The organism is Bacillus sp. LJBS06 (assembly GCF_016924995.1).
Classification (GTDB): domain Bacteria; phylum Bacillota; class Bacilli; order Bacillales; family Bacillaceae; genus Bacillus; species Bacillus stercoris.
In genome coordinates this window covers 92672-149537 of the sequence record NZ_CP070483.1, presented here as the reverse complement: position 1 = coordinate 149537, position 56866 = coordinate 92672, and the positions used below count along the sequence as shown (strand labels likewise).

Sequence of the window (56866 nt, the reverse complement as noted above, 5' to 3'; positions counted from 1 at the left end):
TATTGGAATGCTGTTTCTGAATAATAAACACACGAAAATCCTAGTTCACAAGGGAAACTAGTCAATCGTCTTTGCGAAGTCCGAGTCCAAGTTCTTCTAGTTTCGCTTTCACTTCTTCAAGTGATTTGCGTCCTAGATTCCGAACTTTCATCATATCTTCTTCCGTCTTGTTCGCAAGCTCTTGAACCGTGTTAATACCCGCACGCTTTAAGCAGTTGTAAGAACGAACAGAAAGATCCAATTCTTCAATTGTCATTTCAAGAACTTTCTCTTTTTGATCTTCTTCTTTTTCAACCATGATTTCAGCATGTTGAGCTTCGTCAGTTAAACCAACGAATATATTAAGGTGTTCAGTTAAAATCTTTGAACCAAGCGCAATTGCTTCTTTCGGTCCAGTGCTTCCATCAGTCCAAACATCAAGTGTAAGTTTATCATAGTTTGCAACTTGGCCTACACGAGTGTTCTCTACCTGATAAGATACACGAGAAACTGGCGTATAGATAGAATCGATCGGAATCACGCCGATTGGCTGATCGTCTCTCTTGTTTGCGTCAGCAGGCGTATACCCACGTCCTCTTTGAGCAGTAAGGCGAACTCGGAAACTCGCATTCTCACCAAGAGTCGCGATATGAAGATCAGGATTTAAGATCTCTACATCACTATCGTGTGTAATATCAGCTGCCGTTACAGTTCCTTCACCCTGTACATCAATTTCTAGCGTCTTCTCTTCATCAGAGTAGATTTTCAATGCAAGCTTTTTAATGTGTAAGATAATCGTTGTAACATCTTCCACAACGCCTTCAATTGTCGAGAATTCGTGCAGTACACCATCTATCTGGATTGATGTTACAGCGGCACCAGGGAGTGAGGATAAGAGGATACGACGTAAGGAGTTACCCAGAGTTGTACCATATCCACGCTCAAGTGGCTCTACGACAAACTTACCAAATTTGGCATCGTCGCTGATTTCAACCGTTTCGATTTTTGGTTTTTCAATCTCGATCATTACTTAAAACCCTCCTTCAAAACGTCGAAACCTCGAATAGAATCATATGAGATTCCATCCGAAATTCCCCATTGTTTAGTCCCGTATGTGCTCAGGCAACGAGTCGGTGCATTCGTTTCATAAATAACTGTATCATAACCCATTATTGACAGGGACACAAAATCTATACAAACAAATTACACGCGGCGACGTTTTGGTGGACGGCATCCGTTATGAGGAACAGGAGTTACGTCTCTGATAGCAGTGACTTCTAGTCCAGCAGCTTGAAGTGCACGGATTGCAGCTTCACGGCCTGAACCAGGTCCTTTAACAGTAACCTCTAGAGTTTTAAGACCATGTTCGATTGAACCTTTAGCAGCTGTTTCTGCAGCCATTTGCGCAGCAAAAGGAGTAGATTTACGAGAACCTCTGAATCCTAAAGCTCCGGCACTAGACCAAGAAATAGCATTACCATGAGTGTCAGTGATCGTAACGATCGTGTTATTGAAAGTTGAACGAATATGAGCAATTCCAGACTCAATATTCTTTTTCACGCGACGTTTACGCGTGTTAGATTTACGAGCAGCAGCCATTGTTTAAGAACCTCCCTTACTTATTTTTTCTTGTTAGCTACAGTACGACGCGGACCTTTACGAGTACGCGCGTTGTTTTTAGAGTTTTGTCCGCGAACAGGTAATCCTCTGCGATGACGGATTCCGCGGTAGCTTCCGATTTCGATCAGACGTTTGATATTAAGAGAAACTTCACGGCGAAGGTCACCTTCTACTTTCAGTTTGTCAATAATATCACGGATTTTACCAAGTTCTTCTTCAGTAAGATCGCGCACACGAGTATCTTCTGAAACTCCAGCTTCTTTTAAAACTTGCTGAGCCGTTGTGCGGCCAATTCCGAAGATGTATGTTAAAGAAATAACAACACGTTTGTCACGTGGGATATCTACACCAGCAATACGAGCCATTCTCTGGGCACCTCCTTATAAATTATCCTTGTTTTTGTTTATGCTTTGGATTTTCACAGATCACCATTACTTTTCCTTTTCTGCGAATAACTTTACATTTTTCGCAGATTGGTTTAACTGATGGTCTCACTTTCATGTGTTTCCAACCTCCTTCAGTTTCCGGAGTGCTTTATTTGTAACGGTACGTAATCCTGCCACGAGTTAAGTCATATGGAGATAATTCTACCGTAACTTTGTCTCCAGGTAAAATGCGAATGAAGTGCATGCGGATTTTACCAGATACATGAGCCAAAACAGTGTGGCCATTTTCAAGTTCAACTTTGAACATCGCGTTTGGCAGTGTTTCGACTATAGTACCTTCCACTTCAATTACATCGTCTTTCGCCATTCAAGTGTTCTCCCTTCTTCAAATCAGTAACTTGCTTTCTGACAAATTTCAAAAGAAGTTTGTCACACGCCCTGTTTCGTTTATACTGTTCTGAACTTCCGGAGATACGCAATCATAAAGGGTTAAATGATTGATATTCTTTTTCTTAGGAGAATGAAATGTACGCTTTTCTCCGTCTGCTGTTAGTACATTGATGATGGTTAAAATTCCAACGACAAGCAGCAAGATGAATTCAGTCTTGCCAATGTTCACCCAAGCTTTCTGCCCTATCAAGCTTGAAAAACATCTGTCTTCGGAATTATTTTCATCATCTAGACTCTCGTCAGTATATCAAAACCCGTTTCCGTAATCGCAATCGTATGTTCAAAATGAGCACACTTTTTCCCATCTACCGTTACAACCGTCCAGTTATCAGCCAATGTTTTCACGTAGCGGCTGCCAGCGTTCACCATAGGTTCAATAGCGAGAACCATGCCAGGTTTAAGCCGTGGTCCTTTGTTGGGCGGACCGTAATGAGGAATTTGCGGGTCCTCATGCAAGTCTTGACCAACACCATGTCCGACATACTCCCTAACAACTGAAAACTGCTCATTTTCGACATACGTTTGTATTGCGTGGGAAATATTCGACAAACGTTCACCTGGTTTTGCTTCCTGCAAGCCTTTATATAAAGACTCCTCTGTCACTTCCAGAAGTTTTTTGTCATCATCGCTGATGTTTCCTACCGGATATGTCCATGCAGAGTCACCATGATAACCATTTAATTTAGCACCGATATCAATACTGATGATGTCACCGTCCTTCAGCACCCTGCTGCCAGGTATGCCGTGAACGAGTTCTTCATTAACTGATACGCAAATGCTCCCGCGAAACCCATTATACCCCTTAAAAGATGGGATTGCACCCTGCTTCTTAATAAAACGTTCGGCAATTTGATCCAATTCTTTTGTCGAGATTCCTGGTTTAATGTGCTTTTTTAACTCTTCATGAGTTAAAGCCACGATTCGCCCTGCTTCCCGCATGATACCAAGTTCACGTGGGGTTTTACAGATAATCATTTTTTTAATCCTCCAAGAAGATCCTTCACATCTGCATAAACGTCTTGAATGTCCTGTTGGCCATTTACGTTTGCAAGATAACCTTTCTCTGAATAGAAATCGAGTAAAGGCTGAGTTTGCTTCATGTTTACCTCAAGCCGTTTAGAGACGGTTTCCTCATTATCATCTGCCCGTTGATAGAGTTCGCCTCCGTCTTTATCACAAACACCCGGCGTTTTCGGCGGATTAAAGACTAAATGATAGGTTGTGCCGCAAACACTGCAAATTCTGCGTCCAGTCAGACGTTCCATAAGAGCGTCTTTGTCGACTTCAATGTTAATGACATAATCAATCGGCTTGCCGTATTCCTCAAGAATTTCTTCAAGAGCTTCGGCTTGAGCGACTGTTCGCGGAAATCCGTCCAGAAGAAAACCTCTTTCACAATCATCTTTGCCAAGTCTTTCTTTTACAATTCCGATTGTGACTTCGTCAGGTACGAGCTCTCCCTTATCAATATAAGATTTTGCTTCGAGTCCGAGTGGTGTTTCTTCTTTCATAGCAGCACGGAACATATCTCCTGTTGAGATATGAGGAATCCCATAATCCTCAACAATTCGTTCGCCCTGTGTGCCTTTGCCGGCACCAGGAAGCCCCATTAAGACTAAGTTCATTCGGATTTCCCCCGTCCTCTCTTTATTAAGAGGGAATGGATAAATCCATTTCCTCTAGTTTTTCATAAATCCACGGTAGTTTCGTTTCACCAACTGGCTTTCTAGTTGTTTCATTGTCTCCAAGGCTACCCCGACAACAATTAACAAAGATGTTCCGCCAATTTGTGCACTTTGAGGCAATCCAGCGAATTGAATGAAAAAGATAGGAAGAATGGAAATCACGGCTAAGAATATAGAACCCACAAACGTAAGTCGATACAAAATGCTCGTAATTCTATCTTGAGTCATTTTCCCTGGACGAACCCCCGGGATATAGCCACCCTGTTTTTTAAGGTTATCAGCCATTTGTTCAGGGTTTACCTGCACAAAAGCATAAAAGTACGTAAAGGCAATAATCAACGCAACATATATCGCCATACCCACCGGATGCGTATTATCAAAGTTGTTTTGAATCCACTTTGTCACATCGTTTGTTCCAAAGAATGACGCGATCGTCCGCGGCGTTATCAAAAACGCAACCGCAAAGATTACCGGAATAACCCCTGCAGGATTCACTTTCAATGGAAGGTGTGTAGACTGACCTCCGCCAGCAGGTGAACGACCTGTGCCTTTAGCATATTGAATCGCAATTTTCCGTACGGCTTGCTGAATGAAAATAACTCCAACAATAACTGCTAAAATCGCAATCACAAGAAGTGCGATTGTCACAATATGAATAAACAACTGATCGTTGCTGCCGACAAATTGAGTCTCATATATTTGCCCAATTGTTTTTGGAATACTAGACACAATCCCCGCGAAGATAATGATCGATATTCCGTTGCCTACTCCATGAGACGTAATTTGTTCCCCAAGCCACATTAAAAAGGCAGTTCCGCCAGTGAGCACTAAAGCAATAATAAGATATGTCGATACACCGGATTTTTCGATCAGCATACCGTTTGCCAGATTGTTGAATCCATAAGACATACCTAACGCCTGGATGAACCCAAGCACAATCGTAAAGTACCTTGTGAACTGAGCTAATTTACGGCGGCCAACTTCACCTTGCTTAGACCACTCGGTAAACTTCGGTACAACATCCATCTGAAGCAGCTGAATGATGATCGAAGCCGTGATATAAGGAGTAATTCCCATTGCAAAAATGGAAAATTGGTAAAGCGCACCGCCGCCAAATGTATTAAGGAGATCAAAAACACCCATTTGAGACTGTGCCTGTAACACTTCAGCGTTAACATAAGGCACAGGAATAAACGCACCTATGCGAAAGACGATAAGCATGAGTAAAGTGAATATGATTTTATTCCTGATATCACTCACACGCATAAAGTTGGAGATTGTTTTAAACAAGTTAGATCACCTCAGCTGTACCGCCAGCAGCTTCAACAGCTTCTTTCGCAGAAGCAGAGAATTTATTGGCTTTTACAGTTAATTTTTTCTCTAATTTACCGTTGCCAAGAATCTTTACTCCTGCATTAAGTTTGCTAATAACACCAGTCTCAAGAAGAAGTTCAGGAGTGACTTCCGTTCCTTCTGCAAAACCGTTCAATTTGTCTAGGTTGACTACAGTGTATTCCTTGCGGTTGATGTTAGTGAAACCGCGTTTAGGAAGACGTTGGAATAAAGGCATTTGTCCCCCCTCGAATCCAGGGCGTACACCGCCGCCAGAACGAGCGTTTTGACCTTTGTGACCTTTACCAGCTGTTTTACCGTTACCAGAACCAATACCACGACCTACGCGATTACGCGTTTTGCGTGAACCTTCTGAAGGTTTTAATTCATGAAGTTTCATTAGGACACCTCCTTATCCGATCAAATATTTTTATTGTTCTTTAACAGAAACTAAATGAGATACTTTATTAATCATGCCACGGATCGCAGCGTTGTCTTCATGAACAACAGTTTGGTTTGTTTTCTTTAAACCAAGTGTTCTTACAGTAACGCGTTGGTCTTCCGGGCGACCGATTACACTTCGTTTGAGGGTAATTTCTAATTTAGCCATTAATGTTCCCTCCTTATCCTAACAGTTCTTCTACAGATTTTCCACGAAGCTTCGCAACGTCTTCAGCACGTTTAAGTTCACTTAAACCTTGAAGTGTTGCACGAATCATGTTGATCGGTGTGTTAGAACCTAAAGACTTAGAAAGGATATCAGCTACACCAGCTAGCTCAAGTACCGCACGTACAGGGCCTCCAGCGATAACTCCAGTACCTTCAGAAGCAGGTTTTAACAAGATGTTACCTGCACCGAAACGTCCGATGATTTCGTGTGGAATTGTAGTTCCAACCATTGGTACTTCAATCAAATTCTTTTTCGCATCTTCAACAGCTTTGCGGATCGCTTCTGGTACTTCTTGTGCTTTACCAGTACCGAATCCTACGTGTCCGTTTTTGTCACCGACAACGACTAGAGCTGCGAAGCGGAAACGACGACCACCTTTAACAACTTTCGCTACGCGGTTAACCGTAACTAAGCGTTCTTCTAACTCTAATTTGCTTGGGTCAATACGACGCATAATCATGTGTCCCTCCTTCTTTTATTAAAATTTAAGTCCAGCTTCACGAGCGGCATCAGCCAAAGCTTTTACACGTCCATGGTATAAGTATCCGCCACGGTCAAATACTACGTCAGAAATGCCTTTTTCAGCAGCGCGTTTTGCAACTAATTCTCCAACTTTAGTAGCAGCAGAAGTATCTCCAGTGCTTTCAACGTTCAAGTCTTTATCGAGAGTAGATGCACTAGCAAGTGTTACACCATTTACATCATCGATGATTTGAGCGTAAATGTGCTTGTTAGAACGGAAAACGTTCAGACGCGGTCTTTCAGCAGTACCGGAAAGTTTAGCGCGAACACGAGCGTGTCTTTTAAGACGAGCAGCATTTTTGCTAGTTTTCGTAATCATCTAGGTCACTCCTTTCTTCACTTTAAGCGATCTTACTTAGCAGATTTACCTTCTTTACGGCGAACAACTTCACCTTCGTAGCGGATTCCTTTACCTTTGTAAGGCTCTGGAGAACGTACAGCACGGATGTTAGCAGCAATAGCTCCTACACGTTCTTTGTCTGTACCTTTTACAACTACTTTAGTTTGAGAAGGAACTTCGATTTCGATGCCTTCTTCAGGAACGATCTCAACAGGATGAGAGTATCCAACGTTTAAAACAAGTTTATTTCCGGATTTAGAAGCACGGTAACCGACACCGACTAATTCCAAACCTCTTTCAAATCCTTTAGATACACCCTCAACCATGTTGCCAAGCAGACTGCGAGTCGTACCATGCAGGGCACGGTGCTCTTTTTGATCAGAAGGACGAACGACTGTAAGCACATTGTCCTCTACTTTAATCTCCATATCAGGGTGAAACGTACGAGTTAATTCTCCTTTTGGTCCTTTCACAGCTACAGTGTTGTTATCATTTAACGTTACTGTAACATCAGAAGGAATCTCAAGTAGCTTCTTACCTACACGAGACATACCAAACACCTCCATTCATGATAAACTTCTTACCAAACGTATGCTAGAACTTCTCCACCAGCTTGTTTTGCACGGGCTTCTTTGTCCGTTAAAACACCTTGTGATGTAGAAATAATCGCGATTCCAAGACCGTTAAGTACGCGAGGTACTTCATTAGATTTAGCATAAACACGCAAACCAGGCTTGCTGATTCTTTTAAGACCAGTGATAACGCGCTCGTTGTTTTGTCCGTATTTCAAGAAAACGCGGATGATACCTTGTTTGCTGTCTTCTACGAACTCAACGTCACGAATGAAACCTTCACGCTTTAAAATTTCAGCAATTTCTCTTTTCAATTTAGAAGCAGGAATTTCAAGCTTCTCATGACGTACCATGTTTGCATTGCGAATACGAGTTAGCATATCTGCAATTGGATCTGTCATAACCATTATATAATTACCTCCTTCCCTTTCTTGGGGATTACCAGCTGGCTTTTTTCACGCCAGGAATTTGTCCTTTATATGCAAGCTCACGGAAACAAATACGGCAAAGTTTAAATTTACGAATGACTGAATGCGGACGTCCGCAGCGTTCACAGCGTGTGTACTCTTGTACTTTAAACTTTGGTGTACGTTGTTGTTTCGCAATCATAGACTTTTTAGCCACGATTTCGCCTCCCTTTCATTGATTATTTCTGGAACGGCATACCTACTTGAGTTAATAGCTCACGAGCTTCTTCGTCAGTATTAGCAGTTGTTACGATAACGATGTCCATTCCTCGAACCTTTGTTACTTTATCGTAGTCAATTTCAGGGAAGATTAACTGTTCTTTGATACCAAGTGTGTAGTTACCGCGACCGTCGAAAGATTTTTTAGAAACCCCGCGGAAGTCACGTACACGCGGTAAAGATACAGAAATAAGTTTATCAAGGAAATCATACATGCGCTCTCCGCGAAGAGTTACTTTCGCACCGATAGGCATTCCCTCACGAAGACGGAATCCAGCAATTGATTTCTTCGCACGAGTAACGACAGGTTTTTGACCTGCGATAAACGTTAATTCTTCAACAGCACTGTCGATTGCTTTTGCGTTTTGAACAGCGTCACCAACACCCATGTTGATTACGATTTTTTCGATTTTAGGCACTTGCATGACTGAATCATAGTTGAACTTAGTCATTAAAGCAGGTGCAATTTCTTTATTGTACTTTTCTTTAAGGCGGTTCATGAGATAGACCTCCCTTCCTTTTAATACTATTTATCTAGAACTTGCCCAGATTTTTTTGCTACACGAACTTTTTTGCCATCTTCCACTTTGTATCCTACGCGAGTCACTTCACCTGTTTTAGGATCGAGCGGCATAACGTTTGATACATGAATTGGCGCCTCTTGATTAGAAATACCGCCTTGAGGGTTAGCTTGAGTTGGTTTAGAGTGTTTCTTTACCATGTTAACACCTTCAACTAAAACGCGGTCCTTTTTAGGGAAAGCAGCAAGGATTGTTCCTTGTTTGCCTTTATCTTTACCAGAGATAACCATAACTTTATCGCCTTTTTTTACATGCATCCTGATCGCACCTCCTTGAGTAAGGCATTTATTTCATTAGATAACTTCTGGAGCTAGAGAAACAATTTTCATAAAGTTGTTTTCACGCAATTCACGAGCAACTGGTCCGAAGATACGAGTTCCGCGTGGGCTCTTGTCGTCACGGATGATAACACATGCATTCTCATCGAAGCTGATGTATGAACCATCACTTCTGCGCGCTCCGCTTTTAGTGCGAACGATAACAGCTTTTACGACTTCACCTTTTTTGACAACGCCTCCTGGTGTTGCTTGTTTAACCGTGCAAACAATTACATCACCAATGTTAGCTGTTTTACGTCCAGAACCACCAAGAACTTTAATAGTAAGTACTTCACGTGCGCCAGAGTTGTCAGCTACTTTTAAACGAGTCTCTTGTTGAATCATTATTTGTTACCTCCCTTCGGAAAAAGAATTCCGAACTTTATTAGATAATAACAGCTTCTTCGACAACTTCAACTAGACGGAAACGCTTAGTTGCAGACAATGGACGAGTTTCCATAATCTTAACGATGTCACCGATTTTAGCTTGATTATTTTCATCATGTGCTTTGAATTTTTTTGAGTATTTTACGCGTTTACCGTAAAGTGTATGTTTTTTGTATGTCTCAACAACAACAGTGATGGTTTTATCCATTTTGTCAGAAACAACACGGCCTTGGTAAACCTTGCGTTGGTTACGTTCGCTCATGCTCACGACCTCCCCTCAGTGATTATTTATTAGCAGCAATTTCTCTTTCACGAATCACAGTTTTCATGCGCGCGATAGCTTTGCGCACTTCACGAATGCGAGCAGTATTTTCAAGTTGTCCTGTCGCTAATTGAAAGCGAAGATTGAAAAGTTCTTCTTTAAGAGACTTTACTTTTTGTTCAATTTCAGCAGTGGTAAGGTCACGAATTTCATTAGCTTTCATTTGATTCACCACCAATTTCTTCACGTTTTACGAACTTCGTTTTAATTGGCAATTTGTGAGATGCAAGACGAAGCGCTTCACGAGCAACCTCTTCAGACACACCAGAAATCTCAAATAAAACTTTGCCCGGTTTTACAACAGCTACCCAACCTTCTGGAGCCCCTTTACCGGATCCCATACGTACCTCAAGTGGTTTAGCAGTGTAAGGTTTAGAAGGGAAAATTTTGATCCAAACTTTACCGCCACGTTTCATGTAACGAGTCATCGCAATACGTGCAGCTTCGATTTGACGGTTAGTGATCCAAGAAGCTTCAAGAGCTTGGATACCGAATTCACCGAAATGTACTTCAGTACCGCCTTTCGCACGGCCACGCATTTTTCCGCGATGCTCTCTGCGATATTTAACGCGTTTTGGTAATAACATATTATTTTCCTCCTTCCTCAGTTTTCTTCTTAGTAGGAAGAACCTCTCCACGATAGATCCAGACTTTCACACCAAGCTTACCGTAAGTAGTGTCAGCTTCAGATGTTGCATAGTCAATGTCCGCACGTAATGTGTGCAATGGAACAGTTCCTTCACTGTAGTATTCAGAACGAGCGATATCTGCACCGCCAAGACGACCAGAAACCATTGTTTTCACACCTTGTGCTCCAGCACGCATAGTACGTTGGATTTGTTGTTTCTGCGCACGGCGGAAAGAAACACGGTTTTCTAATTGACGAGCGATGTTGTCAGCAACTAGCTGTGCATCAAGATCTGCTCTTTTGATTTCAAGAATGTTAATGTGTACACGCTTGCCAGTAAGGCTGTTAAGGGCTTTGCGAAGTGCTTCGACTTCAGAACCGCCTTTACCGATAACCATACCAGGCTTAGCTGTGTGGATCGTAATGTTAACGCGGTTTGCTGCACGCTCGATTTCTACTTTAGAAACAGAAGCGTCAGAAAGGCGTTTGCTAATGTATTCACGAATTTTTAAATCTTCGTGCAGGAAGTCAGCGTAATCTTTACCAGCGTACCACTTAGATTCCCAATCACGAATGACTCCGATACGAAGACCGACTGGATTTACCTTTTGACCCACTACTTATCCCTCCTTCTTTTCTGATACAACGATTGTAATGTGGCTCGTACGTTTGTTGATTTGGCTCGCACGTCCCATAGCACGTGGGCGGAATCTTTTTAACGTAGGGCCTTCGTCAACGAATGCTTGAGAAATAACCAGGTTGTTAACGTCCATTTCATAGTTATGCTCAGCATTTGCAATAGCGGATTTTAATACTTTCTCGATAATTGGAGAAGCAGCTCTTGGTGTAAGGTTCAAGATTGATACTGCCTCACCTACTTGCTTGCCTCGAATCAGGTCCATTACTAGACGTGCTTTACGAGGAGCAATACGGACTGTTCTTGCAACAGCTTTAGCTTGCATTTAAAAGCCTCCTCTCTTAGCGTCTTGTTTTTTTGTCATCACTAGCATGACCTTTGTACGTACGAGTTGGAGCGAATTCACCCAACTTGTGCCCTACCATATCTTCAGAGATGAATACAGGCACGTGTTTACGTCCGTCATAGACTGCGATTGTGTGACCAATAAACTGTGGGAAAATAGTAGAACGACGAGACCAAGTTTTTACGACTTGTTTCTTGTCTGTTTCATTTAATTTCTCGATTTTAGTCATCAAGTGTCCATCGACAAATGGTCCTTTTTTTAAGCTGCGAGCCATTTTGGAACCTCCCTTCGTGATTGCACTACGGTCCGAAAAGAACCGTAGACAACCCCGTTATTTATTTTTACGACGACGTACGATAAATTTATCGGATTTGTTCTTTTTCTTACGAGTCTTGAATCCAAGAGTTGGTTTACCCCATGGAGACATTGGTGATTTACGTCCGATTGGCGCACGTCCTTCACCACCACCGTGTGGGTGATCGTTAGGGTTCATTACAGAACCACGAACTGTAGGACGGATGCCTTTCCAGCGAGAACGTCCAGCTTTACCAATGTTGATAAGTTCGTGCTGTTCGTTACCTACTTGACCGATAGAAGCACGGCAAGCAGAAAGGATCATGCGAACTTCACCAGAGTTAAGACGTACAAGAACGTATTTACCTTCTTTACCAAGAACCTGAGCAGATGTACCAGCTGAACGTACAAGCTGTCCGCCTTTACCAGGTTTTAATTCAATGTTATGCACAACTGTACCAACAGGGATGTTGATAAGTGGAAGTGCATTACCTACTTTAATGTCAGCTTCAGGACCTGACATGATTTCAGTACCCACTTGAATTCCTTTAGGAGCAAGAATGTAACGTTTTTCTCCGTCTGCATAGTTGATTAGAGCGATGTTAGCTGAACGGTTTGGATCGTATTCAACTGTAGCAACGCGTCCAGGTATACCATCTTTATCGCGTTTGAAGTCGATAACACGGTATTGGCGTTTATGTCCGCCACCTTGGTGACGTACAGTCAATTTACCTTGGTTGTTACGTCCGCCTTTTTTGTGAAGGGGAGCAAGCAAGGATTTTTCCGGCTTGTCAGTCGTGATTTCAGCAAAATCTGAAGTTGTCATGCCACGACGTCCATTAGAGGTCGGTTTATACTTTTTAATCGCCATTTTGAATTTCCCTCCTTCTTTTTACAGATAATTAAGCTTCAAAAATTTCGATTTCTTTGCTGTCTGCAGTAAGTTTTACGATCGCTTTTCTGCGACGGCTAGTCATACCAGTGTAGCGTCCAACACGTTTTGATTTACCTTTGTAGTTCATGATGTTGACTTTGTCAACTTTCACTCCAAAGATGCTTTCAACCGCGTCTTTCACTTCTGTTTTGTTAGCTCTTACATCAACTTCAAAAGTATATTTCTTTTCAGTCATTAAATCAGCAGAACGTTCAGTAATGACGGGGCGCTTTAGAACATCACGAGGATCTTTCATTATGCAAGCACCTCCTCTACTTTTTCAACCGCTGCTTTTGTAATCAGAAGCTTCTCGTGGTTGACAACGTCTAAAACGTTGATTCCGTTAGCTTCAACAACAGTAACTCCAGGAATGTTACGAGCAGATAAAGCTACTGCTTCGTTTGCATCCGCAGTTACGATTAAAGCTTTTTTCTCAACAGATAATCCTTTAAGGATAGCTGCCATTTCTTTTGTTTTAGCCGTATCAAGAGTAAGATCTTCAAGAACGATGATGTTGTTGTCGTTCACTTTAGAAGACAATACTGATTTGATTGCCAAGCGGCGAACTTTTTTAGGTAATTTATAAGAATAGCTGCGTGGTGTTGGGCCGAATACGACACCACCTCCGCGCCATTGCGGTGAACGGATTGAACCTTGACGGGCACGTCCAGTACCTTTTTGACGCCATGGTTTACGACCTCCGCCGCGTACTTCAGAACGATTTTTTACTTTGTGAGTTCCTTGACGTAAGGAAGCTCTTTGCATAAGAATAGCGTCGAATACAACACTCTCATTTGGTTCGATACCAAATACAGAAGCATTTAATTCGATGTCACCAGCAGTAGAACCGTTTTGGTTGTATAATGCTACTTTTGGCATGATCAATTTCCTCCTTTCCTAAGAGAGTTATTTAGATTTAACAGCACTTTTAACAGTGATTAAAGTTTTCTTCGCACCAGGTACGTTACCTTTGATCAAAAGAAGATTGCGTTCTGCATCAACTTTTACGATTTCAAGGTTTTGAACAGTGATTTGCTCTCCGCCCATACGTCCAGGTAATAATTTACCTTTGAATACACGGTTAGGATCTACAGGTCCCATTGAACCAGGACGACGGTGGTAGCGTGAACCGTGAGACATAGGTCCGCGAGATTGTCCGTGGCGCTTGATCGCACCTTGGAAACCTTTACCTTTAGATACTCCTGTTACATCTACGATTTCTCCAGCAGAGAAAATTTCAACCTTGACTTCCTGACCAACTTCATACGCATCCATTTCCACTCCGCGTAATTCTTTAACGAAGCGCTTAGGAGCAGTTTCCGCTTTTGCAACGTGCCCTTTTTCAGGTTTGTTAGAAAGCTTTTCACGCTTGTCGTCAAAACCAAGCTGGATTGCTTCGTAACCGTCGTTTTCAGCTGTTTTCTTTTGAAGAACAACGTTTGGAGCAGCCTCGATAACAGTTACCGGAATAAGATCACCGTTCTCAGCGAATACTTGCGTCATACCAATTTTTCTTCCTAAGATTCCTTTGGTCATTCGTCACACCTCCTATTAAGATCATTCTATATTTTAGAATTAAAGTTTAATTTCGATATCGACACCAGATGGTAAGTCTAATCGCATAAGAGCATCAACAGTTTGTGGTGTTGGGTTCACAATGTCGATTAAACGTTTATGTGTACGCATTTCAAATTGCTCACGAGAATCTTTGTATTTGTGCACCGCACGAAGGATTGTGTAAACTGATTTTTCAGTTGGCAACGGAATCGGACCAGATACGCTGGCACCAGAACGTTTTGCCGTTTCAACAATCTTCTCTGCAGATTGATCAAGGATTCTATGATCATATGCTTTCAAACGAATACGAATTTTTTGTTTTGCCATTATTTTCCCTCCTTTTCGCCTACATCACGTTAGACAGTTCTCCGTGAGAAAAACCTGAACACCTTGCCATGGCAAAGCGGCCGGGTGTGTCAGCAACCTCTCACTTCATCGCAGTCAAAGACCAACATACACCATTATACAGAAAATAGGCGTATGTTGCAAGACTTATTTAAAATATGCATGGTTTGCACACTTTTTATATTATACAGGGGTTTTTCTTATTTATCAAGGACCTATCATAAATGGTACCGTGCATGACGACTTAGTGTACTAGCGAATAATGACGGCTCCTCAATATGCGGGGTATGAGCTGAATTCTCAAATTGAACCCAGCGCTTTTCGGGCGCCACGAGTTCTTGATAATACTGTTTCGATATTTCAGCTGGAACAATTAAGTCATGTTTCCCTGAAATGAAAACACACGGTACTTTAATAGAAGGAACAGATCTAAATGCATTAAACCTGTACAACTCATCTGTTAAATGTTTTTTGCTGAAGCGCAGTCCATTGAGGACGCTATGAATGTTTCGCACACCATATTCATTACCAGTAAGCATTTGAAATAAAACAGCAAGAGAATGCCGATGCAGGCGAGTGAATCCTCCTCTGCTTACCTCAACGCAAAATCGATAGATAAGAAGCTGGATATCCTGCTTCCAAGGCGGAGCCCCAATGAAACGTGTGAGCAAAGATAATATGCTGGCTTTCTTTGCTTCAGAAATTTTACGAATATGTCGATAAGCAGTTGATTCTTCATCGTGAGGGCTGACAACCTGACTGATTCCATAATAAGCGTAAAACAAGTCCGGGCGCTGCTGCACTGCATGAAGCGCCAGCATTGACCCCCAAGAATGACCGGCCAGATATAGTTTTGTTTTTGAAAAGTGAGCTAAGAGCCATTGAGTGACGTGGATTGTATCTTTAATGAAGTGATTTATTGTCATGGAATGTTGCGAAATTCGTTTAGAATATGAAAGCCCTGATCCTCTCTGATCCCAATGAACTACAGTGAAATACCGTTCCAGCTCTTTTTGATAATGTCTAATGTATCCGATTTGCGGCGTACCCGGCCCGCCATGTAAAAAAAGCAGCAATGGATTTTCAATATCAGCTCCATTAATCATCAGCATTTGCTTTGTATTTTCAATGCTCAGTTCTTTCATGATTGCGATTGATCTCTTTTCAGGAATCATAGATAGTAGCCCCTCGAATATGATAGATCCTATTATACAAGAAAAAGATAAGCAAACAAAAAACGAGACCCGCAGGGGGTCTCGTTTAAAATCATACTATTACTCAGTGATTGTAGAAACAACGCCTGAACCAACAGTACGTCCGCCTTCACGAATAGAGAAACGAGTTCCTTCTTCGATAGCGATTGTAGAGATAAGTTCAACGTTCATTTCAGTGTTATCTCCAGGCATAACCATTTCTACGCCTTCTGGAAGATGGATGATACCAGTTACGTCAGTTGTACGGAAGTAGAACTGAGGACGGTAGTTAGAGAAGAATGGAGTGTGACGTCCACCCTCTTCTTTAGAAAGAACGTAAACTTCAGCTTTGAATTTGCTGTGTGGAGTGATTGTACCTGGTTTAGCAAGTACTTGACCACGTTGGATTTCTTCACGAGATACACCACGAAGAAGGGCACCAATGTTGTCACCAGCTTCAGCATAATCAAGAAGCTTACGGAACATTTCAACACCTGTAACAGTTGTTTTCTTGTTCTCTTCTTGTAGACCGATGATTTCAACTTCGTCACCGACTTTAACTTGTCCGCGTTCTACACGGCCAGTCGCTACTGTACCACGACCAGTGATTGAGAATACGTCCTCAACTGGCATCATGAATGGTTTTTCAGTGTCACGTTCTGGAGTTGGGATGTACTCATCAACCGCATCCATAAGTTCGAAGATTTTAGCTTCGTACTCAGCGTCACCTTCAAGAGCTTTAAGAGCAGAACCTTTGATTACTGGTACATCATCACCAGGGAAGTCGTATTCGCTAAGAAGATCGCGAACTTCCATTTCAACTAGTTCAAGAAGCTCTTCGTCGTCTACCATGTCGCATTTGTTTAAGAATACAACGATGTATGGTACACCAACGTTTTTAGAAAGAAGGATGTGCTCACGAGTTTGTGGCATTGGGCCATCAGCAGCAGATACTACAAGGATAGCTCCGTCCATTTGTGCAGCACCAGTGATCATGTTTTTAACATAGTCAGCGTGTCCTGGGCAGTCAACGTGTGCATAGTGACGAGTTTCAGTTTCGTACTCAACGTGTGCAGTAGAGATTGTGATACCGCGCTCACGTTCTTCTGGAGCACCATCAATTTGATCGTACGCCATAGCTGTACCTTTACCAGATTTCTTATGAAGTACTGTTGTGATAGCAGCAGTTAAAGTTGTTTTACCATGGTCAACGTGTCCAATTGTACCAATATTGGCATGTGATTTGGAACGGTCGAATTTTTCTTTAGCCATTCTAAAATCCTCCTTAAGAGCTTTTAATTAGTAATGTATAGAGTGATAGGAAGTGAAAGAAAGCTTTCACTTCCTCATCTTACAATAGTAGTTATACTTGAGTTAAGCGGCAAAATCAATTATTCGCCTTTATTTTTTTTGATAATTTCTTCAGAAACGCTCTTCGGCACTTCTTCGTAGTGATCCATGAACATAGTGAACGTACCGCGACCTTGCGTATTAGAACGAAGTGCAGTAGCGTAACCGAACATTTCAGCAAGAGGAACCATAGCACGAACAACTTGAGCGTTACCGCGTGCTTCCATACCTTCTACGCGTCCGCGACGTGAAGTGATATCACCCATGATATCTCCCATGTATTCTTCTGGAATAACCACTTCTACTTTCATGATTGGTTCAAGAAGAACTGGGTTACATTTGCTGACTGCATTTTTCAATGCCATAGAAGCAGCAACTTTAAATGCCATTTCGTTTGAGTCAACATCATGGTAAGAACCGTCGAAAAGTTTAGCTTTAATGTCGATAAGCGGGAAGCCTGCTAGTACACCATTTTCAAGTGCATCTTCCAGACCTGCTTGAACAGCTGGGATGTATTCACGAGGAACGACCCCACCAACAATCGCATTTTCAAATTCAAAGCCCGCGCCTTCTTCGTTTGGTTCGAATTCGATCCAAACGTGTCCGAACTGACCGCGTCCACCAGACTGACGTACGAATTTACCTTCAACTTTTGCACCGGTACGGAATGTCTCACGGTACGCAACTTGAGGAGCACCAACATTGGCTTCTACTTTAAATTCGCGCTTCATACGGTCAACAATGATATCAAGGTGAAGTTCACCCATACCAGAGATGATCGTTTGGCCAGTTTCTGGGTTTGTTTGAGTACGGAATGTAGGATCTTCTTCAGCAAGTTTCGCTAAAGCGATACCCATTTTATCTTGGTCAGCTTTTGATTTAGGCTCAATAGCAACGTCGATAACTGGTTCTGGGAATTCCATTGACTCAAGGATAACAAGATCCTTCTCATCACATAGAGTATCTCCAGTAGTTGTATCTTTTAGACCTACAGCAGCTGCGATATCCCCTGCGTATACAGTAGAGATTTCTTCACGGCTGTTAGCGTGCATTTGAAGAATACGTCCAACACGCTCACGTTTGCCTTTAGTAGAGTTTTTCACGTATGAACCGGAATCAAGTGTTCCAGAGTACACACGGAAGAACGTCAACTTACCAACGTAAGGGTCAGTCATAACTTTAAATGCTAATGCAGAGAATGGCTCTTCATCAGAAGAATGACGCTCAATCTCTTCATTTGTATCAGGACGTGTACCTTTGATTGCAGCAACGTCAGTTGGTGCAGGAAGGTAGTCAAGAACAGCATCAAGTACGAGTTGAACACCTTTGTTTTTGAAGGCAGAACCAACAAGAACAGGGTAGAATTCAACATTTAATGTACCTTTACGGATACCTGCTTTTAACTCGTCAATTGTGATTTCTTCACCCTCAAGGTATTTATCCATAAGCTCTTCATCAAGCTCACATACAGCTTCAATAAGGCTGTTGCGAAGCTCTTCAGCTTGCTCTTTATACTCTTCAGGGATTTCTTTTGCATCAGAACGAGTTCCGAGGTCATCTTCGTAGAAATACGCAACGTTTTCTACAAGGTCGATGATACCTTCGAAATTATCTTCAGCACCGATCGGCAATTGAATTGCATGAGCGTTTGCTTGAAGACGATCTCTTAAAGTTCCTACAGAGTAAAGGAAGTCTGCACCGATTTTGTCCATTTTGTTAACAAAAACGATACGCGGTACTCCGTAAGTTGTTGCCTGACGCCAAACAGTTTCTGTTTGAGGCTCAACGCCTGATTGCGCATCAAGTACAGCAACAGCACCATCAAGTACACGAAGAGAACGTTCAACTTCAACTGTGAAGTCTACGTGTCCTGGAGTATCGATGATGTTTACGCGGTATCCTTTCCACTGTGCAGTTGTCGCAGCGGAAGTGATTGTGATACCACGTTCTTGTTCCTGCTCCATCCAGTCCATTTGTGAAGCTCCTTCATGAGTTTCACCAATTTTGTGGATACGACCAGTATAGAACAAGATACGTTCTGTAGTAGTCGTTTTACCGGCATCAATGTGAGCCATGATCCCGATATTACGAGTTTTGTCTAAGGAGAACTCTCTTGCCATTGGGTAATTTCTCCTTCCTTATTGGGAAATTGTGTTTTTTAGTATATAAATCCTACCAACGATAGTGAGCAAATGCTTTGTTTGCTTCAGCCATCTTATGAGTATCTTCACGTTTCTTAACAGCAGCACCAGTGTTGTTAGCTGCGTCAAGGATTTCGTTAGCTAAACGCTCTTCCATCGTTTTTTCTCCACGAAGACGAGCGTAGTTTACTAACCAGCGAAGTCCAAGAGTCGTACGACGTTCAGGACGAACTTCTACAGGAACTTGGTAGTTCGCACCACCTACACGGCGTGCTTTTACTTCAAGTACAGGCATGATGTTTTTCAATGCTTGTTCGAAAACCTCCATTGCATCATTGCCAGTACGTTCTTTAATGATATCGAATGACTTGTATAGGATTGTTTGAGACTTACCTTTTTTACCATCGATCATCATTTTGTTGATTAGACGAGATACAAGCTTAGAGTTGTAAATCGGATCAGGTAAAACGTCTCTTTTTGCTACAGGACCTTTACGTGGCATCTGAATATCCTCCCTTCATCAATTATGCGTATTTTCGTTTATTATTTTGCTTTAGGTTTTTTCGTACCGTATTTAGAACGGCCTTGTGCACGGTTTTCAACTCCAGCAGTATCAAGCGCACCACGAACGATGTGGTAACGTACCCCTGGTAAGTCTTTTACACGTCCACCGCGGATAAGTACAACACTGTGCTCTTGCAGGTTGTGACCGATACCAGGAATGTAAGCAGTAACCTCGATTCCGTTAGTCAAACGAACACGAGCATATTTACGAAGTGCTGAGTTCGGTTTTTTCGGTGTCATTGTACCAACACGAGTACATACCCCGCGTTTTTGTGGAGAAGATACGTTAGTGTGCTCTTTTTTAAAGCTGTTGTATCCTTTGTTAAGTGCAGGAGACTTTGAGTTTTCTACTTTACTCACGCGTCCTTTGCGAATTAGCTGATTAATTGTAGGCATGATTTTTTCCTCCCTTCATTACGTTTTATAACCCACATACCCAGGTGGTTCATCAAAAGGCAAAAAACAATGTCTTTACACAAGATTGAATCTTACGCAAAAACAAAAGTACGTTATAAAATAATGGCAACAGCGGCTGCTCCTACCTCAATTCCGCAGGCTTTGCCGAGCTTTTTCATGGATTCAACCATTAAGACAGAGATACCTTGATCTTCCGCAAGTGAAACAACACTTGACGTAAGTATCGGATCTGCGTCCTTTGCAACGACTACTTCCTTTACTGAACCTCGCTTTAGAGCTTTCACTGTTTGCTTCGTACCAATAATAATTGATTTGGCCTGTGATACTTTATCATAAGACATAAACATATCCTCCAAAGTAACAGGTTTATTTCGAGCACCTTGGTTATATTATCATTCTAGGAGACGAATGTCAACAAGGTATGACATTTTTTAGTTTCTATCTTCTCATAGAGTGACTTTTTAATAAATATATCTGCTGAAAGACTGCAAAAACAGTCTTTCAGCAGAATGAAATCAGTTATTCAACCGGAACCATATCGTCAGTCGGCTGAACATTTGATACTGGTTTTACTTTACGGTATTTCATCATTCCTGTACCAGCTGGAACAAGTTTACCGATGATAACATTCTCTTTCAAGCCGAGAAGCTCGTCACGCTTACCTTTGATCGCTGCATCTGTAAGGACACGCGTTGTTTCCTGGAAGGAAGCAGCAGATAAGAATGAATCAGTTTCAAGAGATGCTTTTGTAATACCGAGTAAGACAGGACGGCCTGTAGCAGGTCGATTGCCTTCGAGCAACACCTTTTTGTTCGCTTCAGTAAATTGGTGGATGTCAAGCAATGTACCTGGAAGCACATCAGTGTCGCCGGCATCAATTACGCGTACTTTACGAAGCATCTGGCGAACCATTACTTCTACGTGTTTATCACCGATTTCAACACCCTGCATACGGTAAACCTTTTGAACCTCATGGAGAAGATACTCTTGAACAGTCGTCAGGTCAGTCACTTTAAGAAGTTCTTTCGGATCGATTGAACCTTCTGTCAGTACTTGGCCTCGAGTAATTTTATCTCCTTCCGCTACTTTCAGGCGGGAGTTGTAAGGTGCCGTATAAGAACGTGTTTCCACTGCGCCTTGAACGACAATTTCCTGCTGCTTATCACGAACTTCATTAATCTCAACGACTGTACCGTCGATTTCTGTAATTGTTGCCTGACCTTTCGGATTACGCGCTTCGAAAAGCTCTTGGATACGCGGAAGACCCTGTGTGATATCGTCTCCGGCAACCCCGCCTGTATGGAATGTACGCATTGTTAACTGTGTACCAGGCTCACCGATTGATTGGGCAGCAATGATTCCGACAGCTTCACCGACTTCAACATCGGAGCCAGTTGCAAGATTTCGGCCATAGCATCGTTTACATACACCATGAGGCGTATTACATGTGAAGGCAGAACGGATCCACACTTCTTCAATGCCAGCTTCGACAATCTCCAGCGCCTTATCTTCATCGATTAGTTCGTTTTCATTCACAAGCACTTCACCTGTTTCAGGGTGCTTCACTTGTTTTCGTGCAAAACGGCCGATTAAGCGTTCTTCTAAGCGCTCAATTGTTTCAGTTCCTTCTTTAAGAGGCTTAGCAAGAATGCCTCGGTCAGTTCCGCAATCAGTTTCACGGATGATAACATCCTGCGCAACGTCAACGAGACGGCGTGTAAGGTAACCTGAGTCAGCAGTTTTAAGAGCGGTATCGGCAAGACCTTTACGCGCACCGTGTGTGGAGATAAAGTACTCCAATACTGTCAGACCTTCACGGAAACTTGATTTGATCGGCAACTCAATGATACGTCCAGCCGGGTTGGCCATCAGACCGCGCATTCCGGCAAGCTGCGTAAAGTTAGATGCGTTACCACGGGCACCAGAGTCACTCATCATGTAGATCGGGTTGAGTTCATCAAGTGATTTCATCAGTTTGCCTTGGATCACGTCTTTTGCAGCACTCCAGATAGAGATGACTCTCTCATAGCGTTCTTCTTCAGTGATAAGACCGCGGCGGAACTGCTTCATAACGTTGTCAACTTTGCTTTGCGCTTCTTCAAGAATTTCTTGTTTATCATCGAGTACGACGATGTCAGAAACCCCAACTGTAATACCAGCTTTTGTTGAATATTTGAAACCTAGGTTTTTCATGCGGTCAAGCATTTTAGACGTTTCCGTGATATGGAATCGTTTAAAGATTTCCGCGATGATTTTACCCAGAATACCTTTTTTGAACGGTGCATTGATTGGCTGCTGTGCGATGACAGCTTTAACGTCAGCACCTTTTTCCAAGAAGAAACGGTCAGGTGTTTTCTCTTCAATGTTGCTCTTCGTTGGTTCATTCATGTAAGGGAATGATTCCGGAAGAATTTCATTGAAGACAAGCTTACCGACAGTTGTAATTAACAATTTTGAGCGCTGTTCTTCGGTAAATGTCACATTCTTAAGGGAGTTAGCTGCAACAGCTACTCTCGTATGAAGGTGAACATATCCGTTTTGATAAGCAAGAAGCGCTTCGTCTGTATTCTTGAAGACCATACCTTCACCGACAGCACCGGCACGCTCAAGTGTCAGGTAATAGTTACCAAGTACCATATCCTGAGACGGTGTTACAACCGGTTTACCATCTTTAGGGTTCAAGATGTTTTGAGCAGCAAGCATCAAGATGCGTGCTTCAGCTTGTGCTTCAGCAGATAATGGTACGTGAACCGCCATTTGGTCACCGTCAAAGTCAGCGTTGTAAGCTGTACATACGAGCGGGTGAAGGCGGATTGCGCGTCCTTCAACAAGCGTTGGTTCAAACGCCTGAATACCTAATCTGTGAAGTGTAGGGGCACGGTTCAGCAGTACTGGGTGCTCCTTAATAACTGATTCTAATACATCCCAAACTTCAGGCTGTACGCGCTCAATTTTGCGTTTCGCACTCTTAATGTTGTGAGCAAGACCCTTTTCAACAAGTTCTTTCATAACGAAAGGCTTGAAGAGTTCAAGCGCCATTTCCTTCGGTAATCCGCATTGGTACATTTTCAAATGAGGACCAACAACGATTACAGAACGTCCGGAGTAATCGACACGTTTACCAAGAAGGTTTTGACGGAAACGGCCTTGCTTCCCTTTCAACATGTGAGAAAGAGATTTTAACGGTCTGTTACCAGGACCTGTTACAGGGCGTCCGCGGCGGCCGTTGTCAATTAAGGCATCGACAGCCTCTTGAAGCATACGCTTTTCGTTTTGAACGATGATGCTTGGCGCACCAAGGTCCAGAAGGCGTTTCAAACGATTGTTACGGTTGATGACACGACGATAAAGATCGTTCAAATCAGAAGTCGCAAAACGTCCGCCATCTAGCTGAACCATCGGTCTAAGCTCCGGAGGAATAACAGGAAGCACATCAAGGATCATCCAAGAAGGCTTGTTTCCTGAGTTACGGAAGGCTTCTAAAACTTCAAGACGTTTGATCGCACGAGTACGTCGTTGTCCTTGTGAAGTTTTCAGCTCTTCTTTTAACATATCAACTTCTTTTACAAGATCGATATCTTGAAGAAGTTTATGAATTGCTTCAGCACCCATAGATGCTTGGAATTTATTACCGTATTTATCAAGATAAGCACGGTATTCTTTCTCAGACAGAAGCTGTTTCTTTTCAAGCGGTGTATTTGCCGGGTCAGTTACAACGTAAGAAGCAAAGTAAATCACTTCTTCTAAAGCACGAGGTGACATATCCAGCACAAGACCCATACGGCTTGGAATACCTTTGAAATACCAAATGTGGGAAACTGGGGCAGCCAGTTCAATGTGCCCCATTCTCTCACGACGGACTTTAGCCCGTGTTACTTCGACTCCGCAGCGGTCACAAACTACGCCTTTATAACGAACTCGCTTGTACTTCCCGCAATGACATTCCCAGTCCTTAGTCGGTCCGAAAATGCGTTCGCAGAATAGACCGTCCTTTTCAGGTTTTAACGTACGATAGTTTATCGTTTCAGGCTTTTTCACTTCACCAAAAGACCATGAACGGATTTTATCCGGTGAAGCAAGACCGATGTTCATATACTCAAAATTGTTCACATCTAGCAAGGGGCCTACCTCCCTTTTTATCTTCGGATTAACCGATGTCACTTGCCTTTATAATTAGAGATTATTCTTTTGTTACTACATCACGTTCAACGTCTGCAGATGCTGTTTCTTCCGGCTCTTCATCACCTGATAATGCCAGGCCGTCAGCTTGTTTCGCATCTTCTTCGTCTTCTAAATCTCTCATTTCTATTTCTTCTTCATCACCAGAAAGGATTTTGACATCCATACCTAAGCTTTGAAGTTCTTTGATTAATACTTTGAATGATTCCGGAACACCTGGTTCAGGAACATTGTCGCCTTTAACGATGGCTTCGTATGTTTTCACACGTCCAACCACGTCATCAGACTTAACAGTCAGAATTTCTTGAAGAGTGTAAGCCGCACCGTAAGCTTCAAGTGCCCAAACCTCCATCTCACCGAAACGCTGTCCGCCAAATTGAGCTTTACCGCCAAGAGGCTGCTGCGTAACAAGTGAGTAAGGGCCTGTAGAACGCGCATGAAGTTTATCGTCAACCATGTGAGCCAGTTTGATCATATACATGATACCGACAGATACACGGTTATCAAACGGCTCTCCAGTACGTCCGTCGTAAAGCACAGTTTTGGCGTCACGAGACATGCCGGCTTCTTCAAGTGTTTCCCAGACATCCTCTTCTCGCGCTCCGTCAAATACAGGAGATGCAATGTGAATGCCGAGGTAACGAGCGGCCATACCCATATGAAGTTCTAATACCTGCCCGATGTTCATACGTGATGGTACGCCCAGCGGGTTAAGCATGATATCAATTGGTGTGCCGTCAGGAAGGTAAGGCATATCCTCTTCAGGAAGAATCTTAGAGATAACACCTTTGTTACCGTGACGACCGGCCATTTTATCCCCTTCAGAAATCTTACGTTTCTGAACGATATATACGCGTACTAACTGGTTCACACCTGGAGGAAGTTCGTCTCCGTCTTCACGGTTGAAGACTTTAACGTCATGGATAATTCCTCCGCCGCCGTGAGGCACACGAAGAGAAGTATCACGAACCTCGCGGGCTTTCTCGCCAAAGATGGCGTGAAGCAGGCGTTCTTCAGCAGTCAGTTCAGTTACGCCTTTAGGCGTTACTTTACCAACAAGAAGATCTCCGTCTTTTACTTCTGCCCCGATACGGATGATTCCGCGGTCATCAAGATTACGAAGCGCATCTTCACCGACGTTTGGAATATCGCGAGTGATTTCTTCAGGTCCAAGTTTCGTATCACGTGCTTCTGATTCGTATTCTTCAATGTGGATAGATGTATAAACATCATCCTTTACAAGGCGTTCACTCATGATGATGGCATCCTCATAGTTGTAGCCATCCCATGTCATGAAGCCAACCATTACGTTACGGCCAAGTGCAAGTTCACCAAGCTCCATAGAAGGACCGTCAGCAAGGATTTCTCCTTTTACCACTTCATCGCCGACACTTACGATCGGACGCTGGTTGTAGCACGTACCTTGGTTAGAGCGGACAAATTTCAGCAGGCTGTATTTATCCAGGTTTCCTTTTACTTTTTGACCGTCCACTTCTTCATAACGGCGAACCCAAACGTTTTTCGCTTCTACGCGTTCAACGATACCAGGGTGTTTACAAATAACAGCGGCACCAGAGTCTTTTCCTGATACGTATTCCATACCAGTTCCAACGAATGGCGCTTCCGGCTGCATCAAAGGCACAGCCTGACGCTGCATGTTCGCTCCCATGAGGGCACGGTTGGAGTCATCGTTTTCTAAGAACGGGATACATGCTGTCGCAGCAGATACAACCTGCTTAGGCGATACATCCATGTAGTCTACACGGTTTCTGGAAACAACGGTGTTCTCCCCGCGGAAACGAGCTACGATGCTGTCATCAATAAAGGCGCCTTCGTCATCAAGACGAGCGTTCGCTTGAGCGACAACATAGTTATCCTCTTCATCAGCAGTTAAGTAATCGATTCTGCCCGTTACCTTCCCTGTTTCAGGGTCAACGCGGCGATATGGCGTTTCAATAAAGCCAAAACGGTTTACTTTTGCATAAGATGATAGTGAGTTGATCAAACCGATGTTCGGGCCCTCAGGCGTTTCAATCGGACACATACGGCCATAGTGGGAGTAGTGAACGTCACGCACTTCCATTCCGGCACGCTCACGTGTCAATCCGCCCGGTCCTAATGCTGACAGACGGCGCTTATGCGTTAATTCAGCAAGCGGGTTCGTCTGATCCATGAATTGAGAAAGCTGCGAGCTTCCAAAGAACTCTTTAATGGACGCAATAACAGGACGAATATTGATCAGCTGCTGAGGCGTAATTGTATTCGTATCTTGAATTGACATTCTCTCACGAACCACACGCTCCATACGGCTTAAACCGATACGGAATTGGTTCTGGAGAAGCTCGCCTACAGAACGTAAACGGCGGTTTCCAAGATGATCGATATCATCTGTGTCGCCTACTCCGTGCAGCAGGTTGAAGAAGTAGCTGATTGAAGAAATAATATCAGCAGGCGTGATGTTTTTAATCTCTTCTTCAATGTAAGCATTGCCGATTACATTAATAACCTGTTCTCCTTCTTGATCAGTCGGAGCAAAGATTTTAATGGATTGAAGAGTCACTTCATCTTCAACAACACCGCCATTCGGATACAGCTTTCTGAAACCGATTCCGTTTTCTAAGTATGGCAGTACTTTATCAAGTGTTCTTCTATCAAGAATCTGACCTTTTTCAGCAAGGATTTCTCCTGTTTCAGGATCAACGAGCGTTTCAGCAAGTCTCTGATTGAAGAGGCGATTCTTAATATGAAGTTTTTTATTAATTTTATAGCGTCCTACATTGGCAAGATCGTATCGTTTCGGATCAAAGAAACGAGAATCAAGCAAGCTTTTCGCATTTTCTACTGTAGGCGGCTCTCCAGGACGGAGACGCTCGTAAATTTCAAGCAGCGCTTTGTCGCTGTTTTCTGTGTTATCTTTATCAAGCGTATTTCTCAGGTATTCGTTTTCTCCTATGAGATCAAGAATCTCTTGATCGGAGCCGAAGCCGAGAGCACGCAAAAGAACCGTAACCGGCAACTTACGTGTGCGATCAATGCGGACATAAACAACATCTTTCGCATCAGTTTCGTATTCTAACCATGCGCCACGGTTTGGAATGACAGTTGCGGTAAAACCTTTTTTACCGTTCTTGTCTACTTTACCACTGAAATATACACTTGGAGACCGAACAAGCTGGGAAACGATAACGCGTTCCGCACCGTTAATGATAAAAGTACCTGTATCTGTCATAATAGGGAAATCACCCATGAAGACATCTTGGTCTTTTACCTCTCCAGTTTCTTTGTTAATTAAACGAACCTTCACTCTTAGCGGAGCTGAGTAAGTCACATCACGTTCTTTTGATTCCTCTACAGGATATTTAGGCTCACCTAAACTATAATCAATGAACTCAAGAGAGAGGTTACCAGTGAAATCCTCAATTGGTGATATGTCTTGAAACATCTCTCTAAGACCCTCATCAAGAAACCACTGATAAGAAGAGGTTTGAATTTCAATGAGATTTGGTAATTCTAACACTTCGCTAATGCGAGCATAGCTTCTGCGCTGGCGGTGTCGTCCATACTGAACTAGTTGACCTGTCAACTGATTCACCCCTCAAATCATGCGTATTATATGTGTAATAAGCATTTCTTCCAAAGAAAGAAAATACTTTTACAAGACAAAAGAAAAAAGGGTTTCTAATTAAGAAAACCACATCCAAAAACAAATACCGATTTTATTAGCATTTCCATACTTGTATAATTTATACATAGATATTGACAATTCATCATATCAAGCAAAATATATACATTGGCATTTTACAATATTAACATAGTTAAAATACCGAGTCAAACTTTTTTTGCTTTTATGATATAATAGCCTTTCTTTTTTTGAACGACAGAAACTTCATCGAACAGTTCCTCGAGCTTTTCAATGGCAGAAGGCGCGCCTTGCTTTTTCTGTATGACGATCCACAACTCACCTGAAGCTTTTAAGTGTTCAGCGCTTTTCTCAAAGATAGCATGGACAACTTTTTTTCCGGCTCGGATTGGGGGATTTGTAAGAATAGAAGCAAATGTTTGAGCAGAATCAACGTTTGAAAACAAATCGCTTTGATAAATTTTAACGTTTGTTATTCCATTCTGTTCCGCATTTCCATTTGATAGTTCTACGGCTCTCTCATTAACATCAATCATGTGGATAGTCCGGTCTTTAAAGTCGCTGGCCAGCGATAAACCAATCGGCCCGTACCCGCAGCCTACATCCAAAATGCTGCCCTCAACCTCAGGCTCTTCAAAAGAATCAATCAGCAGTCGGGAGCCGAAATCAACTTCTTTTTTAGAAAAAACCCCGCTGTCGCTGGTAAACGTGAAATCTTTATTCCGAAGCCTAAAAGACCAGGTTTGCTTGTTGCTTTTCACTGAAGGTTTTTCTGAATAATAGTGCTCACTCATTATTAGAACCTCCTTTTTTCATGGCTTAAAGAATGGCAAAGAAAAAGCTCGCCTCATAAAAGCGAGCTTCCCCTCCAGGTAAGTGAAGATTACTTAACTTCTACAGAAGCGCCAACTTCTTCAAGTTTAGCTTTAAGCTCTTCAGCTTCTTCTTTAGCAATACCTTCTTTAAGTGGTTTTGGAGTGTTGTCAACAAGTTCTTTAGCTTCTTTCAAGCCAAGACCAGTGATTTCACGTACAACTTTGATAACTTTGATTTTTTGAGATCCAGCACCAGCAAGGATAAGATCGAATTCGCTTTGCTCTTCAGCAGCTCCGCCTGCAGCAGCTCCGCCAGCTACAGCTACAGGAGCAGCAGCAGTTACGCCAAATTCTTCTTCGATTGCTTTTACTAGGTCGTTCAATTCAAGTACAGTTGCTTCTTTAACGGAAGCAATGATTTCTTCGATATTTAAAGCCATTTGTAATTCCTCCATTTTGTTTTAATTTATGAAAAACTGATTAGATTAAGCGCCTTGTTCTTCCTTTTGTTCTGCCACAGCTTTTGCAGCAAGAGCAAAGTTGCGAACTGGAGCTTGAAGTACGCTAAGCAACATAGAAAGCAAGCCTTCGCGTGATGGAAGTTCAGCAAGAGCTTTCACTTCTTCAACAGTAGAAACTTTACCTTCGATTACGCCAGCTTTGATTTCAAGAGCTTCGTGATTTTTAGCGAAGTCATTCAGAACTTTAGCCGGAGCGACAACATCTTCAGTGCTGAATGCGATCGCGTTCGGTCCAGTTAAGAAATCATTCAAACCATTAAGCTCAGCTTGTTCAACCGCACGGCGAGTCATCGTATTTTTGTAAACTTTGAACTCAACGTTAGCTTCGCGAAGCTGTTTACGAAGTTCAGTTACTTCAGAAACGTTAAGTCCGCGATAGTCAACGATGATCGTTGATTTACTTTCTTTCAGTTTAGAAGCAATTTCTTCAACAACAACTTTTTTAGTTTCAATTGCGCTGCTCATGGTTACACCTCCTGTAGATTCTTGTGTAACACTTATACCGTTAGGTGATCACGACTGAGACGACGGATTCCATATAAAAAGCCTCCATGAGACATGGAGGCTGTATATACAAGCATACGTAACGTAATAGCTGTGATAATATACACCTCGGTAGGATGATTAAGCGGTTAGGCCCCTACTGTCTACGGTATAAATGATATTCTATTTTACAACATTTTGAATCATATCAGAATGTTGATGTCATGTCAATATTATTTTACGTTAAAAGTTGAAGAGTCTACTTTGACACCAGGTCCCATAGTAGAAGTTACAGCAACGTTTTTCACGTAAACGCCTTTAGCTGCGGCAGGTTTAGCTTTCAGGATTGTATCGTACATTGTTGTGAAGTTCTCAACAAGTTTTTCATCCTCGAAAGAAACTTTACCGATAGGAACATGAATGTTTCCAGCTTTATCTACGCGGTATTCAACTTTACCAGCTTTGATTTCGCCGATCGCTTTTTCAACTTCGAAAGTAACTGTACCAGTTTTAGGGTTTGGCATTAAACCTTTTGGTCCAAGTACACGACCGATTTTACCAACTTCACCCATCATGTCAGGTGTAGCTACGATTACATCGAAATCGAACCAGCCTTGTTGAATTTTGTTGATGTAGTCAGTATCGCCTACGAAATCTGCACCAGCAGCTTCAGCTTCTTTCGCTTTTTCGCCTTTTGCGAAAACGAGAACGCGCTGAGTTTTACCAGTTCCGTTTGGAAGCACAACTGCTCCGCGGATTTGCTGGTCGTTTTTACGAGGGTCAACCCCTAAACGGAAAGCCACTTCAACTGTAGCGTCGAATTTAGCTGTGTTTGTTTTTTTAACGAGAGCTACTGCTTCAGAAACGTCGTAAGCTTTAGAACGGTCTACAAGCTTAGCAGCTTCAACGTACTTTTTACCTTTTTTAGCCATTTTAAAATTTCCTCCTTATGTGGTTATAGCGGAATAACCTCCCACGAATAAGGGTTGCGAACTTGTTAAAACTCGCAACCCGACAAGAAACAAATTAATCCTCGATTACAATACCCATACTGCGGGCAGTACCTTCAACCATGCGCATTGCCGCTTCAACGTCTGCTGCGTTTAAGTCAGGCATTTTCGTTTCAGCGATTTCGCGTACTTTATCGCGCTTAACGGTTGCCACTTTATTACGGTTTGGTTCACCAGAACCAGACTCAATTCCAGCTGCTTTTTTAAGCAATACTGCAGCAGGTGGAGTTTTTGTAATAAATGTAAATGAACGGTCTTCGTAAACCGAAATTTCAACAGGAATGATTAAACCAGCTTGGTCAGCTGTACGAGCGTTAAACTCCTTACAGAATCCCATGATGTTAACACCGGCTTGACCAAGTGCAGGTCCAACTGGTGGTGCTGGGTTAGCTTTTCCAGCAGGAATTTGCAATTTTACAACTTTAACTACTTTTTTAGCCACGAGACACACCTCCTTAAGTCCGTGATGTGGTAATAGGGTAAACCCTCCCACTCAAGGTTTCATTCTTTATATGAATGACGAAATATCATGCTAGTTGCCTTGGATAAGTCCAAGACGTACCTTTGCTATATTATCATTTATATATAGCAATTTCAAGTTTTTTCACATTACAATTTATCGATTTGGGTAAATTCCAGCTCAACCGGCGTTTCGCGGCCGAACATATTAACGAAAACTTTGACCTTGCTTTTGTCATAATCAATCTCTTCAATCGATCCAGTAAAGTTAGCAAAAGGTCCGTCTATTACTTTCACTGTCTCTTTCAGTTCAAAGTCAATATCAGTTTTGCGTTCGTCCATGCCCATTCTCTTCAGAATGGTTTCTGCTTCGCCTGGAAGAAGCGGCGTCGGTTTTGAACCTGATCCGGCAGATCCTACGAATCCAGTAACACCCGGCGTGTTGCGGACAACATACCAAGAGTCGTCTGTCATTACAATTTCAACAAGCACATAACCAGGGAATACTTTCTTTTTCACGACTTTTTTCTTGCCGTTTTTGATATCCGTTTCTTCTTCTTCGGGTACGACTACACGGAAAATTTTATCCTGCATCCCCATTGATTCAACACGTTTTTCCAAGTTGGCTTTTACTTTATTCTCGTAACCAGAGTACGTGTGAACAACATACCAATTCTTTTCCATTCTCTTCAGGACTGTCCAGTCCTTCCCTCCCCGCATTTGGTTTTAGTGAATTACCATAACGCTTCAAAAAATAGGCGGCAAGCCTATGATAACTTTCATTTTAAGCCACAATAAAAAACCCGCTGAACGGGTTTTGGCAAGTAATATTATGATCTATTATAGCACGTATTGCTGATCATTATTCAACTATTAAACGAATTAATTGAGAAATTCCTGTGTCAAGGAGGGCAAAAAAGATAACAAAAAAGATAACTGTTGAAATTACCGTAATGGTATAACGCGTTAACTCTTTTCCTTTAGGCCAGCTTACCTTTTTCATTTCTTTCCCAACATCTTTAAAGAATTTCATAATACGCATGTAAAAGACCTCCACAATTTAAAAAGCGCAAAAACTATTTTGTTTCAAGATGAGCTGTATGTGAATTGCAAGTACTGCAGTATTTCTTTACTTCTAATCGCTCAGCCGCTGATGCAGAGCTCTTCATTGTCGTATAATTACGGTTTCCGCATGTCTTGCATGCTAACGTAATCTTTTTTCTCATGTCATTACACCTTTTTCTAAATAGACATTAGTTCTTATCTTTAGTAACATATCATAGTCAGAAAAATACTGTCAATATAGCTTAAATTCCTATTACAAACTGATTTCGCGAATTTCCAAGTACTTCTCCAGCTTGCGTTTCACACGCTGAAGGGCATTGTCGATCGATTTCACATGTCGGTTCAGTTCATCGGAAATCTCTTGGTAACTTCTCCCGTCGAGATATAAGACGAGTACTTTTCTCTCTAAATCACTTAGTAGTTCTCCCATTTTCATTTCAATGTCATCAAATTCTTCCTGATTAATGATCATTTCCTCAGGATTTAAGGTTTTCGCCCCTGAAATGACATCAAGCAGCGTTCGGTCTGATTCTTCATCAAAAATCGGTTTATCTAATGAGACGTAGGAATTCAAAGGAATGTGTTTCTGGCGAGTAGCTGTCTTTATTGCGGTAATAATTTGGCGGGTAATACATAATTCTGCGAAAGCTTTGAAAGAGGTAAGCTTGTCCTCTTTGAAGTCACGAATAGACTTATAGAGGCCTATCATACCTTCCTGAACAATATCTTCTCTGTCCGCCCCTATTAAGAAATAGGATCTTGCTTTCGCCCGAACAAAGTTTCGGTACTTCGTAATCAAGTAATCTAACGCATCACTGTCCCCAACATGAACCTTTTCAATGACCTGCTCGTCCTCCAACTGGCAAAACTGCTCTTTGTTGAATTTTCCCTTGTTGTTCTGTAGATTCACTCCGATCCCCCCGGCGCACGTAGATAGAAATATTATACAGTATTGGGCAAAAAAGCGTCAACTTAATCTAAGTCTCCCCGCCTCCACTTTTCAAACGTTTTCAAAACCTCTTCCGATAAAGCAATTTTACCCGCCGGCTTTTCGGAAGTGATTTTTCTTACCCGTCTCTCTATTCGCCTTTCAATCGCTTCTACCTCTCTCAAAAGCTCCCGGGCCGATTTCCGCAATGCCCCCTGTCCGAAAATCGCCCATTGCTCAGTATAGTCAGAGGTCGCAACGTGAATTTGAGTCGCGATATTATTCAAAGCCTGAGCGAGCTTTTCTATCCGCTCATCAGCCGTCTCATTTTCTTTTGTAAAAATCACTTCAACTCGATGGTTGGTCTGTTTTTTCTCAAGCCCTTTAACGAGATGCGCGTCAAAAACAACAATAACCCTGTTTCCTGTATACGATTGATATTCCGCCATTTTCTGAATCAGTACGTCTCTCGCCTCTTCGAAACTGTTCGCTTTTAAATCCTTCAGCTGCGGCCAGGCTCCTATCATGTTGTATCCGTCTACTAACAGGATATCCATGGGTCTTTATTCTCCCAGAGGGTTTCGTTTCCGGTAGACTTCATACATCAAAAGACCAGCCGCGACAGATGCATTTAGTGAAGTTACCTTTCCGGCCATCGGGAGTTTAATGAGAAAATCACACTTTTCTTTCACGAGTCGGCCCATCCCTTTTCCTTCACTTCCGATGACTAAAGCCAAAGGCATATTGCCGTCCATATTGCGGTAATCCTCACGCGCGGACGCATCCGTTCCGACAACCCAGATTCCCCGTTCTTTCATCTCTTCTAACGTCCGTGCCAAATTGGTGACTCTTGCTACAGGAATGTGCTCAATTGCCCCTGTTGAAGCTTTTGCCACTGTTGTTGTCAGCCCGACAGCTCTCCGTTTTGGAATGACGATGCCATGAGCGCCGACCGCATCAGCTGTTCTCATAATGGAACCAAGATTATGAGGGTCTTCAAGCTCGTCCAGAATGAGGAAGAAAGGCTGTTCATTTCTTTCTTCGGCCGCTTTATATAAATCGTCCAGTTCTGCATATTCATACGCTGCAACCTGTGCCACAACGCCTTGATGCTGTCCTGTCACCATTTGATCGAGTTTTTTTCTCGGGACGTATTGAATTGTGATTCCCTGCTTTTTCGCAAGCTCAATCACTTGCTGTGCCTGTCCCTTTACGGTGTTTTCCGCCATCCACAGCTTATAAAGCTTCCGATCAGATTTTAACGTCTCGATCACTGCATTCTTCCCTATGACGTAATCATGTTGCTGACTCATTTGTTTTCCTCCCTGACGTCCCGAATTGTATAGCTTCGGCTATGAGCTGACTAAGCCGTTCCTCTCTTTTCTCTAGAAAAAGGTAGCCCAGAAGCGCTTCAAATGCTGTACTATAGCGGTACGTCTGAACATCTGTATTTTTAGGTGTTGTTCCTGACTTGGCATTTCTGCCTCTTTTCAGCACCGCTTCCTCTTCTTCCGTAAAAAATGATTGATTCTGCAGAAAAAATAGGATCTCAGCCTGCGACTTTGCCGAAACAATCCGGCTTGATTTCTTATGAAGATCATTTGGTTTGGTAAAGCCCTGCTTAAGCAGGTGATGCCTTACATACACTTCAAAAATGGCATCACCTATATAAGCAAGCGCAAGACCGTTAAGCTGCTTTGAATCTTTTATCGTATCAAATTCAAGCATCCGTTATTCTCCCCGTTTCCAGCGAGTGCCTTGAGCCGTATCTTCAAGAATGATATTCATGCTTTTCAGCTGGTCGCGAATCTGGTCTGACAACGCAAAATCGCGATTCCGGCGCGCTTCATTTCGTTTTTCAATTAAGTCTTCAATCTCTTGATCGAGAAGTTCCTGCTCACCCAATGAAAAACCGAGAACAGAAACAATACGGTCAAACATCTGGATAAACGCCGTAATTACATGATCAGCCGTATGATCTTTCTGAAGATAATAATTGGCATGCTTCGCTAAGTCGAACAAGACAGAAATCGCATTCGCCGTATTAAAGTCATCGTCCATCGCTTCTTCAAATGCTTTGCGGTGTTCTTCAACTTTCTCAAGCCATTGATCGTCATCTTCCGTTAAATTCGTACTGCTGTTCAGACGGTGCTGAAGATTGCTGTACGCTGTTTTTAAACGGTTAAATGCGCTTTTCGTATTTTCTAGAAGCTCTTCTGAATAGTTAATCGGATGGCGATAATGAACAGATAGCATAAAGAATCTCAAAAGCTGCGGATCATGCTGTTTAATGATGTCATGCACAAGCACAAAGTTGCCCAGTGATTTTGACATTTTTTCATTATCAATATTGATATAGCCATTATGGAGCCAGTACTTCGCAAACGTTTTTCCTGTCAATGCCTCAGATTGCGCAATTTCGTTTTCATGGTGAGGGAATGTTAAATCCTGTCCGCCCGCATGGATATCAATCTGGTCACCCAGATATTTTTTCACCATTGCTGAGCATTCAATGTGCCAGCCCGGACGTCCTTTTCCCCAAGGGCTATCCCAGGAGATTTCTCCTTCTTTTGCCGCTTTCCACAGTGCGAAATCAAGAGCATCTTCTTTTTTCTCGCCGACCCGGATGCGTGCACCTGATCTTAGCTCATCGATTGATTGCTGAGAAAGCTTTCCGTATCCTTCAAACGCTCTTGTTTTGAAATAAACGTCACCTTCTGATTCATAAGCGTAGCCCTTTTTCACGAGCTGATCTACGAATTCAATAATGGCATCCATGTTTTCCATCACCCGCGGATGAAGGTCGGCTTTTCGGCATCCGAGCGCACCTACATCTTCAAAATATGCTTTAATAAAACGCTCTGAGATGGTAGGCACATCCTCACCAAGCTCATTTGCCGCTTTAATTAATTTATCGTCTACGTCTGTGAAGTTAGAGACATACTGCACATCATAGCCTTTGTACTCCAAATAGTTTCGAACCGTATCGTAAACGATAGCCGGACGCGCGTTTCCGATGTGAATGTAATTGTAAACTGTCGGTCCGCATACGTACATTTTCACTTTCCCCTCTTCAAGAGGAACGAATGTTTCCTTCTGTCTAGTCAATGTATTATAAAGTGTGATTGTCATTTTTGATTGATCCTTTCTTTTCTGTCTTCAAGTTCTGCCTTCAGCTCTAAAATCTGCTGTTCCAAAGACTTAAAGCGGTCAGCAACCGGATCGGGCAAATCCTGATGGTTTAAATCGCGTCTTACCTTCTTGCCATTTTGTACAACGACCCGTCCGGGGATACCGACAACTGTTGAAAAATCGGGAACATCATGCAGCACTACTGAACCAGCGCCAATCTTTGAGCCTTCACCGACCGTAATTGAACCGAGCACTTTAGCACCTGTGGCTATCAATGCGTCATCTTTAATCGTTGGGTGCCTTTTTCCCTTTTCTTTCCCCGTTCCCCCAAGGGTAACCCCCTGAAAAACGGTTACGTTATTGCCGATTTCACATGTCTCCCCAATGACAACCCCCATGCCGTGGTCTATGAAAAATCTTCTCCCAATTGTAGCGCCGGGGTGGATTTCGATCCCGGTAAAAAATCGGCTTACTTGAGATATAAGGCGTGCAAGGAAATAAAATTTTCGTTTATATAAAGCATGTGCAATCCGATGCGCCCATATAGCATGTAAACCGGAATAAGTTAAAATCACTTCAAAATAGCTTCTTGCTGCAGGATCTTGATCGAAAACAGTATCAATGTCTTCTTTTAGCATTCTAAAAAACACATGCTTCCCCCCGTTTCTCTATCTGATTTCCTCTGCCCAATAAAAAAAGCATCTCTGCATGAAAACATGACAGAGACGCTTTAACCGCGCGGTTCCACTCTGTTTGAAAAGCAGACTCCTGCTCTCCCAACTTCAGCCTGTAACGGCGGCGGCCGCCTTTGAATACTGATTTTTAAAAACGTTCTTCAAAGGTCTTAAGGGCGCACTTCTAAAACCCGGCTCATGGATCTCTCTCAGCCAATGAAGATCCTTTCTGTAATGGCCTAAAGCTTTATACTCTTCCCTGTCAACAATCATTTATTTAGATATTTTTCAAACGCTGAATCGCAGTCTCTTTACCGATCAATTCGATTGATTGCGGCAGTTCCGGACCGTGAGTTTGCCCTGTAACAGCAACACGAATCGGCATAAACAGTTTTTTCCCTTTGTGGCCAGTTTCTTTCTGCACTGCTTTGATCGATGCTTTGATATTATCTGGAGTGAACTCCTCAAGCTCTTCAAGCTTCGCAGCGAATGTGCTGAGCACTTCAGGAACCTGCTCCTCTTCCAGAACAGCTTTCGCTTCTTGATTATACTCGATCTCATCCGCAAAGAACAAATCAGTCAGCTCAACAATTTCGGCACCGTAGCTTAATTGCTCATGATACAGGGAAATCAATTTGCGAACCCACTCTTGTTCTTCAGCAGAAAGCTCAGTGCCAACTTTGCCGGCTTTTTGCAAATGCGGAAGCGTCAGTTCAACAACCTGATCAAGATCCAGCTTCTTCACATATTGGTTGTTAACCCATTTTAGCTTATGCATATCAAACAAAGCTGGTGATTTAGATAAACGATTTACATCAAAAATTTCAATAAACTGCTCTTTTGTGAAAAGCTCTTCTTCTCCAACCGGTGACCAGCCTAGCAGCCCGATAAAGTTGAACAGCGCTTCTGGCAAGTAGCCAAGCTCTTTGTACTGCTCGATGAATTGAATAATGGATTCATCACGTTTGCTGAGCTTTTTACGGCTTTCGTTTACAATCAGCGTCATATGTCCGAACTGTGGAATATCCCACCCGAATGCTTGATAGATCATAATCTGTTTCGGTGTGTTAGAAATATGATCCTCACCGCGCAGCACGTGTGTCATTTTCATTAAGTAGTCATCAATAGCTACCGCGAAGTTATAAGTAGGCGTTCCGTCCTTTTTCACAATAACGAAGTCGCCAATGCCATCTGATTCAAAAGAAATTTCGCCTTTTACGATGTCGTTGAAGGCGATGACTTTTCCTTCTGGAACACGGAAACGAATACTCGGCTTTCTGCCTTCAGCAATAAATTTCTCCTGTTCTTCCTGAGTCAGATCTCTGTGTTTCCCAGAATACCGTGGCATTTCTCCGCGGGCAATCTGCTCTTCACGCTCTTTTTCAAGCTCTTCTTCCGTACAGTAGCATTTATAAGCAAGCCCTTTTTCAAGGAGCTCTTCATAGTACACTTTATAGATATCGTTACGCTCTGACTGACGGTATGGGCCGTACTCTCCGCCGACATCCACACTCTCATCCCAGTCAATACCTAGCCACTTCAGATAATTCAGCTGGCTTTGTTCTCCGCCCTCAATATTGCGCTTTTTATCAGTGTCCTCAACACGAATGATAAACTTACCGCCTTGATTGCGAGCAAATAAATAATTAAAAAGCGCCGTTCTGGCATTTCCAATATGCAAATGTCCGGTTGGACTCGGTGCATAACGGACGCGTACTTCGTTTCCCATTTTCAAATACTTCCTTTCATGTCATGTATGGCCTCAGGCAAAAATGTATGAATCTATTCTACCACCAAATAGACCCGGCATCAAAACAAGTTAGCCTTTTTGTATCAGTACAGTCGCCTGAGCCGCTATTCCTTCCGCTCGGCCTGTAAATCCAAGCTTTTCTGTCGTTGTTGCTTTTACATTCACCTGTGAAACCTCTGCCTCAAGGCCTTCAGCGATTCTTTTTCTCATATCTTCTATGTACGGCAGCATCTTCGGCTTTTGCGCTATGATGGTGCAATCAATGTTCCCAAGGACATACCCTTTTTGTTTCACGATTCCCCAAACATGCTGAAGTAATTTGAAAGAGTCTGCGTCCTTGAACTCAGGATCTGTGTCAGGAAAATGCTTGCCAATGTCACCTTCACCCACAGCCCCCAGGCAGGCGTCAGCGACAGTATGCAACAATACGTCTGCATCAGAATGGCCAAGCAGCCCTTTTTCGTACGGGATTTCAATTCCGCCAATAATTAGAGGACGGCCCTCCACTAATTGATGCACATCAAATCCTTGTCCAATTCTAAACATGTTTATTCCCACTTTCTGATTCCATGATAGCTTCAGCTGACGTCAAATCGTCTGGCGTCGTCAGCTTAATATTTGTATAACTGCCTTCTACAACACGGACCGAACCGCCTTCCATCTGTTCAACGAGGCTGGCGTCATCCGTCCCTAAAAATCCCTTGCGCTCGGCCTCAGCGTGAGCCTCCAACAATAAAGAAAGACGAAAAGCTTGTGGCGTTTGGACAGCCCACAAGCTTGAACGTTCAATCGTCTCACTGACTTGTAAATCTTGAACGCGTTTAATTGTATCTTTTACCGGAACAGCGAGGATGGCCGCTCCTGTCTGTTCCGCCTCTGCGATCAGTTCGTCAATTTGTTCATGTTTTATAAATGGGCGGGCACCGTCATGTACAAGGACGATCTTTTCTTGCTTTACGGCTTTCAGCCCCTTATAAACACTGTGCTGACGCTCATCTCCGCCTGCAACAAGCTCAATCGATGTTTGAAACGGATAATCGGTCAGCAATTGTTGAAAGTGCTCCCGCTCCTGCTCGTTAATCACCAAAATGATTTCTTCGCACTGCCGGTGGCTGTCAAACACTCTTAACGTGTGTATGATCACCGGGTCTCCTTTCAGCTCAATGAACAGTTTATTTCTCCCTGCCTTCATCCGCTTTCCCTGTCCGGCTGCAGGAATCACCACATCATAACTCATTGTTTTTTCTCCCTTTACAGCGCCTTCTCCAACAGCTTAGGCTTCGCAAAAATCATTCGTCCCGCTGCTGTCTGCAGCACACTTGTGACGAGTACATCAATATGCTTGCCGATATAATTGCGTCCTTCTTCAACGACAATCATCGTACCATCATCCAAGTAGGCAACTCCCTGATTATGCTCTTTCCCATCCTTAATGACCTGAACATTCATTTCCTCGCCAGGAAGCACAACAGGCTTGACCGCATTAGCAAGGTCATTAATGTTTAATACTGCTACCTTCTGAAGCTCGCATACTTTATTTAAATTAAAATCATTCGTCACAACGACCCCGGATGTCAGCTTCGCAAGTTTGACGAGCTTACTGTCAACCTCCTGAATATCCTCAAAGTCGCCTTCGTAAATTTCAACTTCAATGTCTAATTCTTTCTGAATGCGGTTCAGGATATCAAGACCGCGGCGTCCTCTGTTTCGTTTTAACACATCGGAAGAGTCGGCAATATGCTGCAACTCCTCAAGGACAAACTGCGGAATCACGATAACTCCCTCTAAAAATCCAGTCTGGCAAATATCTGCTATTCTCCCATCAATAATAACACTAGTGTCCAAAATTTTCAGCTTCTTGTCTTGAACCTCATGTTCTTCTTCAGCTGATCCTTTTTTCTTTTGCATTCTGGCGGAAATGGAAAACAGGCTGATCAATTCATCCTTTTTCTTAAAGCCCACCTGGAAGCCGAGATAACCGAGGAAGAAAGCCAAAAATACAGGGATAATTGTGCTGAATATGCGGTAAGGTATATTGTCTAAAGGAATAACATTTACGATAAGATAAGCAATTATAAGTCCAAAAACCAGGCCTAGACTTCCAAATAACAAATCTGGAACCGGCGCTTTTAACAATGAATCCTCTATCCACTTCACCCAGTTCACAACGTATTCTGTACCCCATATACTGATGAGAAAAAAGATAATTGCCCCAATTGCCGCAGACGTATATGCGTTTGTTATTAAAGGTATGTCCTGTATATTTAACAGTACAAACAATTCAGGTATTAGAAATATACCAACAACGCCGCCAAAAATAATGAAGAACGCCTGAACTATTCGTTTTAACATACCCCCACCTCCTTTTTAAACATTTTAATTTCACAAAGTCTTATGCACCCTACGAATATCAGAATAAACAAAAACCAACATTAATATACCCGTATTCACCAGGTTTTAACCGAAATCACAGCTGCCGGTCTAAATAATGCTTCTCTTGCAGGCGTTTTAATCCTTTTTTGATTTTTTGGGCTCGTACTTCACCGATTCCCTCTACTTCATCTAACTCTTCTGCACTCGCCTCAATAATCCTTGGAAGGACTCCAAATGCTTCTACAACATTTTCAACAATTGGCATCGGCAGACGCGGTATCTTATTTAACAGCCTGTATCCTCTAGCCAATACATAATCATCAAGATTAGTAGAAGCAGGATAACCGAGAAGCTTATACACAATGGAATCATCCAGCAGATCATAACTGGACATATCCTGCAGCTCCTTCAAAAGAACAAACGGATCTTTAATCTTTTCTTTTACATAATCCTTAATAAATAAAGCGGCCTCTTCTTCCATATCCGTAATCAATTCAATGACTTGCAGTTTGATCAGATGTCCTTCTGTCCCCAGCTCTTTGATATACATATTTATTTCGTTTTTAATTCTCAACACCATTTCATAACGATGCATGACAGACAAGACATCACTGAAGGTAACAAGCTCCTCAAACTCTAACGCATTCAGTGCATTAATCGTTTTATCGAGGATTGTCTTATATTTTTCAAGTGTTTGAATGGCTTGGTTCGCCTTGGTTAAAATAAATCCTATGTCCTTTAGTGTATACTTCATGTTTTCCTGATATAACGTTATGACATTTCTTCTTTCAGAAATAGCGATCACAAGACAGCCGGTTTGCTTAGCTACTCTTTCGGCAGTTCTGTGCCGCATTCCTGTTTCAGATGAAGCAATTGTGGCATCCGGCATCAGCTGTGTATTCGCATATAGGATCTTTTGACCCGAATCACTTAAAATGATCGCGCCATCCATTTTAGCCAGCTCATACAAATGCGCCGGAGAAAAAGCCGTGTTGATGTGAAATCCTCCATCCACCACTTCTTTTACTTTATCATTATATCCAACAACGATCAGACCGCCTGTATTTGCTCTCAAGACGTTCTCCATCCCCGCTCTGAGCGGTGTACCCGGAGCAACAAACTGCAATATAGATGACAAGTCTAACTCGTGTTTCGCCCCTTTTTTCTCTTTTTCCATCTATTATCCTCCTAATGAAGTACGAAGCGCCTCTGCAACATTTGCTACTCCGATAACCTCAATCCCTTTTGGTTTTGTCCATCCATCCAGATTAGCCGCGGGTATGATCATGCGTTTAAAACCAAGCTTTGCCGCTTCTTTCACACGTTGTTCAATTCTTGAAACCCGTCGCACTTCTCCGGTTAATCCCACTTCTCCAATAAAACAATCTGCAGGATTTGGAGGTGTGTCTCTAAAGCTTGATGCGATACTGATCGCAATGGCAAGATCAATTGCGGGTTCATCAAGCTTAACGCCGCCAGCCACTTTCAAATAAGCATCCTGATTTTGCAGCAGCAGCCCCACTCTTTTTTCTAATACAGCCATTAACAGAGAAACCCTGTTGTGGTCTATTCCCGTTGCCATACGCCTTGGATTTCCAAAGCTTGTTGGCGAGATGAGCGCCTGAATTTCAACGAGAATCGGTCTAGTGCCCTCCATAGAAGCAGTGATACTCGAGCCCGCGGAACCCGCAGAGCGTTCCTCTAAGAAAATTTCTGAAGGATTCAAAACCTCAGTCAGCCCCTCTTCCCGCATTTCAAATATGCCCATTTCGTTTGTAGATCCGAAACGGTTTTTTACAGCCCGCAAAATGCGGAAAGTATGGTGGCGTTCTCCTTCAAAATATAAAACAGTGTCAACCATATGCTCCAACAGTCTCGGCCCTGCAATAGACCCTTCTTTCGTCACGTGTCCCACGATAAAAATCGGGATACCTTTTGTTTTTGCAATTTTCATTAGCTCAGCGGTACATTCTCTGACCTGTGAAACGCTGCCCGGTGCCGATGTGATATCGCTTTGGTATACCGTTTGAATAGAGTCAACAACGACAAACGCTGGATTCATCTCTTGTATAGCAGACGAAATATACTCCATATCGGTTTCAGATAAAACATGCAGTGACGGATTATTAATGCCGAGGCGGTCAGCTCGAAGCTTCGTTTGCTTTACAGATTCTTCTCCCGAAATATACAGCACACTGTTTGATGAGCCTGATAATTGAGCGGAAACCTGCAGTAATAACGTTGACTTTCCGATACCAGGATCACCGCCGATTAAAACGAGGGAGCCTTTAACGACACCTCCGCCGAGTACTCTGTTAAACTCGCCAAGCTGGGTTTTAACGCGGGGTTCTTCTGATGTTTCGATTGACGTAATAGGTGAAGGTTTCTGTACAGTTTGAACAGAATGAGAAAAAGCCGCTCTCCGATTGGCCGGTGCTTTTTTAATCATTTCTTCAACCATTGTATTCCAAGCACCGCAGCCCGGACATTTCCCCATCCATTTTGGAGACTCGTAGCCGCAGGATTGGCAGATGAATTTCGATTTTGTTTTAGCCATATATAGTGTAAGACCTCTCCCTTGTTCTATTTCTTGATATGAAAGTGAGGCATACACTTACATGCTGTATGCCTCATTTCTGTCTTCTATATTAATTCGTTTTAGCAGTCGTTTTTACGACAAATTCGCCATCTTCTACATCAAGAACAATATGCTGTCCTTTATGAATATTTCCTCTGAGGAGTTCTTCAGATAAACGATCCTCTACGTGTTTTTGGATCGCTCTTCTTAACGGACGGGCTCCGTACTCCAGATCAACGCCCTCTTCCGCGACTTTTGCTTTTGCAGCATCAGTCAATTCGATAGAAAGATCCTGTTCTTTCAGGCGTTTCGTCAATTGATCAGACATTAATGACACGATTTCAGTAAGATGTTTTTTCTCAAGTGAATGGAAGACGATGATTTCATCGATACGGTTGATGAACTCAGGTCTAAACGCCCGTTTCAATTCACCCATCACTTTATCTTTCATGTCTTTATGATTTTGAGTCTCATCCTGAACGTTAAAGCCGACATATTTATTGCGTTTCAGCTCACTTGCCCCGACGTTTGATGTCATGATCAAAATGGTATTGCGGAAATCGACTGTACGTCCTTTAGAATCAGTCAATCGGCCGTCTTCAAGAACTTGCAGAAGGATATTGAAGACATCAGGGTGCGCTTTCTCAATCTCATCAAGAAGCACGACAGAGTAAGGTTTTCTTCTGACTTTCTCAGTCAATTGACCGCCTTCATCGTATCCTACGTATCCCGGAGGTGAACCGACAAGTCTTGAAGTTGAGTGTTTTTCCATGTATTCAGACATATCTATTCTGATCATGGATTCTTCATCGCCAAAAATGGATTCAGCAAGTGCTCGCGCAAGCTCTGTTTTACCTACACCTGTAGGGCCTAAGAAAATGAATGAGCCGATTGGGCGTTTAGGATCTTTTAACCCTGCTCTCGCACGTCTGACGGCTTTTGCAACAGCTACAACCGCTTCATCCTGGCCGATGACACGAGAGTGAAGAATGTTTTCCATATTGAGAAGCTTATCAGTTTCAGTTTGGGCGATTTTAGATACAGGCACACCGGTCCAGCTGGATACAACCATCGCAATATCATCCACAGTAACCTCTGAATTTTCCTGCCCTTGCTTCTCTTTCCATGATTTCTTCGTATCCTCAACTTGCTCGCGCAGGCGCTGCTCAGTATCACGCAAGGAAGCAGCTTTTTCAAACTCTTGGCTTTGCACTGCCGCATCCTTCTCTTTACGAACCTCATCAAGCTTCTGCTCAAGCTCTTTTAAGTTAGGAGGCGTTGTAAAGGAGCGCAGTCTCACCTTTGAACCAGCTTCATCGATTAAGTCAATGGCTTTATCCGGAAGGAAGCGGTCAGAAATATATCTGTCAGAAAGCTTAACCGCAGCTTCAATGGCATCATCAGTGATAGAAACACGGTGGTGGGCTTCGTATCTGTCACGAAGACCTTGTAAAATTTGAATACTTTCATCGACAGATGGCTGATCTACCTGGATCGGCTGAAAACGGCGTTCCAGTGCTGCGTCTTTTTCAATATATTTACGGTACTCATCAAGAGTCGTTGCTCCAATACATTGGAGCTCACCGCGAGCAAGTGAAGGTTTTAAGATATTAGATGCATCAATAGCACCTTCTGCTCCGCCTGCCCCGATTAATGTATGGAGCTCATCGATGAATAGAATGATATTTCCTGCCTGGCGAATTTCATCCATGACCTTCTTCAGGCGATCCTCAAATTCTCCGCGATATTTTGTGCCGGCAACAACCGTTCCCATGTCTAATGTCATCACACGTTTATCACGCAAGATTTCGGGTACTTCATTATTGATAATTTGCTGTGCCAAACCTTCTGCGATAGCCGTTTTACCAACACCTGGTTCACCAATGAGAACAGGGTTGTTTTTCGTTCTGCGGCTTAACACTTCAATGACACGCTGGATTTCCTTGCTTCTGCCGATTACAGGATCAAGACTGTCTTCCTTCGCAATAGCAGTCAAGTCTCTTGCCAAGCTATCAAGCGTAGGCGTATTCGCATTGCTGTTTGTTCCTGCCGCTGATGATCCTGTTTCATTGCTTCCAAGAAGCTGGAGCACCTGCTGTCTTGCTTTATTTAAGCTGACACCGAGGTTATTCAGAACTCTCGCGGCAACACCTTCTCCTTCACGAATCAGGCCAAGAAGAATATGTTCTGTTCCGACATAAGAATGACCGAGTTTTCTTGCTTCATCCATCGAAAGTTCAATGACTTTTTTAGCTCTAGGAGTATAATGAATCGTTTGAGACATTTCCTGCCCGCGCCCGATCAAACTTTCTACTTCTTTCTGAATTTTATCTGAACCGAGTCCAAGCGCTTGAAGAGCTTTGGCAGCAATGCCCTCTCCTTCTCTTACCAGTCCTAATAAAATATGCTCAGTGCCAATATTATTATGACCTAAACGAAGTGCTTCTTCCTGTGCTAGCGCCAGTACCTTTTGAGCCCGTTCTGTAAATCTTCCAAACATCATATCGATTCATCCTCCTGTCTTTTCCCATTCATTTCTAAGTGAAGCCGTTCTCTTATGAGAGCCGCTCTTCGAATGTCCCTTTCGTTCGGACGCAAAGCGCCTCCCGAGTACTGCTGTAAAAAACCTGGCTGCGTCAAAATCATTAGTTCGTTAAGTATGTTGCTTGAAAGTCCTTTTATAATGCCTAGGTCTATGCCTAACCGAACATCTGAAAGGCACTTTGCAGTTTCTTTAGATTCTATCATCCGGCAATTAGACAAGACCCCATAAGACCGATATACCCGATCCTCAAGTTCAATTTTAGAAGTTTGATAAATCGCTTCTCGGGCAGATCGCTCTTGTTCAATCAGTTGAGCAGCAACACTGTTAAGATCATCTACAATATCCTGCTCGGACTTACCAAGCGTGATCTGATTTGAAATTTGAAAGATATTCCCTACTGCTTCGCTGCCTTCCCCATAAATTCCTCTAACAACTAAGCCTAATTGATTAATTGCCGGTATAATTCGATTTATTTGCCTAGTTAAAACCAGTGCCGGCAGATGCATCATGACCGAAGCCCTTAAACCTGTACCTACGTTTGTAGGACAGCTGGTTAAGTATCCTCTTTGCTCATTGAATGCATAATCAACTTTTTCTTCAATCCAGTCGTCGACCTGGTTTGCGGCTTTCATTGCTTCTAGAAGCTGAAATCCAGGGAAAAGACATTGTATTCTAATATGATCCTCTTCATTTAGCATGACGCTTACTTCCTCATTTTCAGAAAGCAAACAGCCGCCAAAAGGAGACTCTGTCAAATTCGGACTGATTAGATGTTTTTCAACAAGTACACGCTTTTCTAAAGGCTGTGCATCATTCATTCTAATCAAAACGAATTTGCCGATTCCGGGAATTTCTTGCTCTGAAAACTGATCTTCAAATTGCTGTATGATGGATGAGGCTTCTTCATTGGAATACCGCGTAGGGAACCGAATATGTTCAAAGTTCCTTGCTAAACGTATACGGCTGCTGAGTACAATGTCACTTTCAGGTCCTTTCTGCTTCATCCAACTGCTTAGTGCGTCCTGAATAAAATGCTTTAGCGACATTATCCCTGTTCCTCCTCACTATCTGTACTTTTGAGTGATTGTTCCAAAGAACGAATTTGATCTCTCACATGAGCTGCGTTTTCAAATTCTTCTTGATGGATTAAGGATTCTAATTCTTTTTTCAGCATATCAATCTGCCGTCTGACATGAAGATTGCCGCCAATTCGTTTCGGTATCTTCCCTGCATGCACAGTGTTTCCGCTGTGCACTTTACGTAGGATAGGTGTTATGGTGTTATGGAATGTTTTGTAACATTCAGAACATCCAAAGCGGCCAATTTTTCTGAATTGCTGAAACGTCATTCCGCATTTCGGACAAGCAGATATTTGCTCCGAGTGACTGAACATTTGAGTCCCTGCATTTTGAAATGAAGAATCCATGTTCAGCAAACCCGAAAGTAAATTATGAATAGAGAAACCTTGATTTGCACTTATACCATATGAATCACTATTTTCTTTGGCACATTGTTCACAAATATGAACTTCTATTTTTTCTCCGTTAACAACCTTTGTAAAGTGAAAAGTGGCTGGTCTCTCGTGGCACTCTTGACAAATCAATCTTTTCACCCGCTTATTTTAATTTTAAAGCAGTCAGCATAGCCTTCATCATTCTTGCTCTTAATTCATCACGTTCAGGCAAGTCAATGTGTAAAACTGAGCGGTCCATTACGCTGACCATCATTTTTGCTTCTCTTTCTGAAATCACCTTGTCTTCTAATAGCCTTAAAATAATGTCATCAGAGGCTGCTTGAGACAAATGGGTACTAATTTGAGAAATAATATTATTGATCAGGACAACTTCATTGTTCATTTTAATTTTAATGATTCTGATGTAACCGCCGCCCCCGCGTTTGCTCTCAACAATATATCCTCTTTCGCTTGTAAACCTGGTGTTGATGACATAATTTATTTGGGAAGGAACGCATTGAAATTTATCTGCAATTTCACTTCGCTTAATCTCTAAAATTTCCTTGCCATTTTGATCTAACACTCGTTTTAAATATTGTTCAATGATGTCAGAAATATTATGTCCCACTCAACCCCCTCCTTTACTGACTTTGACTATATTTGACTTTAATCTTACTATAAGCCGTTTCTCAGGAATTTTCAACTTTCTCGCTCTATCCTTTATTATTTCCATTTTCCCGGCCCATAAAACCTGAATGCTGATTTAAAATTCGGTATAAAGTTATTATATTATACAGTTAAGTGGAATTTTATGATACCAATAAAACAGAACACAAAAAACCCAGCTCGATGAGCTGGGTTTAAACTTGCTTGGCGGCGTCCTACTCTCACAGGGGGAAACCCCCGACTACCATCGGCGCTGAAGAGCTTAACTTCCGTGTTCGGTATGGGAACGGGTGTGACCTCTTCGCTATCGCCACCAAACAAATGCCTTCAGGATGAAGGTACTGGGCGTTTCTCACAGGATGTGAGAGCCCTTAGCGGAGTTTCCTTACCTTTCCGCCTTTAGAGAGGTGTTCTCTCAAAACTAGATAACAGGTGTGACATCATTCAAAATGTGGTTAAGTCCTCGATCGATTAGTATCTGTCAGCTCCATGTGTCGCCACACTTCCACCTCAGACCTATCAACCTGATCATCTTTCAGGGATCTTACTTCCTTGCGGAATGGGAAATCTCATCTTGAGGGGGGCTTCATGCTTAGATGCTTTCAGCACTTATCCCGTCCGCACATAGCTACCCAGCGATGCCCTTGGCAGAACAACTGGTACACCAGCGGTGCGTCCATCCCGGTCCTCTCGTACTAAGGACAGCTCCTCTCAAATTTCCTGCGCCCGCGACGGATAGGGACCGAACTGTCTCACGACGTTCTGAACCCAGCTCGCGTACCGCTTTAATGGGCGAACAGCCCAACCCTTGGGACCGACTACAGCCCCAGGATGCGATGAGCCGACATCGAGGTGCCAAACCTCCCCGTCGATGTGGACTCTTGGGGGAGATAAGCCTGTTATCCCCGGGGTAGCTTTTATCCGTTGAGCGATGGCCCTTCCATGCGGAACCACCGGATCACTAAGCCCGACTTTCGTCCCTGCTCGACTTGTAGGTCTCGCAGTCAAGCTCCCTTGTGCCTTTACACTCTGCGAATGATTTCCAACCATTCTGAGGGAACCTTTGGGCGCCTCCGTTACCTTTTAGGAGGCGACCGCCCCAGTCAAACTGCCCACCTGACACTGTCTCCCCGCCCGATAAGGGCGGCGGGTTAGAAGGTCAATACAGCCAGGGTAGTATCCCACCGATGCCTCCACCGAAGCTGGCGCTCCGGTTTCCAAGGCTCCTACCTATCCTGTACAAGCTGTACCAACATTCAATATCAGGCTGCAGTAAAGCTCCACGGGGTCTTTCCGTCCTGTCGCGGGTAACCTGCATCTTCACAGGTACTATAATTTCACCGAGTCTCTCGTTGAGACAGTGCCCAGATCGTTGCGCCTTTCGTGCGGGTCGGAACTTACCCGACAAGGAATTTCGCTACCTTAGGACCGTTATAGTTACGGCCGCCGTTTACTGGGGCTTCAATTCGCACCTTCGCTTACGCTAAGCGCTCCTCTTAACCTTCCAGCACCGGGCAGGCGTCAGCCCCTATACTTCGCCTTACGGCTTCGCAGAGACCTGTGTTTTTGCTAAACAGTCGCCTGGGCCTATTCACTGCGGCTCTCTCGGGCTTGCACCCTAACAGAGCACCCCTTCTCCCGAAGTTACGGGGTCATTTTGCCGAGTTCCTTAACGAGAGTTCTCTCGATCACCTTAGGATTCTCTCCTCGCCTACCTGTGTCGGTTTGCGGTACGGGCACCTCTCACCTCGCTAGAGGCTTTTCTTGGCAGTGTGGAATCAGGAACTTCGCTACTATATTTCGCTCGCCATCACAGCTCAGCCTTATGGGAAACGGATTTGCCTATTTCCCAGCCTAACTGCTTGGACGCGGATATCCAATACCGCGCTTACCCTATCCTCCTGCGTCCCCCCATTGCTCAAATGGTGAGGAGGTGGTACAGGAATATCAACCTGTTGTCCATCGCCTACGCCTTTCGGCCTCGGCTTAGGTCCCGACTAACCCTGAGCGGACGAGCCTTCCTCAGGAAACCTTAGGCATTCGGTGGAGGGGATTCTCACCCCTCTTTCGCTACTCATACCGGCATTCTCACTTCTAAGCGCTCCACCAGTCCTTCCGGTCTGGCTTCACAGCCCTTAGAACGCTCTCCTACCACTGTTCGAAGAACAGTCCGCAGCTTCGGTGATACGTTTAGCCCCGGTACATTTTCGGCGCAGAGTCACTCGACCAGTGAGCTATTACGCACTCTTTAAATGGTGGCTGCTTCTAAGCCAACATCCTGGTTGTCTAAGCAACTCCACATCCTTTTCCACTTAACGTATACTTTGGGACCTTAGCTGGCGGTCTGGGCTGTTTCCCTTTCGACTACGGATCTTATCACTCGCAGTCTGACTCCCAAGGATAAGTCATTGGCATTCGGAGTTTGACTGAATTCGGTAACCCGGTAGGGGCCCCTAGTCCAATCAGTGCTCTACCTCCAAGACTCTTACCTTGAGGCTAGCCCTAAAGCTATTTCGGAGAGAACCAGCTATCTCCAGGTTCGATTGGCATTTCACCCCTACCCACACCTCATCCCCGCACTTTTCAACGTGCGTGGGTTCGGGCCTCCATTCAGTGTTACCTGAACTTCACCCTGGACATGGGTAGATCACCTGGTTTCGGGTCTACGACCACGTACTCATGCGCCCTATTCAGACTCGCTTTCGCTGCGGCTCCGCATCTTCTGCTTAACCTTGCACGGGATCGTAACTCGCCGGTTCATTCTACAAAAGGCACGCCATCACCCGTTAACGGGCTCTGACTACTTGTAGGCACACGGTTTCAGGATCTCTTTCACTCCCCTTCCGGGGTGCTTTTCACCTTTCCCTCACGGTACTGGTTCACTATCGGTCACTAGGGAGTATTTAGCCTTGGGAGATGGTCCTCCCGGATTCCGACGGAATTTCACGTGTTCCGCCGTACTCAGGATCCACTCAGGAGAGAACGAAGTTTTGACTACAGGGCTGTTACCTCCTATGGCGGGCCTTTCCAGACCTCTTCATCTACCTCGTTCCTTTGTAACTCCGTACAGAGTGTCCTACAACCCCAAGAGGCAAGCCTCTTGGTTTGGGCTAATCCCGTTTCGCTCGCCGCTACTCAGGGAATCGCATTTGCTTTCTCTTCCTCCGGGTACTTAGATGTTTCAGTTCCCCGGGTCTGCCTTCTCATATCCTATGAATTCAGATATGGATACCACTCCATTACGAGTGGTGGGTTTCCCCATTCGGAAATCTCCGGATCAAAGCTTGCTTACAGCTCCCCGAAGCATATCGGTGTTCGTCCCGTCCTTCATCGGCTCCTAGTGCCAAGGCATCCACCGTGCGCCCTTTCTAACTTAACCGTTAAAAAGAATCACTATGTGATATCTTGTATTACTAATTGAATGTGATGTCTACTGTTATCTAGTTTTCAAAGAACACGTTTCGAAGGAATGATCCTTCAAAACTAAACAAGACAGGGAACGTTCTGTTTATAAGACCCAAGGTCTTATATTCCGTATAATATCCTTAGAAAGGAGGTGATCCAGCCGCACCTTCCGATACGGCTACCTTGTTACGACTTCACCCCAATCATCTGTCCCACCTTCGGCGGCTGGCTCCTAAAAGGTTACCTCACCGACTTCGGGTGTTACAAACTCTCGTGGTGTGACGGGCGGTGTGTACAAGGCCCGGGAACGTATTCACCGCGGCATGCTGATCCGCGATTACTAGCGATTCCAGCTTCACGCAGTCGAGTTGCAGACTGCGATCCGAACTGAGAACAGATTTGTGGGATTGGCTTAACCTCGCGGTTTCGCTGCCCTTTGTTCTGTCCATTGTAGCACGTGTGTAGCCCAGGTCATAAGGGGCATGATGATTTGACGTCATCCCCACCTTCCTCCGGTTTGTCACCGGCAGTCACCTTAGAGTGCCCAACTGAATGCTGGCAACTAAGATCAAGGGTTGCGCTCGTTGCGGGACTTAACCCAACATCTCACGACACGAGCTGACGACAACCATGCACCACCTGTCACTCTGCCCCCGAAGGGGATGTCCTATCTCTAGGATTGTCAGAGGATGTCAAGACCTGGTAAGGTTCTTCGCGTTGCTTCGAATTAAACCACATGCTCCACCGCTTGTGCGGGCCCCCGTCAATTCCTTTGAGTTTCAGTCTTGCGACCGTACTCCCCAGGCGGAGTGCTTAATGCGTTAGCTGCAGCACTAAGGGGCGGAAACCCCTAACACTTAGCACTCATCGTTTACGGCGTGGACTACCAGGGTATCTAATCCTGTTCGCTCCCCACGCTTTCGCTCCTCAGCGTCAGTTACAGACCAGAGAGTCGCCTTCGCCACTGGTGTTCCTCCACATCTCTACGCATTTCACCGCTACACGTGGAATTCCACTCTCCTCTTCTGCACTCAAGTTCCCCAGTTTCCAATGACCCTCCCCGGTTGAGCCGGGGCTTTCACATCAGACTTAAGAAACCGCCTGCGAGCCCTTTACGCCCAATAATTCCGGACAACGCTTGCCACCTACGTATTACCGCGGCTGCTGGCACGTAGTTAGCCGTGGCTTTCTGGTTAGGTACCGTCAAGGTACCGCCCTATTCGAACGATACTTGTTCTTCCCTAACAACAGAGCTTTACGATCCGAAAACCTTCATCACTCACGCGGCGTTGCTCCGTCAGACTTTCGTCCATTGCGGAAGATTCCCTACTGCTGCCTCCCGTAGGAGTCTGGGCCGTGTCTCAGTCCCAGTGTGGCCGATCACCCTCTCAGGTCGGCTACGCATCGTCGCCTTGGTGAGCCATTACCTCACCAACTAGCTAATGCGCCGCGGGTCCATCTGTAAGTGGTAGCCGAAGCCACCTTTTATGTTTGAACCATGCGGTTCAAACAAGCATCCGGTATTAGCCCCGGTTTCCCGGAGTTATCCCAGTCTTACAGGCAGGTTACCCACGTGTTACTCACCCGTCCGCCGCTAACATCAGGGAGCAAGCTCCCATCTGTCCGCTCGACTTGCATGTATTAGGCACGCCGCCAGCGTTCGTCCTGAGCCAGGATCAAACTCTCCAATAAAGTAGTTTGACTGACTACGCACATCGCTGTGCGATTTATAAAAAAATGAATTAACAGGTACGTTTTGTCTTGTTTAGTTTTCAAAGATCATTTTGTTTGTCTGCTTTGTTAAAGCAACTTTATTAGTATACAATGTCGCTTCTTCAAAGTCAACAACTTTTTTAAAAACTTTTGGTGGAGCCTAGCGGGATCGAACCGCTGACCTCCTGCGTGCAAAGCAGGCGCTCTCCCAGCTGAGCTAAGGCCCCATGAAAATGGTCGGGAAGACAGGATTCGAACCTGCGACCCCATGGTCCCAAACCATGTGCTCTACCAAGCTGAGCTACTTCCCGATTTCCTATCTATTCTATTAAAAGATATGGCGCGCCCGAGAGGAGTCGAACCCCTAACCTTTTGATCCGTAGTCAAACGCTCTATCCAATTGAGCTACGGGCGCAAAACATAATGCCGAGGGCCGGACTTGAACCGGCACGGTAGTCACCTACCGCAGGATTTTAAGTCCTGTGTGTCTGCCAATTCCACCACCCCGGCGTGGATGGTATAGTTGGAGCGGAAGACGGGATTCGAACCCGCGACCCCCACCTTGGCAAGGTGGTGTTCTACCACTGAACTACTTCCGCAGACAGGATGTCCAGTTTTTCTAACTGTTATCCTAGATAATGCGGGTGAAGGGACTTGAACCCCCACGTCATAAAGACACTAGATCCTAAGTCTAGCGCGTCTGCCAATTCCGCCACACCCGCGTAAAATGGTGAGCCATGAAGGACTCGAACCTTCGACCCTCTGATTAAAAGTCAGATGCTCTACCAACTGAGCTAATGGCTCTTCTTACAAGAGACTTGAGTATTATATCATATAAAAGTGGTGCCGGCAAGAGGACTTGAACCCCCAACCTACTGATTACAAGTCAGTTGCTCTACCAATTGAGCTACACCGGCAAAATGGTGGAGGATGACGGGCTCGAACCGCCGACCCTCTGCTTGTAAGGCAGATGCTCTCCCAGCTGAGCTAATCCTCCATAATTGCACTAACGTGCAATTGCTTGGCGGCGTCCTACTCTCACAGGGGGAAACCCCCGACTACCATCGGCGCTGAAGAGCTTAACTTCCGTGTTCGGTATGGGAACGGGTGTGACCTCTTCGCTATCGCCACCAAACAAATTGAGAGTGTTCTCTCAAAACTAGATAACAGGTGTGACATCATTCAAAATGTGTGGTTAAGTCCTCGATCGATTAGTATCTGTCAGCTCCATGTGTCGCCACACTTCCACCTCAGACCTATCAACCTGATCATCTTTCAGGGATCTTACTTCCTTGCGGAATGGGAAATCTCATCTTGAGGGGGGCTTCATGCTTAGATGCTTTCAGCACTTATCCCGTCCGCACATAGCTACCCAGCGATGCCCTTGGCAGAACAACTGGTACACCAGCGGTGCGTCCATCCCGGTCCTCTCGTACTAAGGACAGCTCCTCTCAAATTTCCTGCGCCCGCGACGGATAGGGACCGAACTGTCTCACGACGTTCTGAACCCAGCTCGCGTACCGCTTTAATGGGCGAACAGCCCAACCCTTGGGACCGACTACAGCCCCAGGATGCGATGAGCCGACATCGAGGTGCCAAACCTCCCCGTCGATGTGGACTCTTGGGGGAGATAAGCCTGTTATCCCCGGGGTAGCTTTTATCCGTTGAGCGATGGCCCTTCCATGCGGAACCACCGGATCACTAAGCCCGACTTTCGTCCCTGCTCGACTTGTAGGTCTCGCAGTCAAGCTCCCTTGTGCCTTTACACTCTGCGAATGATTTCCAACCATTCTGAGGGAACCTTTGGGCGCCTCCGTTACCTTTTAGGAGGCGACCGCCCCAGTCAAACTGCCCACCTGACACTGTCTCCCCGCCCGATAAGGGCGGCGGGTTAGAAGGTCAATACAGCCAGGGTAGTATCCCACCGATGCCTCCACCGAAGCTGGCGCTCCGGTTTCCAAGGCTCCTACCTATCCTGTACAAGCTGTACCAACATTCAATATCAGGCTGCAGTAAAGCTCCACGGGGTCTTTCCGTCCTGTCGCGGGTAACCTGCATCTTCACAGGTACTATAATTTCACCGAGTCTCTCGTTGAGACAGTGCCCAGATCGTTGCGCCTTTCGTGCGGGTCGGAACTTACCCGACAAGGAATTTCGCTACCTTAGGACCGTTATAGTTACGGCCGCCGTTTACTGGGGCTTCAATTCGCACCTTCGCTTACGCTAAGCGCTCCTCTTAACCTTCCAGCACCGGGCAGGCGTCAGCCCCTATACTTCGCCTTACGGCTTCGCAGAGACCTGTGTTTTTGCTAAACAGTCGCCTGGGCCTATTCACTGCGGCTCTCTCGGGCTTGCACCCTAACAGAGCACCCCTTCTCCCGAAGTTACGGGGTCATTTTGCCGAGTTCCTTAACGAGAGTTCTCTCGATCACCTTAGGATTCTCTCCTCGCCTACCTGTGTCGGTTTGCGGTACGGGCACCTCTCACCTCGCTAGAGGCTTTTCTTGGCAGTGTGGAATCAGGAACTTCGCTACTATATTTCGCTCGCCATCACAGCTCAGCCTTATGGGAAACGGATTTGCCTATTTCCCAGCCTAACTGCTTGGACGCGGATATCCAATACCGCGCTTACCCTATCCTCCTGCGTCCCCCCATTGCTCAAATGGTGAGGAGGTGGTACAGGAATATCAACCTGTTGTCCATCGCCTACGCCTTTCGGCCTCGGCTTAGGTCCCGACTAACCCTGAGCGGACGAGCCTTCCTCAGGAAACCTTAGGCATTCGGTGGAGGGGATTCTCACCCCTCTTTCGCTACTCATACCGGCATTCTCACTTCTAAGCGCTCCACCAGTCCTTCCGGTCTGGCTTCACAGCCCTTAGAACGCTCTCCTACCACTGTTCGAAGAACAGTCCGCAGCTTCGGTGATACGTTTAGCCCCGGTACATTTTCGGCGCAGAGTCACTCGACCAGTGAGCTATTACGCACTCTTTAAATGGTGGCTGCTTCTAAGCCAACATCCTGGTTGTCTAAGCAACTCCACATCCTTTTCCACTTAACGTATACTTTGGGACCTTAGCTGGCGGTCTGGGCTGTTTCCCTTTCGACTACGGATCTTATCACTCGCAGTCTGACTCCCAAGGATAAGTCATTGGCATTCGGAGTTTGACTGAATTCGGTAACCCGGTAGGGGCCCCTAGTCCAATCAGTGCTCTACCTCCAAGA

At 44.0% G+C, this 56866-nt stretch carries 61 protein-coding genes, 9 tRNA genes, 5 rRNA genes, 1 pseudogene and 2 other annotated features (1 of these 78 only partly in view); all 76 genes and pseudogenes read right to left on the bottom strand.

The window, feature by feature from the left end:
• Positions 1 to 61: 61 nt before the first annotated feature.
• Positions 62 to 1006, bottom strand: coding sequence for a DNA-directed RNA polymerase subunit alpha (locus JQX68_RS00865; RefSeq protein WP_003225835.1), 945 nt, complete (start codon positions 1004 to 1006; stop codon positions 62 to 64).
• Between the two features lie 176 nt (positions 1007 to 1182).
• The gene (rpsK, locus tag JQX68_RS00860; RefSeq protein ID WP_009966385.1) at positions 1183 to 1578 is read right to left on the bottom strand and encodes a 30S ribosomal protein S11; all 396 of its coding nucleotides are present in this window, start codon (positions 1576 to 1578) and stop codon (positions 1183 to 1185) included.
• Between the two features lie 20 nt (positions 1579 to 1598).
• Positions 1599 to 1964, bottom strand: a complete 366-nt coding sequence (gene rpsM / locus JQX68_RS00855; protein WP_003235095.1) for a 30S ribosomal protein S13 — start codon at positions 1962 to 1964, stop codon at positions 1599 to 1601.
• A 22-nt stretch (positions 1965 to 1986) separates the two neighbouring features.
• On the bottom strand, positions 1987 to 2100 hold the full coding sequence (rpmJ, locus tag JQX68_RS00850) for a 50S ribosomal protein L36 (protein ID WP_003156543.1): 114 nt from the start codon (positions 2098 to 2100) through the stop codon (positions 1987 to 1989).
• Between the two features lie 33 nt (positions 2101 to 2133).
• Entirely contained in the window at positions 2134 to 2352 is a 219-nt protein-coding gene (infA, locus tag JQX68_RS00845; protein ID WP_003156508.1) for a translation initiation factor IF-1, read from the bottom strand.
• Positions 2330 to 2598, bottom strand: a pseudogene (locus JQX68_RS00840) (ribosome-binding protein ybzG). Before JQX68_RS00840 ends, infA begins: the two are co-directional and overlap by 23 nt.
• A gap of 65 nt (positions 2599 to 2663) precedes the next feature.
• Complete coding sequence (map, locus tag JQX68_RS00835; protein ID WP_003225828.1) at positions 2664 to 3410, bottom strand: type I methionyl aminopeptidase; 747 nt, start codon at positions 3408 to 3410, stop codon at positions 2664 to 2666.
• A complete protein-coding gene (locus JQX68_RS00830; protein WP_040081028.1) occupies positions 3407 to 4060 on the bottom strand; it encodes an adenylate kinase in 654 nt (217 codons plus the stop codon). Before JQX68_RS00830 ends, map begins: the two co-directional genes overlap by 4 nt.
• Positions 4061 to 4114: 54 nt before the next feature.
• Positions 4115 to 5410: a preprotein translocase subunit SecY gene (secY, locus tag JQX68_RS00825; RefSeq protein WP_014662535.1), complete on the bottom strand. Its 1296-nt coding sequence runs from the start codon at positions 5408 to 5410 to the stop codon at positions 4115 to 4117.
• Between the two features lies 1 nt (position 5411).
• Entirely contained in the window at positions 5412 to 5852 is a 441-nt protein-coding gene (gene rplO / locus JQX68_RS00820; RefSeq protein WP_014662534.1) for a 50S ribosomal protein L15, read from the bottom strand.
• Between the two features lie 30 nt (positions 5853 to 5882).
• Positions 5883 to 6062: a 50S ribosomal protein L30 gene (rpmD, locus tag JQX68_RS00815; protein ID WP_003156497.1), complete on the bottom strand. Its 180-nt coding sequence runs from the start codon at positions 6060 to 6062 to the stop codon at positions 5883 to 5885.
• Between the two features lie 13 nt (positions 6063 to 6075).
• Positions 6076 to 6576, bottom strand: a complete 501-nt coding sequence (rpsE, locus tag JQX68_RS00810) for a 30S ribosomal protein S5 (protein WP_003328273.1) — start codon at positions 6574 to 6576, stop codon at positions 6076 to 6078.
• A 24-nt stretch (positions 6577 to 6600) separates the two neighbouring features.
• On the bottom strand, positions 6601 to 6963 hold the full coding sequence (gene rplR / locus JQX68_RS00805) for a 50S ribosomal protein L18 (protein WP_003225816.1): 363 nt from the start codon (positions 6961 to 6963) through the stop codon (positions 6601 to 6603).
• Positions 6964 to 6995: 32 nt separating this feature from the next.
• Positions 6996 to 7535 carry a 50S ribosomal protein L6 gene (gene rplF, locus JQX68_RS00800; protein ID WP_014662533.1) on the bottom strand — a complete coding sequence of 180 codons (540 nt, stop codon included), beginning with the start codon at positions 7533 to 7535 and terminating at the stop codon, positions 6996 to 6998.
• Between the two features lie 29 nt (positions 7536 to 7564).
• Entirely contained in the window at positions 7565 to 7963 is a 399-nt protein-coding gene (rpsH, locus tag JQX68_RS00795; protein WP_003241998.1) for a 30S ribosomal protein S8, read from the bottom strand.
• A gap of 31 nt (positions 7964 to 7994) precedes the next feature.
• Positions 7995 to 8180: a 30S ribosomal protein S14 gene (rpsN, locus tag JQX68_RS00790; protein WP_003156488.1), complete on the bottom strand. Its 186-nt coding sequence runs from the start codon at positions 8178 to 8180 to the stop codon at positions 7995 to 7997.
• Positions 8181 to 8202: 22 nt separating this feature from the next.
• Positions 8203 to 8742, bottom strand: coding sequence for a 50S ribosomal protein L5 (rplE, locus tag JQX68_RS00785; protein ID WP_003225809.1), 540 nt, complete (start codon positions 8740 to 8742; stop codon positions 8203 to 8205).
• A 26-nt stretch (positions 8743 to 8768) separates the two neighbouring features.
• Positions 8769 to 9080, bottom strand: a complete 312-nt coding sequence (gene rplX / locus JQX68_RS00780; protein WP_003156486.1) for a 50S ribosomal protein L24 — start codon at positions 9078 to 9080, stop codon at positions 8769 to 8771.
• A gap of 36 nt (positions 9081 to 9116) precedes the next feature.
• The gene (gene rplN, locus JQX68_RS00775) at positions 9117 to 9485 is read right to left on the bottom strand and encodes a 50S ribosomal protein L14 (protein ID WP_003225805.1); all 369 of its coding nucleotides are present in this window, start codon (positions 9483 to 9485) and stop codon (positions 9117 to 9119) included.
• A 40-nt stretch (positions 9486 to 9525) separates the two neighbouring features.
• A complete protein-coding gene (gene rpsQ, locus JQX68_RS00770; protein ID WP_003225804.1) occupies positions 9526 to 9789 on the bottom strand; it encodes a 30S ribosomal protein S17 in 264 nt (87 codons plus the stop codon).
• Positions 9790 to 9811: 22 nt separating this feature from the next.
• Complete coding sequence (gene rpmC, locus JQX68_RS00765) at positions 9812 to 10012, bottom strand: 50S ribosomal protein L29 (RefSeq protein ID WP_003156482.1); 201 nt, start codon at positions 10010 to 10012, stop codon at positions 9812 to 9814.
• A complete protein-coding gene (gene rplP / locus JQX68_RS00760; RefSeq protein ID WP_003225801.1) occupies positions 10002 to 10436 on the bottom strand; it encodes a 50S ribosomal protein L16 in 435 nt (144 codons plus the stop codon). The genes rpmC and rplP overlap by 11 nt, the downstream gene beginning before the upstream one ends.
• Position 10437: 1 nt before the next feature.
• On the bottom strand, positions 10438 to 11094 hold the full coding sequence (gene rpsC, locus JQX68_RS00755; RefSeq protein WP_003242001.1) for a 30S ribosomal protein S3: 657 nt from the start codon (positions 11092 to 11094) through the stop codon (positions 10438 to 10440).
• A gap of 3 nt (positions 11095 to 11097) precedes the next feature.
• On the bottom strand, positions 11098 to 11439 hold the full coding sequence (rplV, locus tag JQX68_RS00750; RefSeq protein ID WP_014662532.1) for a 50S ribosomal protein L22: 342 nt from the start codon (positions 11437 to 11439) through the stop codon (positions 11098 to 11100).
• Positions 11440 to 11455: 16 nt separating this feature from the next.
• The gene (rpsS, locus tag JQX68_RS00745) at positions 11456 to 11734 is read right to left on the bottom strand and encodes a 30S ribosomal protein S19 (protein ID WP_003156472.1); all 279 of its coding nucleotides are present in this window, start codon (positions 11732 to 11734) and stop codon (positions 11456 to 11458) included.
• Between the two features lie 57 nt (positions 11735 to 11791).
• Positions 11792 to 12625, bottom strand: a complete 834-nt coding sequence (rplB, locus tag JQX68_RS00740) for a 50S ribosomal protein L2 (protein ID WP_003225795.1) — start codon at positions 12623 to 12625, stop codon at positions 11792 to 11794.
• 31 nt (positions 12626 to 12656) lie between these two features.
• On the bottom strand, positions 12657 to 12944 hold the full coding sequence (rplW, locus tag JQX68_RS00735; RefSeq protein WP_003156467.1) for a 50S ribosomal protein L23: 288 nt from the start codon (positions 12942 to 12944) through the stop codon (positions 12657 to 12659).
• Positions 12944 to 13567, bottom strand: a complete 624-nt coding sequence (gene rplD, locus JQX68_RS00730; protein WP_003225792.1) for a 50S ribosomal protein L4 — start codon at positions 13565 to 13567, stop codon at positions 12944 to 12946. Before rplD ends, rplW begins: the two co-directional genes overlap by 1 nt.
• Positions 13568 to 13594: 27 nt before the next feature.
• The gene (gene rplC, locus JQX68_RS00725) at positions 13595 to 14224 is read right to left on the bottom strand and encodes a 50S ribosomal protein L3 (RefSeq protein WP_014662531.1); all 630 of its coding nucleotides are present in this window, start codon (positions 14222 to 14224) and stop codon (positions 13595 to 13597) included.
• A 39-nt stretch (positions 14225 to 14263) separates the two neighbouring features.
• Positions 14264 to 14572: a 30S ribosomal protein S10 gene (gene rpsJ, locus JQX68_RS00720; protein ID WP_003156464.1), complete on the bottom strand. Its 309-nt coding sequence runs from the start codon at positions 14570 to 14572 to the stop codon at positions 14264 to 14266.
• Between the two features lie 236 nt (positions 14573 to 14808).
• The gene (locus JQX68_RS00715; RefSeq protein ID WP_147773084.1) at positions 14809 to 15765 is read right to left on the bottom strand and encodes an alpha/beta fold hydrolase; all 957 of its coding nucleotides are present in this window, start codon (positions 15763 to 15765) and stop codon (positions 14809 to 14811) included.
• Between the two features lie 99 nt (positions 15766 to 15864).
• Positions 15865 to 17055, bottom strand: a complete 1191-nt coding sequence (tuf, locus tag JQX68_RS00710; protein ID WP_003242008.1) for an elongation factor Tu — start codon at positions 17053 to 17055, stop codon at positions 15865 to 15867.
• A gap of 119 nt (positions 17056 to 17174) precedes the next feature.
• Positions 17175 to 19253 (bottom strand): elongation factor G, encoded by a 2079-nt coding sequence (fusA, locus tag JQX68_RS00705; RefSeq protein WP_014662529.1) that lies wholly within the window; start codon positions 19251 to 19253, stop codon positions 17175 to 17177.
• Positions 19254 to 19305: 52 nt separating this feature from the next.
• Entirely contained in the window at positions 19306 to 19776 is a 471-nt protein-coding gene (gene rpsG / locus JQX68_RS00700) for a 30S ribosomal protein S7 (protein WP_003225784.1), read from the bottom strand.
• Between the two features lie 41 nt (positions 19777 to 19817).
• Positions 19818 to 20234 carry a 30S ribosomal protein S12 gene (gene rpsL / locus JQX68_RS00695; RefSeq protein ID WP_003225781.1) on the bottom strand — a complete coding sequence of 139 codons (417 nt, stop codon included), beginning with the start codon at positions 20232 to 20234 and terminating at the stop codon, positions 19818 to 19820.
• 113 nt (positions 20235 to 20347) lie between these two features.
• Positions 20348 to 20596, bottom strand: a complete 249-nt coding sequence (locus tag JQX68_RS00690; protein WP_003242012.1) for a 50S ribosomal protein L7ae-like protein — start codon at positions 20594 to 20596, stop codon at positions 20348 to 20350.
• 178 nt (positions 20597 to 20774) lie between these two features.
• Positions 20775 to 24374: a DNA-directed RNA polymerase subunit beta' gene (gene rpoC, locus JQX68_RS00685; protein WP_004399688.1), complete on the bottom strand. Its 3600-nt coding sequence runs from the start codon at positions 24372 to 24374 to the stop codon at positions 20775 to 20777.
• 61 nt (positions 24375 to 24435) lie between these two features.
• The gene (gene rpoB / locus JQX68_RS00680) at positions 24436 to 28017 is read right to left on the bottom strand and encodes a DNA-directed RNA polymerase subunit beta (protein ID WP_009966326.1); all 3582 of its coding nucleotides are present in this window, start codon (positions 28015 to 28017) and stop codon (positions 24436 to 24438) included.
• 245 nt (positions 28018 to 28262) lie between these two features.
• Complete coding sequence (locus JQX68_RS00675; RefSeq protein ID WP_014662527.1) at positions 28263 to 28868, bottom strand: class I SAM-dependent methyltransferase; 606 nt, start codon at positions 28866 to 28868, stop codon at positions 28263 to 28265.
• Between the two features lie 89 nt (positions 28869 to 28957).
• The gene (rplL, locus tag JQX68_RS00670; protein WP_003156436.1) at positions 28958 to 29329 is read right to left on the bottom strand and encodes a 50S ribosomal protein L7/L12; all 372 of its coding nucleotides are present in this window, start codon (positions 29327 to 29329) and stop codon (positions 28958 to 28960) included.
• Between the two features lie 45 nt (positions 29330 to 29374).
• The gene (gene rplJ / locus JQX68_RS00665) at positions 29375 to 29875 is read right to left on the bottom strand and encodes a 50S ribosomal protein L10 (protein WP_014662526.1); all 501 of its coding nucleotides are present in this window, start codon (positions 29873 to 29875) and stop codon (positions 29375 to 29377) included.
• A 65-nt stretch (positions 29876 to 29940) separates the two neighbouring features.
• Positions 29941 to 30081: a sequence feature (ribosomal protein L10 leader region), on the bottom strand.
• A 45-nt stretch (positions 30082 to 30126) separates the two neighbouring features.
• Entirely contained in the window at positions 30127 to 30825 is a 699-nt protein-coding gene (gene rplA / locus JQX68_RS00660; protein ID WP_003235040.1) for a 50S ribosomal protein L1, read from the bottom strand.
• Between the two features lie 94 nt (positions 30826 to 30919).
• Positions 30920 to 31345 carry a 50S ribosomal protein L11 gene (gene rplK, locus JQX68_RS00655; protein ID WP_003156430.1) on the bottom strand — a complete coding sequence of 142 codons (426 nt, stop codon included), beginning with the start codon at positions 31343 to 31345 and terminating at the stop codon, positions 30920 to 30922.
• A 167-nt stretch (positions 31346 to 31512) separates the two neighbouring features.
• Positions 31513 to 32046 carry a transcription termination/antitermination protein NusG gene (gene nusG / locus JQX68_RS00650; protein ID WP_003225764.1) on the bottom strand — a complete coding sequence of 178 codons (534 nt, stop codon included), beginning with the start codon at positions 32044 to 32046 and terminating at the stop codon, positions 31513 to 31515.
• A 178-nt stretch (positions 32047 to 32224) separates the two neighbouring features.
• Complete coding sequence (gene secE, locus JQX68_RS00645; protein ID WP_004399676.1) at positions 32225 to 32404, bottom strand: preprotein translocase subunit SecE; 180 nt, start codon at positions 32402 to 32404, stop codon at positions 32225 to 32227.
• A gap of 34 nt (positions 32405 to 32438) precedes the next feature.
• A complete protein-coding gene (rpmG, locus tag JQX68_RS00640; protein WP_003156421.1) occupies positions 32439 to 32588 on the bottom strand; it encodes a 50S ribosomal protein L33 in 150 nt (49 codons plus the stop codon).
• A gap of 92 nt (positions 32589 to 32680) precedes the next feature.
• The gene (gene sigH / locus JQX68_RS00635; RefSeq protein ID WP_003225758.1) at positions 32681 to 33337 is read right to left on the bottom strand and encodes an RNA polymerase sporulation sigma factor SigH; all 657 of its coding nucleotides are present in this window, start codon (positions 33335 to 33337) and stop codon (positions 32681 to 32683) included.
• A gap of 62 nt (positions 33338 to 33399) precedes the next feature.
• Entirely contained in the window at positions 33400 to 33912 is a 513-nt protein-coding gene (rae1, locus tag JQX68_RS00630) for a ribosome-dependent mRNA decay endonuclease Rae1/YacP (RefSeq protein ID WP_003225756.1), read from the bottom strand.
• A gap of 6 nt (positions 33913 to 33918) precedes the next feature.
• Positions 33919 to 34668 (bottom strand): 23S rRNA (guanosine(2251)-2'-O)-methyltransferase RlmB, encoded by a 750-nt coding sequence (rlmB, locus tag JQX68_RS00625; protein WP_003225755.1) that lies wholly within the window; start codon positions 34666 to 34668, stop codon positions 33919 to 33921.
• The gene (locus JQX68_RS00620; protein WP_014662523.1) at positions 34652 to 35083 is read right to left on the bottom strand and encodes a mini-ribonuclease 3; all 432 of its coding nucleotides are present in this window, start codon (positions 35081 to 35083) and stop codon (positions 34652 to 34654) included. Before JQX68_RS00620 ends, rlmB begins: the two co-directional genes overlap by 17 nt.
• Before the next feature lie 3 nt (positions 35084 to 35086).
• Positions 35087 to 36487, bottom strand: coding sequence for a cysteine--tRNA ligase (gene cysS, locus JQX68_RS00615; RefSeq protein ID WP_014662522.1), 1401 nt, complete (start codon positions 36485 to 36487; stop codon positions 35087 to 35089).
• Positions 36484 to 37137 carry a serine O-acetyltransferase gene (gene cysE, locus JQX68_RS00610; RefSeq protein WP_003225749.1) on the bottom strand — a complete coding sequence of 218 codons (654 nt, stop codon included), beginning with the start codon at positions 37135 to 37137 and terminating at the stop codon, positions 36484 to 36486. Before cysE ends, cysS begins: the two co-directional genes overlap by 4 nt.
• Positions 37138 to 37205: 68 nt before the next feature.
• Positions 37206 to 37436 (bottom strand) — a binding site (T-box leader).
• 2 nt (positions 37437 to 37438) lie between these two features.
• Positions 37439 to 38890: a glutamate--tRNA ligase gene (gene gltX, locus JQX68_RS00605; RefSeq protein ID WP_014662519.1), complete on the bottom strand. Its 1452-nt coding sequence runs from the start codon at positions 38888 to 38890 to the stop codon at positions 37439 to 37441.
• A 90-nt stretch (positions 38891 to 38980) separates the two neighbouring features.
• Positions 38981 to 39457: a 2-C-methyl-D-erythritol 2,4-cyclodiphosphate synthase gene (ispF, locus tag JQX68_RS00600; protein WP_014475594.1), complete on the bottom strand. Its 477-nt coding sequence runs from the start codon at positions 39455 to 39457 to the stop codon at positions 38981 to 38983.
• Positions 39450 to 40148, bottom strand: a complete 699-nt coding sequence (gene ispD / locus JQX68_RS00595) for a 2-C-methyl-D-erythritol 4-phosphate cytidylyltransferase (RefSeq protein ID WP_147773083.1) — start codon at positions 40146 to 40148, stop codon at positions 39450 to 39452. The genes ispF and ispD overlap by 8 nt, the downstream gene beginning before the upstream one ends.
• 14 nt (positions 40149 to 40162) lie before the next feature.
• Positions 40163 to 41263 carry a PIN/TRAM domain-containing protein gene (locus JQX68_RS00590; RefSeq protein WP_014662517.1) on the bottom strand — a complete coding sequence of 367 codons (1101 nt, stop codon included), beginning with the start codon at positions 41261 to 41263 and terminating at the stop codon, positions 40163 to 40165.
• A 115-nt stretch (positions 41264 to 41378) separates the two neighbouring features.
• Complete coding sequence (gene disA, locus JQX68_RS00585) at positions 41379 to 42461, bottom strand: DNA integrity scanning diadenylate cyclase DisA (protein ID WP_014662516.1); 1083 nt, start codon at positions 42459 to 42461, stop codon at positions 41379 to 41381.
• A gap of 3 nt (positions 42462 to 42464) precedes the next feature.
• Positions 42465 to 43841 carry a DNA repair protein RadA gene (gene radA, locus JQX68_RS00580; RefSeq protein ID WP_015252992.1) on the bottom strand — a complete coding sequence of 459 codons (1377 nt, stop codon included), beginning with the start codon at positions 43839 to 43841 and terminating at the stop codon, positions 42465 to 42467.
• 91 nt (positions 43842 to 43932) lie between these two features.
• Positions 43933 to 46365 carry an ATP-dependent protease ATP-binding subunit ClpC gene (clpC, locus tag JQX68_RS00575; RefSeq protein ID WP_014475592.1) on the bottom strand — a complete coding sequence of 811 codons (2433 nt, stop codon included), beginning with the start codon at positions 46363 to 46365 and terminating at the stop codon, positions 43933 to 43935.
• Entirely contained in the window at positions 46362 to 47453 is a 1092-nt protein-coding gene (gene mcsB / locus JQX68_RS00570) for a protein-arginine kinase McsB (RefSeq protein ID WP_069148826.1), read from the bottom strand. The genes clpC and mcsB overlap by 4 nt, the downstream gene beginning before the upstream one ends.
• Positions 47453 to 48010, bottom strand: a complete 558-nt coding sequence (mcsA, locus tag JQX68_RS00565; protein ID WP_147773088.1) for a protein-arginine kinase activator protein McsA — start codon at positions 48008 to 48010, stop codon at positions 47453 to 47455. The genes mcsB and mcsA overlap by 1 nt, the downstream gene beginning before the upstream one ends.
• A gap of 13 nt (positions 48011 to 48023) precedes the next feature.
• Positions 48024 to 48488, bottom strand: coding sequence for a transcriptional regulator CtsR (ctsR, locus tag JQX68_RS00560; RefSeq protein ID WP_014662512.1), 465 nt, complete (start codon positions 48486 to 48488; stop codon positions 48024 to 48026).
• Between the two features lie 240 nt (positions 48489 to 48728).
• Positions 48729 to 48844, bottom strand: a 5S ribosomal RNA gene (gene rrf / locus JQX68_RS00555).
• A gap of 133 nt (positions 48845 to 48977) precedes the next feature.
• Positions 48978 to 51905 (bottom strand): 23S ribosomal RNA (locus JQX68_RS00550).
• A gap of 170 nt (positions 51906 to 52075) precedes the next feature.
• Positions 52076 to 53623, bottom strand: a 16S ribosomal RNA gene (locus tag JQX68_RS00545).
• Positions 53624 to 53795: 172 nt separating this feature from the next.
• A tRNA-Ala gene (locus JQX68_RS00540) sits at positions 53796 to 53871 on the bottom strand.
• Between the two features lie 7 nt (positions 53872 to 53878).
• Positions 53879 to 53955: transfer RNA gene (locus JQX68_RS00535), tRNA-Pro, on the bottom strand.
• A 27-nt stretch (positions 53956 to 53982) separates the two neighbouring features.
• A tRNA-Arg gene (locus tag JQX68_RS00530) sits at positions 53983 to 54059 on the bottom strand.
• Positions 54060 to 54068: 9 nt separating this feature from the next.
• A tRNA-Leu gene (locus JQX68_RS00525) sits at positions 54069 to 54154 on the bottom strand.
• Positions 54155 to 54168: 14 nt separating this feature from the next.
• Positions 54169 to 54243, bottom strand: a tRNA-Gly gene (locus JQX68_RS00520).
• A gap of 40 nt (positions 54244 to 54283) precedes the next feature.
• A tRNA-Leu gene (locus JQX68_RS00515) sits at positions 54284 to 54366 on the bottom strand.
• Positions 54367 to 54372: 6 nt separating this feature from the next.
• Positions 54373 to 54448: transfer RNA gene (locus JQX68_RS00510), tRNA-Lys, on the bottom strand.
• Positions 54449 to 54485: 37 nt separating this feature from the next.
• Positions 54486 to 54561, bottom strand: a tRNA-Thr gene (locus JQX68_RS00505).
• A gap of 4 nt (positions 54562 to 54565) precedes the next feature.
• A tRNA-Val gene (locus JQX68_RS00500) sits at positions 54566 to 54641 on the bottom strand.
• Between the two features lie 22 nt (positions 54642 to 54663).
• A 5S ribosomal RNA gene (gene rrf, locus JQX68_RS00495) occupies positions 54664 to 54779 on the bottom strand.
• A gap of 56 nt (positions 54780 to 54835) precedes the next feature.
• Positions 54836 to 56866: ribosomal RNA gene (locus JQX68_RS00490) — 23S ribosomal RNA — on the bottom strand; it runs 897 nt beyond the window's last position.
• Together the 16S, 23S and 5S rRNA genes with 9 tRNA genes alongside form the textbook arrangement of a ribosomal RNA operon.

Excerpts from the sequence above, each read along its gene's own strand:
- rplP (WP_003225801.1), bottom strand. The coding sequence starts at position 10,436 with ATGTTATTACCAAAACGCGTTAAATATCGCAGAGAGCATCGCGGAAAA.
- ispF (WP_014475594.1), bottom strand. The coding sequence starts at position 39,457 with ATGTTTAGAATTGGACAAGGATTTGATGTGCATCAATTAGTGGAGGGC.
- rpsJ (WP_003156464.1), bottom strand. The coding sequence starts at position 14,572 with ATGGCAAAACAAAAAATTCGTATTCGTTTGAAAGCATATGATCATAGA.
- rlmB (WP_003225755.1), bottom strand. The coding sequence starts at position 34,668 with ATGAGTCAGCAACATGATTACGTCATAGGGAAGAATGCAGTGATCGAG.
- fusA (WP_014662529.1), bottom strand. The coding sequence starts at position 19,253 with ATGGCAAGAGAGTTCTCCTTAGACAAAACTCGTAATATCGGGATCATG.
- rplC (WP_014662531.1), bottom strand. The coding sequence starts at position 14,224 with ATGACCAAAGGAATCTTAGGAAGAAAAATTGGTATGACGCAAGTATTC.
- rplX (WP_003156486.1), bottom strand. The coding sequence starts at position 9,080 with ATGCATGTAAAAAAAGGCGATAAAGTTATGGTTATCTCTGGTAAAGAT.
- cysS (WP_014662522.1), bottom strand. The coding sequence starts at position 36,487 with ATGACAATCACACTTTATAATACATTGACTAGACAGAAGGAAACATTC.
- JQX68_RS00675 (WP_014662527.1), bottom strand. The coding sequence starts at position 28,868 with ATGAGTGAGCACTATTATTCAGAAAAACCTTCAGTGAAAAGCAACAAG.
- nusG (WP_003225764.1), bottom strand. The coding sequence starts at position 32,046 with ATGGAAAAGAATTGGTATGTTGTTCACACGTACTCTGGTTACGAGAAT.
- JQX68_RS00620 (WP_014662523.1), bottom strand. The coding sequence starts at position 35,083 with ATGCTTGAATTTGATACGATAAAAGATTCAAAGCAGCTTAACGGTCTT.
- rplB (WP_003225795.1), bottom strand. The coding sequence starts at position 12,625 with ATGGCGATTAAAAAGTATAAACCGACCTCTAATGGACGTCGTGGCATG.
- rpsM (WP_003235095.1), bottom strand. The coding sequence starts at position 1,964 with ATGGCTCGTATTGCTGGTGTAGATATCCCACGTGACAAACGTGTTGTT.
- tuf (WP_003242008.1), bottom strand. The coding sequence starts at position 17,055 with ATGGCTAAAGAAAAATTCGACCGTTCCAAATCACATGCCAATATTGGT.
- mcsB (WP_069148826.1), bottom strand. The coding sequence starts at position 47,453 with ATGTCGCTAAAGCATTTTATTCAGGACGCACTAAGCAGTTGGATGAAG.
- rae1 (WP_003225756.1), bottom strand. The coding sequence starts at position 33,912 with ATGGATATCCTGTTAGTAGACGGATACAACATGATAGGAGCCTGGCCG.
- rplN (WP_003225805.1), bottom strand. The coding sequence starts at position 9,485 with ATGATTCAACAAGAGACTCGTTTAAAAGTAGCTGACAACTCTGGCGCA.
- rpsQ (WP_003225804.1), bottom strand. The coding sequence starts at position 9,789 with ATGAGCGAACGTAACCAACGCAAGGTTTACCAAGGCCGTGTTGTTTCT.
- rpsG (WP_003225784.1), bottom strand. The coding sequence starts at position 19,776 with ATGCCACGTAAAGGTCCTGTAGCAAAAAGAGACGTTTTACCTGATCCG.
- infA (WP_003156508.1), bottom strand. The coding sequence starts at position 2,352 with ATGGCGAAAGACGATGTAATTGAAGTGGAAGGTACTATAGTCGAAACA.
- rplA (WP_003235040.1), bottom strand. The coding sequence starts at position 30,825 with ATGGCTAAAAAAGGTAAAAAGTACGTTGAAGCTGCTAAGCTTGTAGAC.
- JQX68_RS00690 (WP_003242012.1), bottom strand. The coding sequence starts at position 20,596 with ATGTCTTATGATAAAGTATCACAGGCCAAATCAATTATTATTGGTACG.
- rpmJ (WP_003156543.1), bottom strand. The coding sequence starts at position 2,100 with ATGAAAGTGAGACCATCAGTTAAACCAATCTGCGAAAAATGTAAAGTT.
- JQX68_RS00590 (WP_014662517.1), bottom strand. The coding sequence starts at position 41,263 with ATGTTAAAACGAATAGTTCAGGCGTTCTTCATTATTTTTGGCGGCGTT.
- rplO (WP_014662534.1), bottom strand. The coding sequence starts at position 5,852 with ATGAAACTTCATGAATTAAAACCTTCAGAAGGTTCACGCAAAACGCGT.
- rpmD (WP_003156497.1), bottom strand. The coding sequence starts at position 6,062 with ATGGCTAAATTAGAAATTACCCTCAAACGAAGTGTAATCGGTCGCCCG.
- rplV (WP_014662532.1), bottom strand. The coding sequence starts at position 11,439 with ATGCAAGCTAAAGCTGTTGCAAGAACAGTCCGTATTGCTCCTCGTAAA.
- rpsH (WP_003241998.1), bottom strand. The coding sequence starts at position 7,963 with ATGGTTATGACAGATCCAATTGCAGATATGCTAACTCGTATTCGCAAT.
- JQX68_RS00715 (WP_147773084.1), bottom strand. The coding sequence starts at position 15,765 with ATGATTCCTGAAAAGAGATCAATCGCAATCATGAAAGAACTGAGCATT.
- rpsS (WP_003156472.1), bottom strand. The coding sequence starts at position 11,734 with ATGGCTCGCAGCTTAAAAAAAGGACCATTTGTCGATGGACACTTGATG.
- rplE (WP_003225809.1), bottom strand. The coding sequence starts at position 8,742 with ATGAACCGCCTTAAAGAAAAGTACAATAAAGAAATTGCACCTGCTTTA.
- rpsE (WP_003328273.1), bottom strand. The coding sequence starts at position 6,576 with ATGCGTCGTATTGACCCAAGCAAATTAGAGTTAGAAGAACGCTTAGTT.
- JQX68_RS00865 (WP_003225835.1), bottom strand. The coding sequence starts at position 1,006 with ATGATCGAGATTGAAAAACCAAAAATCGAAACGGTTGAAATCAGCGAC.
- JQX68_RS00830 (WP_040081028.1), bottom strand. The coding sequence starts at position 4,060 with ATGAACTTAGTCTTAATGGGGCTTCCTGGTGCCGGCAAAGGCACACAG.
- rplJ (WP_014662526.1), bottom strand. The coding sequence starts at position 29,875 with ATGAGCAGCGCAATTGAAACTAAAAAAGTTGTTGTTGAAGAAATTGCT.
- map (WP_003225828.1), bottom strand. The coding sequence starts at position 3,410 with ATGATTATCTGTAAAACCCCACGTGAACTTGGTATCATGCGGGAAGCA.
- rpmC (WP_003156482.1), bottom strand. The coding sequence starts at position 10,012 with ATGAAAGCTAATGAAATTCGTGACCTTACCACTGCTGAAATTGAACAA.
- rpsK (WP_009966385.1), bottom strand. The coding sequence starts at position 1,578 with ATGGCTGCTGCTCGTAAATCTAACACGCGTAAACGTCGCGTGAAAAAG.
- disA (WP_014662516.1), bottom strand. The coding sequence starts at position 42,461 with ATGGAAAAAGAGAAAAAAGGGGCGAAACACGAGTTAGACTTGTCATCT.
- rpmG (WP_003156421.1), bottom strand. The coding sequence starts at position 32,588 with ATGAGAAAAAAGATTACGTTAGCATGCAAGACATGCGGAAACCGTAAT.
- secE (WP_004399676.1), bottom strand. The coding sequence starts at position 32,404 with ATGCGTATTATGAAATTCTTTAAAGATGTTGGGAAAGAAATGAAAAAG.
- rplD (WP_003225792.1), bottom strand. The coding sequence starts at position 13,567 with ATGCCAAAAGTAGCATTATACAACCAAAACGGTTCTACTGCTGGTGAC.
- ispD (WP_147773083.1), bottom strand. The coding sequence starts at position 40,148 with ATGAGTTATGATGTGGTGATTCCTGCAGCCGGACAGGGAAAGCGGATG.
- gltX (WP_014662519.1), bottom strand. The coding sequence starts at position 38,890 with ATGGGAAACGAAGTACGCGTCCGTTATGCACCGAGTCCAACCGGACAT.
- rplF (WP_014662533.1), bottom strand. The coding sequence starts at position 7,535 with ATGTCTCGTGTAGGTAAGAAGCTACTTGAGATTCCTTCTGATGTTACA.
- rpsL (WP_003225781.1), bottom strand. The coding sequence starts at position 20,234 with ATGCCTACAATTAATCAGCTAATTCGCAAAGGACGCGTGAGTAAAGTA.
- clpC (WP_014475592.1), bottom strand. The coding sequence starts at position 46,365 with ATGATGTTTGGAAGATTTACAGAACGGGCTCAAAAGGTACTGGCGCTA.
- rplR (WP_003225816.1), bottom strand. The coding sequence starts at position 6,963 with ATGATTACGAAAACTAGCAAAAATGCTGCTCGTCTTAAAAGACACGCT.
- rplL (WP_003156436.1), bottom strand. The coding sequence starts at position 29,329 with ATGGCTTTAAATATCGAAGAAATCATTGCTTCCGTTAAAGAAGCAACT.
- radA (WP_015252992.1), bottom strand. The coding sequence starts at position 43,841 with ATGGCTAAAACAAAATCGAAATTCATCTGCCAATCCTGCGGCTACGAG.
- rplW (WP_003156467.1), bottom strand. The coding sequence starts at position 12,944 with ATGAAAGATCCTCGTGATGTTCTAAAGCGCCCCGTCATTACTGAACGT.